Genomic DNA, 55785 nt, shown 5'->3' with positions numbered 1-55785 from the left:
GCTGGTGCTCCACGTGGTGCTGCTGCTCGGTTTCGGCATCAAGGCGGCCGTCTTCCCCCTGTCGTTCTGGCTCCCGGACTCGTACCCCACGGCTCCGGCGCCGGTCACCGCCGTCTTCGCCGGACTCCTCACCAAGGTCGGCGTGTACGCGCTGATCCGCACCGAGACCCTGCTCTTCCCCGGCGGGAGGCTGAGCGAGGTGCTGCTGGTGGTGGCGCTGCTGACGCTGATCGTCGGCATCCTCGGTGCGGTCGCGCAGGCCGACATCAAGCGGATGCTGTCCTTCACGCTGGTCTCGCACATCGGCTACATGGTCTTCGGGATCGCCGTGGGCACCCCGGCCGGCTACGCGGCCACGATCTTCTACGTCATCCACCACATCACGGTGCAGACGACGCTCTTCCTCGCGACCGGCCTGATCGAGCGCGTCGGCGGCACCACCTCGATCCTGCGCCTCGGCGGGCTGCTCAAGGCCTCGCCGCTGCTGGCGCTGCTCTACTTCATCCCCGCGATGAACCTCGGCGGGATCCCGCCGTTCACCGGCTTCCTCGGCAAGGTGGGGCTCTTCGTCGCCGGCACGGAGTCGGCCGTCGACCAGCCGTCGTGGCTGATCTGGGCCGTCATCGCCGCCGGGGCCGTGACCTCGCTCCTGACCCTCTACGCCGTCGCGCGCGTCTGGAACATGGTCTTCTGGCGCCGCCAGGAGGAGGTGCCCGGCTACGAGTCGCCCCTGATCGACCAGCTGCAGGAGGACCCCGACGACACGGGCAGCATCCGCACCCGCCACTCGCCGCCCATGATGGTGCTCGCCACCGCGGGGATGGTCGTCGTCGGCGTCGTGCTGACCGTCGGCGCCGGTCCCCTCTACGACGCGAGCGAGCGAGCGGCGAGCGCGGTCGCCGACCCCGCGACCTACATCGCGACCGTCTACCGCGACTCGTCCTTCGGAGAGGAGGGGCCGCGATGAGCCCCCGCCGCCGCGTCGACATCTGGAACCGCGTCGCGATGTTCGTGACCCTCGTCGGGATCTGGGTGCTGCTCTGGGACGACGTCTCGGTGCTGTCGATCGTCACCGGCTTCCTGGTCGCCCTGCTGATCACCCGGGTGTTCTACCTGCCGCCGGTCGAGTTCTCGAACCGCATCAACCCGTGGTTCGTGCTCCTCTTCCTCCTGCGCCTGCTGGCCGACATCGCGGTGGCCTCGGTGCGGGTGTCCTGGCAGATCCTGACCCTGCCCGTCCCGGTCCACAACGCCATCGTCGCCGTGCACCTGCGCAGCCGCTCCGAGGGGATGCTCGTCTGGACGACGGAGGCCGTCTCGCTCGTCCCCGGCTCCCTGGTGATCGACGTGGACCCGCAGCTGAACGTCCTCTACCTGCACGTGCTCGGCGTGACCCACGACGAGGGCGAGCGGATCGACGAGGTGCGCCGGACGGTCCTCCGGACGGAAGCGCGTATCGTCCGGGCCATCGGCTCCCGCGAGGACGTGCAGCGCGTGAATCGGCCGATCGAGGCCGGATCGGGGGTGGTCCGGTGATCGACTGGCTGATCTGGATCCTGGTGCCGGTCTTCGGCGCCGCCTGCCTGCTCGCGCTCGTGCGGATCCTCCGCGGTCCGTCCGTGCTCGATCGGGTCGTCGCGGCCGACGTGCTCGTCGCGACGATCATCTGCGGGATCGGCGCCGAGATGGCGGTCAACCACCACGCGCGGACCCTGCCCGTCGCGCTCGGGCTCGCGCTGTTCGCCGTCTTCGGATCGATCAGCGTCGCCAAGTTCATGGCCAACCGCGAGGAGGACTGACATGGACCTGTTCTTCGACGTGCTCACCGCTGTGCTGCTGCTGGTCGGCGCCCTGCTCTCGCTGCTGGCCGCGATCGGCTTGATGCGGTTCGACGATCTGCTCTCCCGGATGCACGCGGGCACGAAGCCGCAGGTGCTCGGACTGATCTGCGTGATGCTCGCGGTCGCCATCCGGAACCCCGGCTTCGCCGCCGCGGGGACCATCGTGCTGGTGATCGGCTTCCAGCTGCTGACCGTGCCCGTCTCGGCGCACATGGTCGGCCGGGCGGCCTACCGGGCCGAGGCCGTCTCTCCCGGGTACCTCGTCGCCGACGAGCTCGCGGAGGCGGTCACCCGCGCCGACGAGCAGGCCCGCGCGACCGGGCCCGAGACCGTGCACGCGTCCGAGGAGCGGGCGCGCACCTCCTCCGCGCCCCCGCCCGAGGACGAGGACGGCCCGGCCGCGACCGCCTAGGCGACGAGGACGAGCTGCACGGCGGAGGCGCCGGTCATGCTGCGCAGCGCGAATCCGCCGATCGCGAGGGTGACGGCGACCAGGCCGCCGACCAGCAGCACCAGCAGCGGCACCACCCACAGCAGCGCCCGTCGGCGTCGGGCTCGGGCCTCGTCCGGCGTCTCTTCGATCACCCGTCGACTGTACGGGACGGCGGGGGGCGTGCCCCCGGCGGCCACGAGCCGCCCGATAAACTCGACCGCATGACCCTGGACTCCGCTCTCTCCGGCGCGCCCGAGAACTCCCCCGGCCCCGACTCCGAGGCCGAGCACCGCCGGGGAGCCGAGTGGTGGCGCACCGCCGTCATCTACCAGATCTACCCGCGCTCCTTCGCGGACGCGGACGGCGACGGCATCGGCGACCTGCCCGGCATCGCCTCGCGCCTCGAGAGCCTCGCCGAGCTCGGCGTCGACGCGATCTGGCTCTCGCCCTTCATGACCTCGCCGCAGAAGGACGCGGGCTACGACGTCGCCGACTACTGCGACGTCGATCCGCTCTTCGGCACCCTGGCCGACTTCGACGCGATGCTCGCCCGCGCTCACGCCCTGGGCATCCGGATCATCGTCGACCTCGTCCCCAACCACTCCTCCAGCGCCCACCGCTGGTTCCAGGAGGCGCTCGCCGCTCCCGCGGGCAGCGCCGAGCGGGCGCGCTACCTGTTCCGTGACGGCCAGGGCGAGTCGGGCGAGCTGCCCCCGAACAACTGGGAGTCTGTCTTCGGCGGCCCCGCGTGGACCCGCGTCATGGAGCCCGACGGCTCGGCCGGCCAGTGGTACCTGCACCTCTTCGACACCTCGCAGCCCGACTTCGACTGGACGAACGAGTGGGTGCGCGAGCGCTTCCGGGAGGTCCTCCGCTTCTGGCTCGACCGCGGCGTCGACGGCTTCCGCGTCGACGTCGCGCACGGGATGATCAAGGCCGAGGGGCTGCCCGACTACACGCCGCCCGCCGACAGCGGGTCGATGGGCGGAGTCGCTCCCGCCGACGGCGAGGAGCCCGCCACCGCCCCCTACTGGGCGCAGGACGGCGTCCACGAGATCTACCGCGACTGGCACTCCCTGCTCGCCGAGTACCCGGACGACCGCGTGCTCTGCGCCGAGGCGTGGGTGCAGCCCCTCTCCAAGCTCGCCCGCTGGGTCCGCCCCGACGAGATGCACCAGGCCTTCAACTTCGCCTACCTCGAGACCCCGTGGAGCGCACCCGCCCTCCGCGACATCATCGACTCCTCCGTCGAGGCCTTCGCCGCCGTCGGCGCCCCGTCGACGTGGGTGCTGTCGAACCACGACGTCGTGCGCCACGCGAGCCGCCTGGCCCTGACGTCCGACAACCCGCAGGGCTACGGCATCGGCCCGCGCACGCCCGGACTCCCCGACCCCGTCCTGGGGCTGCGCCGCGCTCGTGCCGCGACCGCCCTCATGCTCGCGCTCCCCGGCTCCGCCTACGTCTACCAGGGCGAGGAGCTCGGGCTCCCCGAGGCGATCGACCTGCCGGACTCGGCGCGTCAGGACCCGACCTGGTTCCGCACGGGCGGCGAGCGCTACGGCCGTGACGGCTGCCGGGTGCCGATCCCGTGGGAGGCGGACGCACCCGCGTACGGCTTCAGCGGCACCGGCGACTCCTGGCTGCCGCAGCCCGGCGACTGGACGCCGCTCGCGCGCGACCGCCAGCGCGGTGTCGCGGGCTCGACGCTCGAGCTGTACCGGTCCCTGCTCGCGGTGCGCCGCGCCGAGGACCTGGGCTCCGGCGCCGTCGAATGGCTCGAGGGCTACCCGGAGGACGTCGTGGCGTTCCGCAACGGAGCCGTCACGGTGATCGCGAACCTCGGCGAGGCTCCGGTCGAGCTGCCCGTCGGCTCCGTGGTGCTGTCCTCGGAGGAGCTGCACGAGCCGGCGCTGCCCGCCGACACCACGGTCTGGCTGCACGCGGAGTAGCTGGCCGCGGGGTCCGCCCGGCGGCTCCCGCGTCCCGCCGCCGGGTCAGCGCCCGGCGTTGGCCTTGAGCCAGAGGTAGGAGTCGACCTTCGTCACGCCGTCGAGGCGGATCTCGAAGTGCAGGTGCGGGCCGGTCGACATGCCGGTCGTGCCCACCAGGCCGAGGAGCTGACCGACCTTCACCGGGTCGCCCTCGGACACGGCCGCCGAGCCGTGCTGCATGTGCGCGTACACGCTCGAGACGAGCTGCCCGTCGATCTCGTGGTCGACGATCACGTGCACGCCGAGCGAGCCCTCGCCGTCGATGACCGTGCGCACGATGCCGTCGGCGATCGCCTGGATGGGCGAGCCGTCGCCCGGGTTGAAGTCGGTGCCGCCGTGGTTCACCGAGCAGCCCGCGCAGTTGCGGTAGCCGAAGCGGTCGCCCACCGGCACGCCGACGGCGAAGGGCCACTGGATCGACGCGTTCGGGTCGTTCGTGAAGCCGGTGTCGGAGGTGCGGACGATGTCGGCGACGTTGGTCTGCGTCTTGCGCTCCTGCACGCCGAACCCGTCGCGGGCGACCGTCTCGGCGCTGACCTCGCCGGCGACGAACGACTGCGCGCCGCGGCGGGCGTCGGCGCCGAAGGGGGTCGAGAGGCTCTGCGCCTGCACGTCCTCCGCGGTCAGGAGCGATGTGGCCGGCAGAGAGGTCGCCGCCACGATGGCCGCGACGAAGGAGAGGGCGACGAGTCCGCCGACCCGGGCCCGGCGCACGGGCCGGAGCGGCGTCGCGCGCGGTGCGGGGACGGGCGCCGGGGCGCTGCGGACCGAGGCGACGCGGCGCTCCGCCTCGCGCAGCTGCTCCGCCGTGGGAGCCGCGAGGAGGTCGTCGGAGCCGCTCGCCAGCGAGACGTCGGAGGCGAGGGCCAGAGCGCGCTCGCGCTCGCGGAGCTCGCGACGGGAGAGGGGTGGAGTCGATTCGCCGGGGGTCGATGCAGGGGCAGCGGGGGCGGGCGAATCGGGGCTCACGAAATCGATGTCTTCCGTCGGGGGCAAGGGACGAGCGGGCCTCCAGGGAGAGGCACCGCTCGGCTCCGTGAGCGCAGCCTGTGCGAACATCACGAATTCATAAAGGATAACCACGGCCGGCGGGATCCGGCCAGAGGCCGCCGCGCACAGGCGCGATCGGGGCACGACGCGCGGCGAGCCCCGGCGGGATCCTGCGCCGATCCGCCTCTCGGCGCATGGAATCCTTGTCGGCTCGGCCTGGGAGAGCGGTTACACCTCGTCCGCGCGCAGGCGGCGCAGCAGATCCTCCAGCTCGGCGAAGAGAGGATCCGGTGCCGCGATGAGCAGGCCGGAGCCGAAGGGTGCGCCGTCGAGTCCCGCGACCCGCGCACCCGCCTCCTCGGCGATGAGGGCACCCGCAGCGAGGTCCCACGGGTTCAGGCCCCGCTCGTAGTACGCGTTCAGCTGCCCGGTGGCCACCGAGCACAGGTCGAGCGCCGCCGAGCCGATGCGGCGGATGTCGCGGACCGAGCCCAGGAGCTCCTGCACCACGGCGCCCTGACGCATCCGGCGGCCCGCGTCGTAGCCGAAGCCGGTGCCCACCAGCGCGAGCGAGAGGGAGGAGGGAGCCGAGACCTGCAGCACGACTCCGTCCCGCTCGGCTCCCCCGCCTCGGCTGGCCGTGGTCACCTCGCCCGTCGCTCCGTTCACGACCGCGCCGGCGAGCGCGGTCCAGGTCGCGGGATCCGGCTCCCCCTCCACCACAGCGATGCTGACCGCGTAGGAGGGGATGCCGTAGAGGTAGTTGACGGTCCCGTCGATCGGATCGACGACCCAGGTCAGCCCGCTCGTGCCGCCCCCCGACCCCGACTCCTCGCCGAGGAAGCCGTCGTCCGGACGCGCCTCGGCCAGGCGCCGGCGGATCAGCTCCTCGACCTCCCGGTCCGCGGCCGTCACCACGTCCTCCGGGGACGACTTCGACGCGGCGATCTCGACACCGTCCTGCCGCCGCTGGCGGGCGAGGTGCGCCGCCTCGACGGCGATCGAGCGGGCGATGGCGAGGAGGGGGGCGTTGTCGCTCATGGCCCCAGCCTAGGGATCGGGCCCATCATGGGGGGATGAGCACCCCTATCGCCCTCACGGGAGCCACCGGAGCCGTGGGCGGTCGCGTCGCGCGCGAGCTCGCCGACGCCGGTCACGCCCTCCGCCTGCTGGTCCGCGACCCGTCCCGCGCGCCCGAGCTCCCCGGGGCCGAGGTGGTGCGCTCCTCCTTCGCCGACGCGGGCGACTCGCTCGAGGGCGTGCGCCTCCTCCTGATGGTCTCCGCCTCCGAGAACGAGGAGCGCCGCGCCGAGCACCTCGCGTTCGTCGGTGCAGCCACCGCCGCGGGTGTCGAGCACGTCGTCTACACCTCCTTCGCCGGAGCCGCACCCGATGCGGTCTTCACCCTCGCCCGAGACCACGCGGCCACCGAGGACGCGATCCGCCGCTCCGGCATGGGCTGGACGTTCCTCCGCGACAACCTCTACCTCGACTTCCTGCCCGCGATGCTCGGCGACGACGGCGCGATCCGCGGACCCGCGGGATCGGGCCGTGCCGCCGTCGTCGCGCGCGAGGACGTGGCCCGCGCCGCCGCCGCGGTCCTCCGCTCCCCCTCCGAGCACCGCGGAGCCGCCTACGAGCTGACCGGGCCCGAGGCCCTCACCCTCGACGAGGTCGCGGCGACCCTGACGGCGGCGGGCCGCCCCGCCGTGTACGTCGACGAGACCCTCGAGGAGGCGTACGCGTCACGCCGCCGCTGGAACGCACCGGACTGGCAGCTGGACGCCTGGGTCAGCACCTACTCCGCGATCGCCGCCGGACAGCTGGAGCACGTCTCGTCCGACGTCGAGCGGCGGACCGGACGGCCGCCGCTCTCCCTCGCAGGGTTCCTGGAGCAGGAGGCGCGGGGCTGAGGCGACGGCGCGGGCCGGGCCGACGGCGCGCGAGGTGCGACGGGACGAAGAGGCCGGGTCCGGCGATCCGCCGGACCGGTGCTCCCCCGGAAAGGCGCTCCCCCGGAAAGGCGCTCCGCCGGAAGGGCGATCCCCCGACATGCGGAACGCCCCGCGCATCTCGTGATGCCGGGGCGTCTGCTGGATGTTCCTGCTCGGTGGCGAGTGAGGGATTCGAACCCCCGAAGGCTACGCCGTCTGATTTACAGTCAGATCCCTTTGGCCGCTAGGGTAACTCGCCGTGGCGCACCCGACCGCATGTTCACAACCGGAGGCGCTCAGCAAGGATACCCACGCGACCGGCGGATCGGAAATCGGTGCCGCGCGGCCTCAGTCCGCCTCCGCCGCGTAGCGGGACGCCGCCTCCGCGACCTTCCCCGCGTAGCTCCCGGCCGGGTTGTAGGCCGCGATCGCCGCCCGCCATCCCGACTCCGTCGAGAGGTCGCCGCCGGCGTCGCAGAGGTACCGGGCGGCGGTCACCGCCTGCTGGTCCACGTTCTGCGGATCCCATCCGCTCGACGCCCACGCCATCCACGTCGCCGGGATGATCTGCAGGGGACCCATCGCCCGGTCGACCTCGGCGTCGCCGTCCAGAGCCCCGCCGTCGTTGTCGGGGACCCGGTCGAAGCGCGTTCCGTCCAGGCGCGGACCGTAGATCGGCTCCGTCGGCCGCCCGTCCTCGCCCAGCTCGCCGCCGTCGATCGTGCCGTGCCTGCTCTCGACGTAGCCGATGCCGGCCAGGGTCGCCCAGTCCAACCGGCAGTCGGGGTCGACCGACGCCGTGAGGAGGGCCGTGCCCGCGTAGGCGGTGAGCGCACGCAGCGGGATGCCGCTCCCCTCGGACGCCGTGCCCAGCCACGCCTCGTCGGCGAGCAGTCGCACCGGCGTCGCCGCGGCCTGCTCGGGATCCTCCAGCACGACGGGGTCGGCCGCGACGGGAGCGGTCGCCGCGGGAGGGACTGTGGACAGGCCCTCCTCGACCGTCAGCGCGGGCGGCCGCTGGCCGCAGCCGGCCAGGAGGAGGCCGGCGAGCGGGACGAGGACGAGAACGGGGAGGCGGCGCACCCCTCAGAGGTACCAGCCGCGCCTGGGGCCGGGCTCCGCCACGCCTGAAAGCTAAACTCGGAGCCATGGCAGATTCAACGTTCGACGTCGTCAGCAAGATCGACAAGATGGAGGCGGACAACGCCCTGAACCAGGCCCACAAGGAGGTCGAGCAGCGCTACGACTTCAAGAACGTCGGCGCCTCGATCGCCTGGAGCGGCGAGAAGATCCTGATCAAGGCCAACACCGAGGAGCGGGCGAACGCCATCCTCGACGTCTTCCAGTCGAAGCTGATCAAGCGCGGCATCAGCCTCAAGAGCCTCGACGCGGGCGAGCCCTTCGCGTCCGGCAAGGAGTACCGGATCGAGGCCACCCTCAAGGAGGGCATCGACCAGGAGCACGCGAAGAAGATCAACAAGCTCATCCGCGACGAGGCGCCGAAGTCGGTCAAGTCGCAGATCCAGGGCGACGAGCTCCGCGTCTCCTCGAAGAGCCGCGACGACCTCCAGGCGACCATGGCGCTCCTGCGCGGAGCCGACCTCGAGCTCGACCTCCAGTTCGTCAACTTCCGCTGAGGAATGACGCACACGGGAGCACGCGCGTGATCGCCGGCATCGACGAGCCCGACCGGCGGGGCCGCACCGGACTCGACCGGGAGGGCCTCGACCTCGTCGGGAACCCCGACGTGGTCGTGAAGGAGGTCACCCTCCTCTCGAGCGACTGGTACGTCCTCCGCACCACCCGCTTCGACTACCGGCACCGCGACGGCAGCTGGACCAGCGAGCAGCGCGAGACGTACGACCGGGGGAACGGCGCGGCGGTCCTGCTCTACGACGCCGACGCGCGCACCGTCGTCCTGATCCGGCAGTTCCGCTACCCCGCGTACGTGAACGGCGACCTCGACGGGATGCTCCTCGAAGTGCCCGCCGGTCTCCTGGACGAGGACGGGCCCGAGGAGGGCGCCCGCCGCGAGGCGTCCGAGGAGACCGGACTCGAGGTCGGCCGGCTCGAGCACGTGTTCGACGCGTTCATGAGCCCCGGCTCGGTCACCGAGAAGCTGCACTTCTACGCCGGGCGCTACCGTGCGGGCACCCGCAGCGGAGCATTCGCGGGACTCGCCGACGAGGGCGAGGACATCGAGGTCCTCGAGCTCTCGTTCGACGAGGCGCTGACCCAGATCGGCGTGCAGATCGTCGACGCGAAGACGATCATGCTCCTGCAGTGGGCGGCCCTGTCCGGCCCGTTCTCGCGCTGACGCGCGAGCGTCGCGGCTGCGGACGCATCAGCGCGCGTACTCGGCGAGGGCGCGTCCGGTCAGCGTGTCCGCCGCCGCGAGCCCGACCGGAGTCCCCTCGAAGACGATCGTCCCTCCGTCGTGCCCAGCTCCGGGCCCCACGTCGATGATCCAGTCCGCGTGCGCCATCAGGGCGCGGTGGTGCTCGATCACCACGACCGAGTTCCCGGAGTCGACCAGCCGGTCGAGCAGTCCGAGCAGCGTGTCGACGTCCGCGAGGTGCAGGCCCGTGGTCGGCTCGTCGAGCAGGTAGACGGATCCGGACGAGGCCATGTTGATCGCGAGCTTGAGGCGCTGACGCTCGCCCCCGGACAGCGTGTTCAACGGCTGTCCGAGCGTGAGGTAGCCGAGACCGACGTCGACGAGGCGGGCGAGCACCGTGTGCGCCGGTCCGCTCGCGAAGAACTCCGCGGCGTCGACGATCGGCATCGAGAGCACCTCGTGGATGTTCCTCCCGCGGAGGCGGTACTCGAGCACCTCAGCGGTGAACCGCTTGCCGTCGCACTCCTCGCAGACCGACGAGACCGTCGCGGCGGGGCCCAGCTCGGTGAAGATCATCCCGGCCCCCTTGCAGACGGGGCAGGCGCCTGCCGAGTTCGCGCTGAAGAGCGCCGGTCTCACACCGTTCGCCTTCGCGAAGGCCGCCCGGATCGCGTCGAGGACCCCGGTGTAGGTCGCCGGATTGCTGCGCCGCGAGCCGCGGATCGGCGACTGGTCGGCCACCACCACGCCGGGCCGACCCGCGAGCGAGCCGTGCAGGAGCGACGACTTCCCCGACCCTGCGACTCCGGTGACGACGGTCAGCACGCCCAGCGGGACGTCCACGTCGACGCCGCGGAGGTTGTGCGTGGAGGCCCCGCGGATCTCCACCGCCCCGGTCGGACGGCGCACGGCCTCCTTCAGCGGGACGCGGTGACCGAGATGACGGCCCGTCAGGGTGTCCGACGTGCGCAGCTGCGCCACCGTCCCCTCGAACCTCAGCTCGCCGCCGTGCGCACCGGCCCTCGGACCGAGGTCGACCACGTGATCGGCGATCTCGATGATCTCCGGCTTGTGCTCGACCACCAGGACGGTGTTGCCCTTGTCCCGCAGGCGGCGCAGCAGCTCGATCATCCGCGAGACGTCGTGCGGATGCAGACCCGCCGTCGGCTCGTCGAAGACGTACGTGACGTCCGTGAGGCTCGATCCCAGATGCCGCACCATCTTGACCCGCTGCGCCTCACCGCCCGAGAGGGTGCCCGACTCCCGATCGAGCGACAGGTAGCCCAGCCCGACCTGGACGAGGGCGTCGAGCGTCCCGAGGAGGGTCTCGACGATAGGAGCGACGGACGGCGCCTGCAGCCCGCGGAGCCACGCGGCGAGGTCGGTCGCCTGCAGCGCGGCGCACTCGGCGATGTTCCGGCCCCCGATGCGCGACTCCAGTGCCGCGCGGGTGAGCCGGCCGCCTCCGCACTCGGGACAGGCGGCGAAGGTGGCCACCCGCTCGGCGAAGGCGCGGATGTGCGGCTGCGCCGCCTCCTTCGCCAGGTAGAGGCGGGTGACCTTCACCAGGAGGCCCTCGTAGGTCATCGTCATCCCGGCGATGGCCATCTTCGTGGCCGGACGGTGGAGGAACGCGTCCATCTGCTCGGGCGTGAAATCGGCGATCGGCACATCGGCCGGATAGAGGCCCGACTCGGCGAGGCCCTTCCAGTACCAGCCGCCGACGACGAAGTTGGGGATCGCGTCGAGAGCGCCGCCCTCGAGCGACTTCGAGCGGTCGATCAGCGCGTCGAGGTCGATGCTCGACACCCGGCCCGTCCCCTCGCACCGCGGGCACATCCCCTCCGGCAGGTTGAAGGAGAACGCACCGCTCGTGCCCGCGTGCGGATCGCCGATCCGGCTGAAGAGGATCCGCAGCATCGTGTACGCGTCGGTCGCCGTGCCGACCGTGGACCGGCCGTTCGACCCCATCCGCTCCTGATCGACGACGATCGTGGCCGACAGTCCGTCGAGCGACTCCACGTCCGGGCGGGCCGGCGACCCCATGAACTGCTGCACGAAGGCGGAGTAGGTCTCGTTGATGAGGCGCTGGGACTCGGCCGCGATGGTGCCGAAGACGAGCGACGACTTGCCGGAGCCCGAGACCCCGGTGAACACGGTGATCCTCCGCTTGGGGATGTCGACGTCGATCCCCCGGAGGTTGTTCTGGCGCGCACCGCGCACCCGGATGACGTCGTGGGGCGAGGCCGTGGTCATGCTGTCTCCGTCCAGAGCGGTGCCCGAATCCTAGAGGAGGTGCGCGGCGTCCGCGCCGGAACGACGAACGGCCCCCCGGAGTGCACCGGAGGGCCGTTCGGAGAGCACGCGTCAGAGCGCGACCGGCTCCGCCCGCGATATCGCGATCATGTCCTCGCGAGGAACGACCTTCACGCGCGCACGGCCCTCGGGCTCGCCGAGCGCCATCTCGTGCTCGTCCAGCCGGTGCCAGCCGTCGAGATCCGTGTAGGCGATGTCCCGCTCCTCGAGCAGGGCGACCACGGCCGCCTCCTCGGGGTGCTCGGGCGTCCACCAGGACGCCTGGTCGTTGAGCACGTGCGCGACGGTCTCCATGGCGTCGGACTTGGTGTGCCCGATGAGGCCCACCGGTCCGCGCTTGATCCAGCCGGTCGCGTACACGCCGTGGACCTGCTGGTCCTCGTCGTCCAGGACCTGGCCCTCGCGGTTCGGGATCACGCCGCGCATCTCGTCGAACGGGAGGCCGTCGAGCGGCGAGCCGAAGTAGCCGACCGCGCGGTACACGGCCTGGACCGGGACCTCGCGGATCTCACCCGTGCCGCGCACGCCGCCCTCGCCGTCCGGCTCGGTGCGCTCGTACCGGATCGCGCCGACCCGACCGGATCCGTCGTCCACGAACTCGAGCGGCTTCGCCCAGAAGTGCAGGTGGAGACGACGCGAGGCGCTCCCGACCTCACGGGTGCGCCACTGGTTGAGCACCCGGTTGATGACCATGACCTGCTTGTTGGTCGCGATGGCGGCCTCCGAAGCGGGATCGAGGTCGAAGTCCTCGTCGGCGACGATCATGTCGACGTCGCGCAGCTCGCCCAGCTCGCGCAGCTCCAGCGGCGTGAACTTCACCTGAGCGGGACCGCGGCGCCCGAAGACGTGCACGTCGGTGACGGGAGAAGCCTTCAGCCCCTCGTAGACGTTCGGCGGGACCTCGGTGGGCAGGAGGTCCTCGGCGTGCTTCGCCAGCATCCGCGAGACGTCGAGCGCCACGTTGCCGTTGCCGATGACGGCGACGGAGGACGCCTCCAGCGGCCAGGTGCGCGACACGTCGGGGTGGCCGTCGAACCAGCTGACGAAGTCGGCCGCACCGTAGGAGCCCTGGAGCTCGACACCCGGGACGTCGAGCGGAGCGTCGCGGACGGCGCCGGTCGCGAAGATCACGGCGTGGTAGTGCCGCTTGAGATCCTCGAGCGTGATGTCGGTCCCGAAGTGCACGTTGCCGAAGATGCGGATGTCGCCCCGGTCGAGCACCTCCCGCAGCGCGGTGATGATCCCCTTGATGCGCGGGTGATCGGGCGCGACGCCGTAGCGGACCAGGCCGTAGGGCGCGGGCAGGTGCTCGAACAGATCGATCGAGACGTCGTACTTCTTCTCGGCCTTGATCATGAGGTCGGCGGCGTAGATGCCCGCGGGACCCGCGCCGACGATGGCCAGCCTGAGCTTGGTCATTGCGTTCCTCCTGCCGGGGCGCCGCAGCGCACAACCGGTCTCATTCCTGCGGCGCAGGGCGCGCCGCGACGATCGGGGTCAGCCGTTGCGCTCGACGACGGTGTCGGCGAAACGCGTCAGCGCCTTGCGGACGGAGCCGTCGGGCAGCGGAGCGAGGGCGGCGACGGCCTCGTCGGCCCACCGATGGGCCTCGGCGAGGGTCTGCGCGGTGACGTCGTGATCGCGCAGCTGAGCGATGGCGTCCGAGATGTCGGCGCTCTGCTCCTCCGTGTGCGCGATGGCGTCGTTCGAGCGGCTCACATAGCTCTCGATGCGGGCGAGGAGAGCCGCGGCCTCCCTATCGGAGGAGGCGCGCTCGCGCAGGCGCAGGATCGGCAGCGTCGACACGCCGGCGCGGATGTCCGTGCCGGGGTTCTTGCCGGTCTCCTCCGGCTGGGGAGAGAGGTCGATGACGTCGTCGACGATCTGGAAGGCTACGCCGATCTTCTCGCCGAAGACGCGCATGGCCTCCTCGTACTCCTCCGGAGCCTCCGAGAACGCGACTCCCGTGCGGCCCGCCGCGGCGATCAGGGACCCGGTCTTGTCGGCCAGGACGGACAGGTAGTGCTCGACCGGGTCCTCGCCGTCGGTCGGGCCGACCGTCTCGTGCAGCTGCCCGAGGACGAGCCGCTCGAACGTGTCGGCCTGGAGCCGGATCGCCTTGTCGCCGAGCTCGACCATCAGCTGGTTCGCGCGGGCGAAGAGCAGATCGCCCGTCAGGATGGCCACGTTGTTGCCCCACACGGTCTGCGCCGACGGGACGCCGCGGCGCTTCTCCGCCTCGTCCATGACGTCGTCGTGGTAGAGCGATGCGAGATGCGTGATCTCGATCGCCTGCGCACCGAGCAGGACCTGCGGCGTGTTGCCGCGGCCCAGCGACGCGGCCAGGAGGGTGAGCATCGGGCGCACACGCTTGCCGCCCGCCTCGAGGAGGTACCGGGTGGAGACATCGGCCACAGCGTCCGCGAAGGACAGCTGCCGGACGAGACCCTCCTCGACCTGCTCCAGACCCGCGTCGATCGCGCGGGCGAGAGCCCGGTCCGACGAGGAGGAGAAGATGCGCTCGGAGAGGCCGAGCTGCGCCGTCAGAGACGGGCTGCGACGGGCGACGGGCGCAGTGGCGTTCACAGGGAAACCCTAACGTCTCGGCCTGTGCGGACCCCGGTCGTCATCGGGTCGCCGCGATCGGCTTGACGCCGCGGTGCAGCGCCACGATGCCAGCGGTCAGATCGCGGTAGGCCACGCGCTCGAAGCCCGCCGCGCGGAGCCAGGCGGCGACGACGCTCTGCTCCGGCCAGGCCCGGATGGAATCGCCGAGATAGTCGTACGCAGGATTGTTCGACGACGCGAGGCGCACGACGGCGGGCATGACCGTCGACAGGTAGAAGTCGTACGCGGCGGCCAGCGGAGCGATCGGCGGAGTCGAGAACTCGCAGATCACGACCCGGCCGCCGGGCTTCAGCACACGCAGGAACTCGGCGAGCGCCGTCCTCGGCTCGGCCACGTTGCGCAGACCGAACGAGATGGTCACGGCGTCGAACGACTCGTCCTCGAACGGGAGGTCCATCGCGTCGGCCTGGACGAACTCGATCCGGTCGTTGCCCGCCTGACGGCGACGGCCGACGGCGATCATCCCCGGGGAGAAGTCGGCTGCGACGACCTGGGCGCCCGACCGCGCCAGCGACGCGCTCGACGTTCCGGTGCCGGCCGCGATGTCGAGAATGCGCTCACCGGGAGCAGGGTTGACGGCGCGAGTGGTCGCGATCCGCCAGAGCCGGTCGTTCCCCACCGAGAGGAGTCCGTTCACCAGGTCGTAAGCGGGAGCCACGGTGTCGAACATCGAGGCGACCTCGTCGGGCCGTTTGGTGAGGTCTGCCTTCGTCACGATCCGCAAGTCTACGGCGAGACGCGGGACGGCGGCTGTGCATCCGCCGTCCCGCGCCGGTCGGCGCGCTCCCCCCTGGGGAAGCGCCGGGACCGCCCCGCTCCGCCTCGCGCGGCGGCCCCGGACCGGATCACGGTAGCAACGGAGCCCTCCGCCCCGAGCCCTGCGGCATGGGGCGTCCCACCTTCTGGCGCGGGCGTACCCTGCTGAGGTGACGCTCATCGGCGCTGGAACCCCCCTGCTGCGTGCGGAGACGACTCCACTCGACTCTCCGCAGTCGCTCCTCTCCCACTCCGACCCGAGGCGGCCCCTCCTCTGGCAGCGCGACGGCGCCGGGCTCAGCGGACGCGGCGAGGCCCTGCGCCTCGAGTTCTCGGGCCCGGAACGGCTGCGGGATGCCGCGGCGGCCTGGCGTCGGCTTTGCGACGCGGCGACGGTGGAGGACCGGGTCGGACTACCCGGGACGGGGCTGGTCGCGTTCGGGACCTTCGCTTTCTCGAGCCGATCCGAGGCGACGAGCGTGCTGATCGTGCCGCGCACCGTGATCGGGACGCGCGACGGCCGGTCATGGCTGACGCGGATCACGATCGGCGAGGCGGAGGGACCGGATACGCCGGGCGAGGAGCCGCTGGGGGCGGAGTACCACGTGCCGCTCTCGCCGGGTGCGCTGCCGCCGGACGGGTACCGCGCGGCGGTCGCTGCCGCGGTGGAGACGATCCGGGCGGGTGAGCTGTCCAAGGTCGTGATCGCGCGCGATCTGCAGGGGCGGCTCCCGCCGGGGGCGGACCTGCGTCGGATGCTGGGTGCGCTCACCGAGCGGTACCCGGACTGCTGGGGCTTCGCCGTGGACGGATTCCTCGGCGCCAGTCCGGAGACGCTGGTCGCGGTCGATCGGGGCGAGATCTCGGCGAGGGTGTTGGCCGGCACGGCCGCACGAGGCGAGGATCCCCTCGCCGACGCGGACGTGGAGGCCGCTCTGCTCGAGAGTCCGAAGGACCGCTCGGAGCACGCTTTCGCTCTCGCCAGTCTGGTCCGGGAACTCGAGCCCCACACACGGGAGCTGACGGCGGGCGCCGCCCCGTTCACGCTCCGCCTGCCGAATCTCTGGCACCTCGCGACGGACGTGCGAGGAATTCTGGGCGACTCCTCCAGCGCGCTCGATCTCGTCGATGCTCTTCACCCGACCGCGGCAGTGGCCGGCACTCCGACCGCCGACGCCCTTGCGCTCATCGAGCACCTGGAGCCCTTCGACCGCGGTCGGTACGCAGGACCCGTCGGCTGGATCGACGGCAACGGCGACGGCGAGTGGGCCGTCGGACTCCGTAGCGCCGAGGTCACGGCCGAGGGCGCGGTCACGGCCTGGGCGGGCGCCGGCATCGTGGCCGACAGCGTTCCCGAGTCCGAGCTCGCCGAGACCCGCATGAAGTTCCGCCCGATCACCGACGCTCTGGCCTGACGCACGTCGGGAATCGTTGAAGCCGTCGGCTACCCGCCGCTTACCCCGCCCGGTCCCCGTCGAGCCGGGGAACCCCCGGCCGTCGTCCTGCGCCCACCGGCGGACGCCCGGGCAGCGCCGGCGGTCTGGTCGTCACCCGGCGGCCGGTCGGTGTGGTCCAGTCCGCTGTGCCGTCCGGATGGAGCAGATACGTCCAGCGGTCGCCGTGGCGCACGTGGTGGTGGGCGACGCACAGGGAGGCGAGGTTGTCGGGAGTCGTCTCTCCCCCGTTCCGCCATTCGACGCTGTGGTCGGTCTCCGTCGAGGACGCCGGCCGGGTGCAGCCCGGGAAGCGGCAGGTCTGGTCGCGGAGGCGGACCAGCAGCCTCATCCTCGGCGGCGGGAGGCGGTGGCGGCGCCCGACGGAGACGACCGCGCCGGTCTCCTCGTCGGTCAGCACGGGAGTGAAGGCGGCGTCGTCGTCGATGAGCGCTCGCACCGCCTCGGCGGGGATCGGCCCGTAGCCGTCGAGCTCGGCGGCCGCCTCGTCGTCACCTGCGGCGGTGCTCGCCGCCACGGTGACTCTCACCTCGGCCCGCAGCCCGGTCGAGGGCGCCGCGGCTCCCTCCGGAGTGGTCCCCGCCACGTCCCCGTGGCAGAGCAGGTCGGCCCACGCGTCGGCGCGGAGCTGCGCCAGCGTCCGCAGATCGCGGTCCCCTTCGGCGCCGTCCCGCAGATCCCTCGCGATGCGGTCGAGTCGGGCGAGCGCTCCGACGGCCTCGGGCGCGGGGACGTGCGCGCACACCGTCGCCATGCCGTCGATCCCGGCTGTCATCCACACCCGGCGGTCCTCGCGGGCGCGAGCGTGCCGCTCGGCGAGGGGCTCGTCGTGCAGCTCCTCCCGCACCCGCGCGAGGGCGTGGCGCAGCTGCCCCGGGGTCAGCGTCTCCGCGAGGTCGACGGCCCGGTCGTCGTAGGCCGCGCGCGCCGCTGCCGGGAGGGTCGCCGCGACGGAGCAGACGAGCTGGCCGGCCTCCCAGCGCATCCTGGCGTCGGCGAGCGCGGAGCGGGTCCGCGGCAGCTCCTCCATCAGGAGCGAGGCGTGCAGCAGCTCCCTGGCGGCGGTGCGCTCGGAGACCCCGAGGGCGACGGCGAACTCCGCTCGGATCGACCGTTCGACGAGGTCCGTCGCATCCTTGCTGTCCGTCGAGGAGCCTCGGGCGAACGCGTCGGGACAGGTCAGCGCCGCGCGGTGTCCCGCGTGCAGCGCCTCCGCCGCGGTCAGGAGCACCGGGGAGGCGCTCCTCGCGAGCGCCGCCGCCCGGTCGCCGAGGGCGAGGACCTCTCCTCGCACCGTCTCCGCATCAGCCATGCCTCCAGCGAAGCAGCAGCAGACGAGCTGCGGAGCTCGAACGAGGCGTCCCCGGGAGAACAGCGTCCGACGACGACCTGTGGAGGACCGACCGACCGGACCCGTGCGGACTCAGCGCTCGAGCCGGATCTCCACGATGCCCGGCCCGTCACCCGGCGAAGTCAGCGCCTGCTCCAGCTCGCCGCGCGTCGCCGCACGACGGTGGCCCCACCCGTAGGCGCGCGCGAGAGCCTCCAGATCGGCGTTCTGCGGGGTGAACTGCACGCGGTCGAACGCATCAGGATGCGAGCTCGACGCGACCTCGAGTCCGTCGAAGATCGTGCCGCCCCCGTCGTTCACGACGACGAGCTGCACGCGCGGGCGTCGCTCTCCGGGCGGGAGGAGGAGGCCGCCGGCCTCGTGGAGCAGAGTGAGATCGCCGAGGACCGCCCGGGTGACTCCGCCGGCTCCCTGCTCGGTCGCCTGCGAAGCCACCGCGATCCCGAGAGCCGTCGAGATCGTGCCGTCGATGCCGGCGAGGCCGCGGTTCGCCAGGACGGATATCCGCTTGCCCGGCAGGGTCCCGTCGGCGACGCGGATCAGCCGCGACGCTCCGAACAGCAGCCGGTCGTGCGGCCAGGTGACCTTCCAGACCGCGGCGACGACGAAGTCGCGGGTGAGCGGTGCCCTGATCGCGGCGAGGGCGTTGCGCGCGTAGCCGCGGCGGTCCTCGACCGACATCGACCCCGCGTCGGGGACCTCGTCCAGCTCGTCGGGGTCGACCGTCAGGGCGCGGCTCGCGAACACCCAGGATCCGGCCCAGGCGCGCTCGCCGCGCTCAGGACGCGGCGACCCCTCGGGGCGGACCACGTCGACGCCTCCGACGCGGCGGGCGCGCCGGCCGGGGTTGTAGAACTGATCGCGCACGGCGTCCACGACGATCACCTCGACGTCCTCGCGGCGCAGCAGTTCGGGGACCTCGCGGGAGAGCGTCGGGTGTCCGAGCACGATCGCCCGGCGGATGCGTCCGCCGAAGTCGGGCTCGCCGAGCAGGCGCCGCCAGGCGACGACGAGCTGCGGTCCGAAGCGGGCGCCGGAGGAGACCTCGGCCAGCAGCGGCCAGTCGCCGGCGCGAGCGATCTCCTCGGCCGCGGCGCCCGCCTTGTCCCCGGCGATGACGACCGTGAGCGGCTCACCGGGACCGGCGGTCACGACGGCACGCGGGATCCCGGATCCGACAGCGGGCGACGAGACCGGTCCGATCCGCTCCATGTCGGGCAGAGCGGAGGAGAGCGGGTCGCGGAAGGAGAGGTTCAGATGGACCGGCCCGCGGCGCGCCGCGGTGACGGCACGATCGGCGAGCGCCCGCGCGTCCTCGGGCAGGGAGGCGTCGTCCGGAGCAGCGACATCCTCGAACAGCCGCACGGCACGCCCGTACAGCTCGCGCTGCTCGGCCGTCTGGTTCGAGCGGATGCCGCGCAGCTCGTCGGGCCGGTCGGCGGTCAGGACGATCATCGGCACGTCCGAGGCGTCCGCCTCGAGCACTGCCGGGTGCAGGTTCGCGGTCGCCGTGCCGGAGGTCGTGATCACGAGCGCCGGCATCCGGGATTCGAGGGCGAGGCCCAGCGCCAGGAACCCCGCGGAGCGCTCGTCGATCCGCACGTGCAGCCGGATGTCGCCGCGGGTCTCGAGCTCGGCCGCCACCAGGGCGAGCGCCTGCGAGCGGGAGCCCGGAGCGACGACGACGTCGCGGACGCCGAGCGCGACGAAGCGGGTGAGGAGGTCGACCGCGAATCGGGTGGAGGGGGCGACCGGCCGGTGCTCAGGCATCCCGGCGGCCGGGGCCGTCGGCCTCGCCCTGCTCGTCCATCTCGGCGAGGTCGCGCTCGAGCTGGGCGATGCGCTCGGCCTGCAGGCGCTCCTCCTCGGGGTCGCGCTCGGTGCGGAGGGTGCCGAGGAAGTCGGGGTCGTCGTCCGGAGCGGTGTAGCGGCGGCCGGCGGCGCGCTGCTTGCGAGGGCGGCCGATCCAGAACCACAGTCCCGCACCGATGACCGGGAGGATCAGCACCACCAGGAGCCAGGACCACTTCGGGATCGCCCGCACGGCGTGACGGTTGCTCATCGCGACGTCGATCACGGTGTAGACCGTGAAGACGGCGAGGGCCACGAGCAGGCCGATGACGAGGCGGATCATGGACACGAGTCTACGTCCGGCACCCCCGTCGGGGAGGGTCCGCACGGACGCTGGACAGGAGGCTCCCACGGTGCTCACGGAAGCGCGTGCAGGGGCCGACGTACACTGTCCCGGTGAAACTGAGCCGCGCGGTCGTCGTCTACTCGCTCCTGCGCCTGGCGATGTTCGCCGGCGTCTTCGTGCTGGTGTACCTGCCGGCGCGCACCTTCGTCGACTCGGAGCTGACGGCAGCGGTCACCGCGGGCTTCGTCGCCGCGATCGCGAGCCTGTCCCTCTCCTACATCCTGCTGAGGAAGCCCCGCGAGCGCATCGCGGAGGCGATCTACGAGCGCCGCAAGGACGTCCCGCGCGCCCCGACCGACGACGACGTCGAGGACGCCGCGGTCGACGCGACCCGCGACGACCGCTGAGCCGGGCGCTCCCGCCGGCGAGGCCTCCCCTCTGACGCGCTGACCCCGCTCGCACCAGGCCCGGCCCGCAACAGCCGATCTCACCCGAATCCGGCCCACCCGAGCCCGCCTGGTGCGAGCCGCCGCTCTAGAACGCCAGCGCCGCCCCGAGGATGACCGCGTAGGCGAGCCCGCCCAGGCTGGTCAACTGCAGCGCCAGGATGAGCTCCTTCGCCGTCTTCGCCGTCAGGGTGATCAGGATGGCCGGCAGGATCATCAGAAGCACGAAGAGCGTCAGCCATGCCAGCGGGTAGAACAGCGCGAGGATCACCGCGATGCCGAACGGGATCAGTACGAAGCCCGTGTAGATCGCGCGGGACACGGCCGGTCCCGCGAGGACCGCGAGGGTCCGCTTGCCCGAGAGGCGGTCGGTCGGGATGTCGCGGATGTTGTTGACCATGAGCACGGCGCAGGCGAACAGGCCCGCCGCCACGGCGCCGAGCCACGACTCCTGGTTGGTGCGGCCGATCTGCACGAACGTGGTGCCGACGGTGGCGACCAGGCCGAAGAACACGAAGACGAAGAGCTCGCCGAGCCCGAGGTAGCCGTAGGGGCGGCGTCCGCCGGTGTAGAACCACCCGGCCGCGATCGCCGCCGCGCCGACGATCAGGAACCACCACTGCCCCGAGAGGGCGGTGAGCACGAGGCCGGCGACGGCCGCGATCCCGAAGAAGACCAGGGCGACGGTGAGCACCTGGCGGGGCTTCGCCGCTCCGGAGCCGGTCAGCCGCGAGGGTCCGACGCGGTTGGCGTCGGTGCCGCGCACGCCGTCGGAGTAGTCGTTGGCGTAGTTGACGGCGATCTGCAGGGCGAGCGAGACGGCCAGGCAGAGCAGGGCGCGCACCCAGTGCCAGCCCTCGTCGACGACCTGGGTCGCTCCGGTGCCGATGAGCACGGGGGCGACGGCCAGCGGGAGGGTGCGGAGGCGGGCGCCGGCGATCCACTCGCGGGGACCGGCGGGCTTCACGACGACCGCTCGCGGGCTGCCCCCGGGGCGGCCGCTGGAGGACTTCTTCTTGCGACTCGTACTCGACACGGAGGGAATCCTACCCACCGGCCCGTCGACGCTCGGAGCCGGTCAGGCCTGCTCGGCGAGCACCTCGAGGGCGCGGCGGTCGGGCTTCCCGGAGGCGAGGAGGGGGATGCGGCCGACCGGCAGCACGGCCGCGGGAGCGGCGGCGCGCCCGAGGCGGTCGGCGATCAGGGTGCGCAGGCCGGTGAGCGCGGGAGCCTCCTCCGCCGTGACGACGACCGGGACCTCGCCCCACTGCTCGTCCGCCCGCCGCACGACGACCGCGTCGGGGACGGGCCCCTCGCGGAGCACGGCCTCGACGGCGTCGAGCGACACCTTCTCCCCGCCCGACACGATCACGCGGTCGAGCCGACCGGTCACCCGGAGGCGCCCGTCGACGATCGACCCCGCGTCGCCCGTGCGGTACCAGCGCTCCCCGTCGAGCTCGAGGAAGGCGGAGGCGCTGCGCTCGTGGTCGATCGCGCCGTCGGCGTCGAGGTAGCCCTCCGCGAGGGTCGGGCCGCCGAGCAGCACCTGCCCGTCCTCGACGCGCATCCGCACGTCGTGGAGCGGGACGCCGTCGTAGACGCAGCCGCCGGACGTCTCGCTCGATCCGTAGGTCAGGCGGATGCGCGCACCGAGGGCGGCGGCGCGGTCCCGCAACGGCTGCGGCGTCGCCTGGCCGCCGATCAGGAGCGCGTCGAACGAGCGGAGCGCCTCGGCCGCGGCCGGATCGCGCTCGGCGAGGTCCAGCAGCCGCGCGAGCTGCACGGGGACCAGCGAGGAGTACCGCCGCTCCCCCGCCGGCATCGTCCGAGCGAGAGCGAGGAAGGCCGCCGCGTCGAAGCCGCCGGCCGGGAGGACGACCGGGTCGGCCTCCGCGGTCAGCGAGCGGACGAGCACCTGCAGTCCCGCGACGTAGTGCGTCGGCAGGCAGAGCAGCCAGCGTCCCGGCCCGCCGAGCTCGGCGAGGGTCGTGGAGGCGCTGGTGAGCAGGGCCGCTGTCGAGAGCGCGACCCGCTTGGGCGGCCCCGACGAGCCCGAGGTCTCGACGACGGCGGCGACGCGCTGCGGCACGACGGCATCCTCGGAGGCGGTCGCAGCGCCGGGGGCGGAGACGCGGATCGCCGGGCCGCTGCCGTCCAGGGCCGCGCGAAGAGCGAGGAGGACGGCCTCGACCGTCGCGTCGACACCGGCGAGCGGGCGGGTCACCTGCGTGCCCTCCGGCTCAGAACTGCCACGGGAACGGCGACCAGTCGGGCTCGCGCTTCTCGAGGAAGGAGTCGCGTCCCTCGACGGCCTCGTCGGTGCCGTAGGCGAGGCGCGTGGTCTCGCCCGCGAAGAGCTGCTGGCCCACGAGGCCGTCGTCCACGGCGTTGAACGCGTACTTCAGCATCCGGATGGCCGTGGGCGACTTGGTGAGGATCGTCTCGGCCCACTCCACCGCGGTCGTCTCGAGCTCGGCGTGCGGGACGACCGCGTTCACGGCGCCCATCTCGTAGGCGCGCTGCGCGGAGTACTCCCGCGCGAGGAAGAACACCTCGCGCGCGGCCTTCTGCCCGATCTGGCGGGCGAAGTACGCGGAGCCGTAGCCCGCGTCGAAGGAGCCGACGTCGGCGTCCGTCTGCTTGAAGCGCCCGTGCTCGGCGGAGGCGAGGGTGAGGTCGCAGACCACGTGGAGCGAGTGCCCGCCTCCTGCGGCCCAGCCGGGGACGGCCGCGATGACGACCTTCGGCATGAAGCGGATGAGGCGCTGCACCTCGAGGATGTGCAGGCGGCCGTTCCGCGCGGAGTCGATGCCCTCGGCGGTCTCGCCGTCGGAGTACCGGTAGCCGTCGCGGCCGCGGATCCGCTGGTCTCCTCCCGAGCAGAACGCCCAGCCTCCGTCGCGCGGGCTCGGGCCGTTGCCGGTGAGGATGACGACGCCGATGCGCGGGTTCGTCCGGGCGTCCTCGAGGGCGCGGAACAGCTCGTCGACCGTGCGCGGCCGGAACGCGTTGCGGACCTCGGGCCGGTCGAACGCGACGCGCGCGATGCGGCCGGAGCGGTCGTGGTGGTAGGTGATGTCCTCGAGTGCGTCGAAGCCGTCGACGGCCGCCCAGCGGTGGGCGTCGAACAGTTCGGAGACCTGCGTGCTCATGCCACGACCCTACTGATCTGGACTGCACGGCGACTCGACACCGCCCGGGCAGACGGAAGGGGACCCCGCTGACGCGGAGTCCCCTTCCGGTGCTCGCCCCTACTTGGCGGCGGAGGTGGTGCGGTTCTCGGCCGACACCATCCAGGCGTACTGCTCGAGGCTCTGGATGATCGCGTGGAGGAGATCCGCGCTGGTCGGGTCCTCCTCGTCCACCTGGTCGTGGACCTCGCGCATGGTGGCGGCGGTGTTCTCGAGGCGGATCGTGACCAGGTCGACGGTCTCGGCCGTGTCGATCTCGCCGTGCGGGTACTCGGGGAGGGTGGTGGTCGCGGCGACGGTGTCGCTGCGGCCGTCCGGGATCCCGTGGAGGGCGCGCATGCGCTCGGCGATGTCGTCGCTGAACTCGCGCGCGGCCTCGATGATCTCGTCGAGCTGCAGGTGGAGGTCGCGGAAGTTCTTGCCGACGACGTTCCAGTGGGCCTGCTTGCCCTGGACGTGGAGCTCGATCAGGTCGACGAGGACGATCTGGAGGCTGTCGAGCAGCTCCTTGGAGGCCTTGAAGCCCTTCTCGGCGTTCTGACGGCGGCTGGTCTTGGCACCGGAGCCCGCGGGGGCTTCGACGTGGCGTTCGAGGGTGGTGGTCATGGACCGTTCCTTTCTCTTGCAGTGCCGGGTGCGGTGTCCCGCCCCGAGTCTGGCTTCTTCGGCTGGACGGCGCCCGCACGCGCGGGGTGCGCGCGCTGGACGGGGCCCGTGGTTGCGGGGATCAGATCGTGGCGACGGATCCGGCGTCGACGCGGTAGTTCGAGCCGTTCACGAACGAGGCGCGGTCGGAGCAGAGGAAGGCGATCACGGCTGCGACCTCCTCGGCCTCGCCCCGGCGCTTCAGCTCCATGTACGGGCGCTCCTCGTCGAGGAAGGACGAGATCGCCTCGTCGACCGAGGTGCCCCTCTGCTCGGCGCGCTTGGACATCATCCCGTCGGTCATCGGAGTGCGGATGAACGCGGGCGAGACCGTGTTCACGAGCAGGCCCTCCTGCGCGTAGGAGCGCGAGAGGCCCTTGGCGAAGGCGAGGACGCCCGCCTTCGCGGCGCAGTAGGGCAGTTCGTCGTCGTAGGGCTGCACGGCGTCCTCGGAGGCGGTGAGCACGAGCCGGCCCCAGCCTCCGGTGCGGAGGTCGGGGAGGAACTCGCGCACGAGCCGCACAGGCCCGAGCAGGTCGACCTCGAGCGTGCTGGTCCAGCCCTCGTCGTCGATCTCGTGGAACAGGCCCTGCGCCCCCGTGACTCCGGCGCACTGCACGAGGATGTCGATCGCGCCGACCGCTCCGGCCACGCGGCGGTGCAGCTCGGCGAGCTGCTCCGTGCTGGTGACGTCGGCGGCGAAGGCGTGCAGGCGGCCCTCCGGAGCGTCGAGCCCGGCCGCGGCCCGGTCCAGCTCCGCCTGGTCCTTGTCGGTGATCACGACGGTCGCGCCCTCGGCGAGGAGGAGCTGCGCCGTGGCCAGGCCGATGCCGGAGTCGCCTCCGGTGACGAGGGCGGTGCGGTCGGTGATCCCGAGATCCATGCTGAGGTGCTCCTTGTGGGTGCGGTGCGAGGGGGTGGTACCGGTCTACGCCCCTCGGAGCCGGCCCTCAACGGGTTGCGCGGACGCAGTCGGCGGGGTTACGCGCGGCCGACCTTCTCCGGCGCCAGCTCCTCGATGGTGATGGCCGCGTTGATCAACGCGAGGTGGCTGAGCCCCTGCGGCAGGTTGCCCCAGAAGGCCAGGTCGTCGACCGCGATCATCTCGGACATGATCCCGACGTCGTTCGGGACCGTGGCGACGAGCTCGTCCATCAGGGCGACCGACTCGTCGTGCCGACCGACGCAGGCCAGGGCGGAGGCGAGCCAGAACGAGCAGGCCACGAACGGGTGCTCCTCGCCCTCCATGCCGGAGTAGCGGAACAGCAGCGCGCCGCGGCCGAGTTCCTTCACCAGGGCGTCGATGGTGGAGATCATCCGCTCACCGCGCTCGTAGCCGCTGGGCGCGTGCAGGAGCACCGAGGCGTCCAGCTCCTCGCTGCCCGGGTACATCACGTAGGAGCCGAGCTCCTCGGACCAGCAGTGCTCCTCGATCCACTCGCGGATGCGGTCGCGCTCGAAGCGCCAGCGGTCGGGGCTGCCCGCGACCTGGCCGAGCTCCGCCAGGTGCACGGCCGCGTCGAGCGCCTGCCAGCAGCCCATCTTCGAGGAGGTGTAGTGCTGCTCCTCCTCCAGCTCCCACATGCCCGCATCGCGGTTCCGCCACAGGTCGCAGGTGGTGTCGGCGACGCGGGCGAGGAGCCGACCGGTCTGGATGTCGAGGACGTTGCCCTCGTCGACGTAGATGCGGCAGATGTCGAAGAGGTCGCCGAAGACGCCCAGCTGCAGCTGGCTCTGCGCTGCGTTGCCGGCGACGACCGGGCCGATGCCGGCGTAGCCCGGGACGTCGAACTCCTCCAGGACGGTCGGCATGGAGCCGTCGAGTCCGTAGAAGATGTGCAGATCCGGTCCGTGCTCCTTGATCGTGCGGAGGAGCCAGGACAGCGCGGCGTGCGTCTCCTCGCGCAGGCCGAAGCGCACCAGCGCGTGCATCGTGTACGCGGCGTCGCGCACCCAGGCGAAGCGGTAGTCCCAGTTCTTGCCGCCGTTGGGCGACTCCGGGAGCGACGTGGTCGCGGCCGCGGCGATGGCTCCTGTGGGCGAGTAGATCAGCAGCTTGAGCGCGAGGGCGCTGCGCTGGACGGCCTCGGACCACGGGCCGTCGTAGGAGAACTCCTCCGACCAGTCCTGCCAGCTGCGGATGGTGCGGTCGATGCCGCGGTCGACGTTCTTCGCGACCGGGAAGTGCAGCGGCTCGTCGTGCGTGGCCGACACGACCAGGACGTGCCGCACGGCGTCCTTCCCCGCGGTCACGACGAAGGAGCCCGTCAGCTCGTCGCCGGCGCCGGAGGGCGCGTCGTCGCCGTCGGGCCCGTGCTCCTGCCCGGTGACGCCGATGGTGATGTCTCCGGCGCGGATGAGCGAGCGGCCGTCGGCGTTCTGGATCCACGGGGAGAACCGGCCGAGTCCCGTTCCGGGACGCACGGCCCAGCGCATCCGCACCTCGCCGTCGACACCGTCCACGCGGCGCGCGAGCTCGGCCCACGGGAGGCGGCCCGCGATCCCGGTGACGAGCGCGTCCGTCACGCGGACGGTGCCCGACTCGGTGGTGAAGGTGGTCTCGAGGACGTTCGTGTCGCGGATGTAGGCGCGCGAGACCTCGGCGGGCTCCTCGGGGGCGAGCTCGACGCAGCCGCCGGACTCGGCGTCGATCAGGGCGGCGAAGGCGGGGGTGGAGCCGAGGTCCGGGACGGGCATCCAGTCGACGCTGCCGTCCTTCGCGATCAGGGCGACCGTGCGACCGTCTCCGATCGCGGCGTAGTCGCGCAGGGGCCTGGTCGAGCGGGGTGCAGCCATCCCCTCACCGTAGGGCGCGGGCGGTGCGCCGATTCGGGCTTGCGGGCGGACGGGCTTGCTTGTAGCGCCCGGTCAGGTCGCGGCGACTCCGCCGTACTCCTCGAGGCGGTCGGTGAACTCGCCGCGGTCCTCGTCCTGCAGGACCCCGTTCGCGTACCCGGCGAGGAACGCGCCCTGCGGGTCCGGCGAGAGGCCGACTCCGTCCAGCATGTCGGCGACCAGGCCGGTCGGATCGGCGTCGAGGTCGACGAGGCCCATCTCGATCGCGGGCACGAGGTCGGCGGAGGAGCGCGCGGTGACGATCCAGAGCGCGGCCGACGCCTCCTCGTCCGAGAGGTCGCCGTCGAGCTCGTAGCCCGCCTCCGACCACTCCTCGGGGGTGTCGGCCACCTCGACGTCGTCGAAGCCGAGGGGCGAGAGCGCTGCGGTGAAGCGGTCGACCGCCGCCTGCCTGTCGGCGTCGGTCGAGACGTCGGCGGCGGCGTACTCGGTCGCCGAGATGTAGTCGTACAGAAGGGAGGGACCGCCGTAGGCGTTCTGCGACTGCTCGTAGTACTCGTCGTCGGCCGAGGTCCACTCCTCGGGGACGGCGCCCTCGACGGCCGCGACGGCCTGCTCGGCACTCGCGCGCACGTCCTCCGCGGACGGCTGGCCGAGGATCGTCGCGGCGTCGCCGTCCTGGTAGCCGGGGTAGTCGTAGAGCGGATCGGACGGGTCCCCGCTGCCGAACGGGTCGTCCGTCGGGTCGCCGAACGGCTCGGACGGAGCGCTCGTCGACGCGCTGCCGGCGGCGGAGTCGAGCGCGCCGCCCACTCCGACGGCGACGAGCGTGCCGAGCACGCCGGTGTAGACGACGCCCACGAGGAGGCTCGTGCCCAGCGCGATCCAGGCGCCCCTGCCGAGCGGGCGGCGGGAGGGGACGGAGCCCTGCGTCGGGCCCGGGGCGGGCGCGGGCGGCGGGCTCATCGGCATCTGGCTCATCGCACTCCTCCGGACTCCAACGGCAGCCTCGTCAGTCTGGCACCTCGGCGGGCGCTCGGAGGAGGGACCCCGGGGGCTTGCGCGCGCGTCGCCGACCTCCTGCGCCCGGGTGGCCGCCGCGTCGCCCCGGCCGGTGGACAATGGCCGGATGGACGACGTCGTGCCCGCCTCCCCGCTCCCCTCCCTCGGCGAGATCGACGCGGGACTCCGCGTCGTCGCTCTGCCGCTGCGCACCCGCTTCCGCGGTGTGGACCACCGCGAGATCGCGCTCGTGCGCGGCCCCGAGGGCTGGACCGAGTTCTCGCCCTTCCTCGAGTACGGCGCGGAGGAGTCGGCGGCGTGGCTCCGGGCGGCGATCGACTACGGCTGGAGCGAGCAGCCGGCACCGCTTCGCGACCGCATCCCGGTGAACGCGACCATCCCGGCCGTCGCACCGCACGAGGTCGCCGCCGTGCTCGCGAGCTACCACGGCTGCCGCACGGCGAAGGTGAAGGTCGCCGAGCGCGGCCAGACGCTGGCCGACGACGTGGCCCGGGTCGTCGAGGTCCGCCGCCTGCTCGGTCCGGAGGGCCGGATCCGCGTGGACGCGAACGGCGGCTGGAACCTCGACGAGGCCGAGCACGCCGTCCACGCCCTCGCGGAGTCCGACCTCGAGTACGTCGAGCAGCCGTGCGCGAGCGTCGACGAGCTGGCGGAGCTGCGCTACCGGGTGAAGTACATGGGCATCCCGATCGCCGCCGACGAGAGCGTCCGCAAGGCCGCCGATCCACTCGCCGTCGCCCGGGCCGGAGCCGCGGACCTGCTGGTCGTGAAGGCCCAGCCGCTCGGCGGGACGCGCCGGGCGCTGGCCCTCGTCGCCGAGGCGGGGCTGCCGGCGGTGGTCTCGAGCGCGATCGACAGCTCGGTCGGACTCGCCATGGGCGCCGCCCTGGCCGCGGCGCTCCCCGAGCTGCCCTTCGACTGCGGACTCGGCACCGCGTCCCTCCTCGCCGCGGACGTCACGGAGCGGCCGCTGCGGCCGGTGGACGGCGGGATCTCCGTCGGCCGCGTGGAGGTCTCGGAGGAGCTCCTCTCCCGTCACGCCGTGTCACCGGAGCGGCTCGCCTGGTGGCGGGCGCGGCTCCGCGACTCCTACGCGCTGCTCTGATCGTCGGCGGCGGGCGCCGCGTCGGAGGAGCGGCAGAATGGGAGCGTCGGCCGCCGGTGCCCGACGCGTCCCCCACCCTCGAGCATCGGAGCACCGTGAGCGCATCGACCGTCCCCGTCTTCCTCGACTGCGACACCGGCATCGACGACTCGCTCGCTCTGGCGTACCTCCTCCGCTCGCCCCGGGCCCGCCTCGTCGGGATCAGCACGGTCAGCGGCAACACCGACGCCCGCCGGGCCGCCGTCAACAGCCTCGGCCTGCTCGCGCTGGCCGGCCGCGACGACGTGCCGGTCGCCGTGGGGGCGCACCACTTCCTCGAGGAGGACTACGCCGGCGGATCTCCGCACGTGCACGGCGACGACGGCATCGGCGGGGTCGCGCTGCCCGAGGGCGGCGAGCCGGTCGACGAGGATCCGGCCGACCTCCTCCTCCGTCTCGCTCGTGAGCACGAGGGCGAGCTGCGGCTGGTCGCGATCGGCCCGCTGACGAATCTCGCGCTCGCCCTCCGTGCGCACCCGGAGATCGCGTCCCTCGTCCACTCGGTGACCGTGATGGGCGGAGCCGCGCTGGTCCCCGGCAACGTGACCGCCGTGGCGGAGGCCAACATCTGGCACGACCCTGCGGCCGCCGCCGAGGTCGTCGCGGCCGACTGGGATCTGACGCTCGTGCCCCTGGACGTGACCATGCGGCACCTGCTGACGGAGGAGGACCGCGCCGTCCTGCTCGCGTCGCCCGATCCCCTCGCGCAGGCCATCGGGCAGGCGCTCGACTTCTACTTCGACTTCTACGTCGGCCACTTCGGCGAGCGCACCGCTGCCATGCACGACCCCATGGCCGCCGCGATCGCCGTCGACGCCGTCGCCCTCACCTCCGTTCCGCGCGTCCACGTCACTGTCGACGCCACCCACGGCCCCGGCCGCGGCCAGACCGTCGCCGACCTCCGCGGCATCTACCGCGGCGTCCACCCCTTCGACGCCCGCACCCGCGTCGTCCTCGCCCTCGACGCCCCTTTCGCCCCCCACCTCATCGACGTCGTCACCGCCGTCTGACCCGTCCGCCGTCGCCCCCGACGTCCACCACCGCCACTCGACAGGCACGGATCCGCCCGCAGCCTGTCCATGCCCCCTGTGCGCGACACGCCCGCTCCGCGCACTACTCGACCAGCAGGCACCGCCCCCCCCCCCCTGCGCGTCCATCTGCGGAAACTCGACCGACTCGCTCCACGTTCGCGCCATGGGATCTCGATACGCGCGCTGCTCGCTACTCGATCAGCATGACCGGTCGGCCGCCGTCCCCCCGACCCTCCCGCGAAGCGCAGCCCACCCGGACCCCACCGCGAGGCGGACCCCACCCGGACCCGACCGCGAAGCGGAGCCCACCCGGTACCCGATCGCGAAGCGGAGCCCGGCCAGACCCGACCGCGATGCGGAGGCCCCCGCGGCGACCGCGAAGCGGAGCCGTCCTCAAAGCGTGTCCTGGTGGGCGGTCGGCGGGGCCTGGTGGGGTCGATCGCAAGGCGGAGGGGTCGGGCGTAGCGGAGCTACGTTCGTCGCCGACAACGCCGCGAGCGGCCCCGCCAGGCCCCGCCGACCCGATCGCAAGGCGGAGGCGTCGGGCGTAGCGGAGCTACGTTCGTCGCCGACAACGCCGCGAGCGGCCCCGCCAGGCCCCGCCGATCACATGCCGGTGTCGAGGCCGGAGTAGGCGTGGAGTCCCTTGAAGAACACGTTGACGACGCCGAAGTTGAACATGACGGCGGCGAAGCCGACGATGGCGAGCCAGGCGGAGGGGGTGCCGCGCCAGCCGCGGGTGGCGCGGGCGTGGATGTAGCCGGCGTAGATGGTCCAGATGATGAAGGTCCAGACCTCCTTGGTGTCCCAGCCCCAGTAACGGCCCCAGGCCTTCTCGGCCCAGACGGCGCCGGCGATGAGCGTGAAGGTCCAGAGGATGAAGCCGAGGATCGTGACGCGGTAGGCGAGGTTCTCGAGGGTGAGGGAGCTGGGCAGGGTGCGCAGGAAGCGGAGGACCGAGCGGGGGCTGTCGCCGGAGGATTCGCGGCGGGCCTGGAGGAGCTGGGTGACCGAGAGCGCGAAGCCGAGGGCGAAGAACGCGGTGCCGAGGATCGCGACGAGCACGTGGATGACCAGCCAGTAGGACTGGAGTGCCGGCGGGAGCGGGACGACGGCGACGTAGTAGTTGACGGTCGCGATGCCGAGGAGCACCAGGACGAGGCCGGTGATGAACGCTCCGAGGAAGCGGAGGTCCCAGCGCAGCTGGACGGCGAGGAAGACGCCGATGATGATGAGCGTCCCGGTCATCGAGAACTCGTACATGTTCGCCCAGGGGACGCGGCCGGCGGCGACGCCGCGGAGGACGGTCGCGCCGAGGTGGAGCACGAAGCCGAGGAGCGTGAGCGAGAACCCGATGCGCATGGTCTTCGAGCGGGCGGGGGCGCGGTAGACCTCGTCCTCGACGCGGCTGCCGATGCGGGAGAGCGTCGCGGTGCGTCCGGAGCCGGCGGCGGCGACGGTGGCCTTGCCGCTGGCCGCGCGGTCGGCGGCGGCCGCGGAGGCGACGCGCTCCGCCTCCTGGACGACCTCGATCGACTCGCCGTCGGCCAGGGAGGCGCGGCGGGCGAGGTCGATCGCGAAGAAGACGAACGCCATGGCGTAGATGCCCATGGCGGAGGAGAGGCACAGCACCGAGTACTGCGAGAGGGTCGCGATCACCTCCTCAGGGTAATCGCTCGCCGCCCCGCCCGCCCCTTCGCGCTTGCACAGACTCGGCCCCTGCCCAGCCGGGCGACGGCTGTGGAGGGGCGTCCGGGAGCCGGGTCAGTCGAGCGGGGCGTGCCGGTCGGCGATCGTCCGAACGGCGCGCACCAGCTGCGGGTCCTCGCCGCGGGCGAGTCCCGCGTACTCGAGGAGGAGGCCGCCGTCGTCCTGGGCGGTCGCCTTCACCCACACGCGGCGCCGCGGGACGAACAGCGAGGTGAGGAGTCCGGCGAGCACGAGGATCGCGAAGAGCAGCACCCAGCCCTGGGTCGCGTCGTGGTGGATGTCGAACGAGGCGAAGCGCTTGACGCTGTCGGTGCCGATCCGCGTCGGGTCGGCGCCCGTGTTGTCGAAGGTCACGCTGCCGAGCCCGTTCGGGAGCTCGGCCGTGTCGCCGGGCTTGAGGGTGATCGGCGCGACGCCGGTGGTGCCGCCGGTGAGCCGGGTCAGCGAGTCGGTGTTGAGCACGTAGACGGATGTGGGCACTCCCCCGTCGAGGCCGAGGTCGCCCGCGAAGACGTTCAGCGAGAGCACGGGGTACTGCAGGTCGGGGAAGATCGAGGTCGACGCCCCGGAGGCCAGCGTGTCCTGCGTCGGGTAGAAGAATCCGGTGAGGCCCAGCTGCTCGGAGAGCCCGTCCGGCACCTTGACGACGCCGACGGAGGTCAGGTTCGCGTCCTGCGGGAGGAACGGCACCGAGTCGGTGAAGATCGCCCGGCCGGAGGGATCCCGGACCGTGATCGTCGGCGCGTAGCCGTTGCCGAGGAGGTAGACGTTCGTGCCGCCGATCGCCAGCGGGTCGTTGACCTTGATCGTGCGGTCCTCGGTGCCCCCGCCGCGCTCGGAGGTCGTGACGTTCGCGGTGAAGTCGACGGGCTGGCCGAGCGCCGACTGGTTCTGCTCCTCGTACTTCACGTCGAGGCTGTCGAGGGTCAGCTGGTACGGGTCGAGCTGGCTGCTGTCGAAGAAGCGACCGGGGTTGAAGGAGTCGTAGGCCGCGAGGTTGTTCGCGAACCCCTGGGAGCCCTCGACCAGCACGCGCTGCCCGCTGTAGCCGAATCCGCCGCCCACTCCGACGGCGACGAGGATGCCGACCAGGGCGGAGTGGAAGACCAGGTTGCCGGTCTCGCGGAGGTAGCCGCGCTCGGCCGAGACGCTCGACCAGCGGCCGCGCGGGTCGTCGTAGCGCTCGACGCGGTAGCCCGCCCGGCGCAGGACGGAGTGGGCGGAGGCGACGGCCTCCTCCTCCGTCGCGCCCTCGACCTCGCGGACGGTGTAGCCGGCGAGGCGCTGCAGGCGCGCGGGGGTGCGCGGCGGGCGCGACCGCATCGCCTGGAAGTGGTGGCGCGTGCGCGGGACGATGCAGCCGATCAGGGAGATGAACAGCAGCAGGTAGATGCTCGAGAACCAGGCGGAGGTGTAGGTGTCGAACGCCTGCACCCTGTCGAGCAGGGGCGCGAGGTCGGGGTTGTCGACGAAGTACTGGGTCACGCCGTTGGGGTCGGAGGAGCGCTGCGGCACGAGCGATCCGGGGACCGCCGCGATCGCCAGCAGCAGCAGGAGGAACAGCGCCGTGCGCATGCTGGTGAGCTGGCGCCACATCCAGCGGAGCCAGCCGGTGAACCCTAGCGCCGGCTGCGTGACGGTGCCGTCGGAGTCGTAGTGGTCGGCGGGGCGGAAGGAGGCGTCCGTCCTCCGCTGCGCGGCCTCGTCGGGGCGGCGCGTGCTCTCCTCGGGCTCAGATCGCCGGCTGGAAGCCATCGATCACCGCCGAGAGGGATCCGTAGACGAGGGTGTTCCAGATGCCCGTGACCATCAGGACTCCGATCAGGACGAGGGCGGCGCCGCCGAGGACGTTGACCACGCGGATGTGGCGCTTCACGAAGGCGAGCGTGCTGGTCACCCAGCTGAAGCCGAAGGCGACGAGGAGGAAGGGGATGCCGAGTCCGAGGCAGTAGACCAGGGCGAGGAGGGCGCCGCGCCAGGGCGAGCCCACGCCGTAGCTGAGGGCGAGGATCGAGCTCAGCGTCGGGCCGAGGCAGGGCGTCCAGCCGACGCCGAAGACGATGCCGAGCAGCGGCGCTCCGATCAGCCCGGTGGCGGGACGGATCCCGGGCCGGAGCGTGCGCTGGAGGAACGAGAACTGCCCGATGAAGACGAGCCCCATCGCGATCACGACGAGCCCGAGGACGCGGGTGATCAGGTCGGTGTACTGGCGCAGCCAGAAGCCGACCGTGCCCGCCGCCGCCCCGTAGAGGACGAACACCAGCGAGAATCCGAGCACGAAGAGGAGGACCCCCAGCACGACCCGGCGGCGTCCGCGGGCCGCCCGCTCGTCGGCGTCGGTGAATCCGCCGACGTAGGCGAGGTAGCCGGGCACCAGCGGGAGCACGCAGGGCGACGCGAAGGACACGAGCCCGGCCAGGAGCGCGATCGGCACGGCCAGCAGGAGCTGACCGCTGACGACGATGTCGCCCACGCCGCTACTGCCCCTCGGCGAGCGTGTCGCCCACGAGGGTCGAGAGGATCGACGCCTCCTGGAGCTGGCCGAGGATGCGCGACGCGACGCGCCCCTCCCTGTCGAGGACGAGCGTCGTGGGCACGGCGTTCGGCGGGACGGTGCCGGTGAAAGCGAGCTGCACCGACGAGTCGGTGTCGACGATGGAGGGGTAGCCGAGCCCGAAGGTCTCGGCGAAGGCGGCCGCGGTGGGGGCCTGATCGCGCACGTTGACGCCGACGAACGACACGCCCTTGTCGGCGAACTCCGTGTTCACCGTCTCGAGGTCAGCGGCCTCGGCGCGGCACGGGGCGCAGCTGGCGTACCAGAAGTTGACGACGACGACCTGCCCGGCGAGGTCGGCGGAGTCGATGGTAGCGCCGGTCTCGTCGGTGCCGGAGAAGACGATGGGGTCGTCCCGGTCGGCGGCGGCGATCTCGGTGACGGTGCCGTCCCCCGAGATGTAGCCCTTGTTGCTGCCGTTGCGGTACTGGTCGGCGAGCGGATCCTCGGAGCAGCCCGTCAGCGCGAGCGCGGCGGCCAGCGCGAGGACGCCCGCGGCGCGGAGCCGCCCCGTCCGGCGCATCAGACCGCTCCCACGTCGGTGGCCAGGCCCTGCAGGCCGGCGGCCGGGTCGGAGTAGCCGACCTCGACGAAGCCGTCGCCGCGGCGCTCGAGGGTCGTGATGCTCGAGAGGGCGCAGCGGCGCTTGCGCGGATCGTGGAAGAGGCGCTCGCCGGCAAGGGCGCGGTGGACCGTCCAGATGGGGAGCTGGTGGCTGACGATCGCGGCGTCGCCCTCCTCCGTGCTCTCCCACGCCGACTCGATCGCCGCGTACATCCGCGCCGAGATGGAGAGGTACGGCTCGCCCCAGCTGGGCTCGAAGGGGTTGCGGAGCCAGGGCCAGTGCTTGGGGTTCCGCAGGGCGGAGCTGCGCGCGGCGAGGGACTTCCCCTCGAAGCGGTTGCTCGGCTCGATCACCCGCTCATCGGTGCGGATCTCGAGCTCGAACGCCTGCGAGATGGGCTGCGCGGACTCCTGCGTGCGCTGGAGCGGCGACGCGATCAGCGCCGTGACGTGGCGCCGGCGCTCGAGCAGGTCGTCGGCGGCGGAGCGGGCCATGCGGTGGCCCAGATCCGAGAGCCGGAAGTTCGGGAGTCGTCCGTAGAGGACCCGGTCGGGGTTGAACACCTCGCCGTGCCGCACGAGATGGATCTGATCGGCAACCACGAGCGTCAAGTGTACGGAACGCGGCGTGGGGGAACGCCGGGAAAGGGTCGCCTGAGCCGGACCTGAGCGGAGCCTCAGCGGCGCGCCGAGACCGCCGCCGACAGCCGCCGCACGAGCGGTCCGGGCAGGTGCCGTACCACGGCCATCGGGACCCCGAAGCGCACCGACGGCACCGAGACGACGGAGCCGCGCGCGACGTCGCGGAGGAACTCCTCCACCACCGCGTCCGCATCGAGCCAGAGGAAGGAGGGGATGGAGGAGGTGTCCATCGCCGCCCGCTCGTGGAACTCGGTGCGCACCCAGCCCGGGCAGAGCGCGGCCGAGCGGACGCCGGTGCCGCGCAGCTCGACGGCCAGCGACTGCGCGAAGGCGGTCGCCCACGCCTTCACCGCGGAGTAGGGACCGAGGTGCACGAAGCCCGCGACGCTCGAGACCGTGAGGATCGCGCCGCGGCCGCGGGTGGTCATCGCCTCGGCCGCCGCGCCCGAGAGCACGGCGACCGAGCGCACCATCACCTCGAAGGCGCGGTCCTGGGCGGCGACGTCCGGCTCGGCGAAGGTCCCGTCGATCCCGAAGCCGGCGTTGTTGACGAGGACGCGGACCGGACGGGCCGGATCGACGAGCCGCGCGCGCACGCGCTCGACCTGCTCGCGGTCGCCGAGGTCCGCGGGCAGGACCTCGACCGCCGCGGCGCCGAGGCCGCGCAGTCCGGCCGCCGCCTCCTGGAGGCGCTGCTCGCTGCGGGCGACGAGGACGAGGCTCCAGCCGCGGCGCGCGAACGCCCGGGCGAAGGCGAGGCCGATGCCGGAGGACGCGCCGGTGATCAGTGCGGTGCTCATGCTCCGACGCTACCCGTCGCCGCCCGGCGGCCCCCGAGTAGACTCCCCTACCGTGACCGACGAGACCCGCCTCCCCCGAACCACTGTCAAGAAGCTCGCCGCGCTCGAGGACGGACCCGTCCGCGTGTCCGGCTGGGTCGAGACCGTGCGCGACCAGAAGAAGGTGCAGTTCGTCGTCCTGCGCGACGAGTCCGGTGCCGTGCAGCTGGTGAACCCGGCCGTGCGCGAGGCCGTCGAGGGCGACGACGCGTCGGCTGCGCGCCTCGCGATCACCGAGGAGATCTCCGGCCTCGCCCAGGGCTCCTTCATCACCGTCACCGGCGCGCTCAAGCACGACGAGCGCGTGAAGCTCGGCGGCATCGAGGTCAAGCTCGAGACGCTCGAGGTCGTCGCCGCGTCGATCCCGGAGGCGCCGATCGCGCCCGACTCCGGCATCGACAAGCGCATGGACTGGCGCTTCCTCGACCTGCGCCGTCCCGAGCAGAACCTCATCGCCCGTGTGCAGACCACGTTCGAGCACGCGCTGCGCACGTACTGGATCGAGCACGACTTCATCGAGATCCACACCCCGAAGCTCATGGCGAGCGCCTCGGAGTCGCGGGCCGAGCTCTTCGAGGTCGAGTACTTCGAGACGAAGGCCTACCTGGCGCAGAGCCCCCAGTTCTTCAAGCAGATGGCGCAGCCCGCCGGCTTCGGCAAGGTCTTCGAGGTCGGCCCCGCCTTCCGCGCCGACCCGAGCTTCACCTCGCGTCACGCGACCGAGTTCACGAGCGTCGACGCCGAGGTCTCCTGGATCGACTCGCACGAGGACGTCATGGAGCTGCACGAGCAGCTGATGGTCGCCGGCCTCACCGCCGTCGTCGAGAAGCACGGCGCCGAGGTCAAGGCGCTCTTCGACATCGACCTGACCGTCCCGACCACGCCGTTCCCGCGCATCCCGCTCGCCGAGGCCAAGCGCATCGTCGCCGAGCGCGGCTACGAGGTGCCCCGCGCCGACGACGACATGGACCCCGAGGGCGAGCGCCGCATCGCGGCCTACGTGCAGGAGGAGTTCGGGCACGACTTCGTGTTCCTCACCGACTACGCGTCGAGCATCCGGCCGTTCTACCACATGCGCCGCGAGGGCGACGGGACGATCACCAACAGCTACGACCTCATCTACAACGGCGTCGAGATCTCGACCGGAGCGCAGCGCGAGCACCGCGTCGACGTCCTCGTCGAGCAGGCCCGCGAGAAGGGCCTGGACCCGGAGGAGCTCGAGTTCTACCTCGACTTCTTCCGCTACGGCGTCCCGCCGCACGGCGGCTTCGGCATGGGCCTCTCGCGCGTGATCATGCTGATGCTGAACCAGGCGAACCTCCGCGAGGTCACCTACCTGTTCCGCGGCCCGACCCGCCTGCTGCCCTAGGCGCGCACCACGGTCGAGGGAACCCCGGACCATCGCGACCGCCGCGGACGGCGGGTCCCCTCGACGGGCCGGGGTTCCCTCGCGCCAGCGGCTAGGGAGCCGGCAGCACCACGAGGTCGAGGTAGTCGGCCAGGCACGCCACCATGTCCACCGCGTCGCGCTCGAGCAGCCACTGCAGCTGCACGCCGTCCCAGAGCGCGATGATCGACGCCGCCACCCGCTCCGGATCGGACCCCTCGCGGAGGCGCCCGGCGGCCTGGAGCTCGCGCAGCTCGGCCGTGTACTCGCTGCGGAGCCGGCGGAACCGCGCGGCGAAGAAGTCGCGCCCCGGGTGCTCCTGCGTCGTCGACTCGCCGCAGAGCACGGCGTACAGCTCGATCACTCCGGGCGCCGTCTCGTTGTAGCGGGTCTGCCGCAGGATGCCGGCGACCAGCCCCTCCTCCGGGTCCGGCGGCGAGGAACCGTCGCCCGTGATCAGGTCGCGGTGCTCGAGGACCGCGAAGAGCAGGTCGGTCTTCGACGGGAAGTAGTGCAGGAGGCTCGTCTGGCTGAGCCCGACGCGGTCGGCGACCTCCTGGAGGGAGCCGCGGGCGTAGCCCCGCGCGGCGAAGACCTGGTGGGCGGCCTCGATGATGGCGCGGCGGCGCTCGGCCGACTTCGCGTACGGGCCGCGTCGCCTCGTCGCCTCCGCCATCGACCCCTCCTCAGCACTGGAGGCGCCTCGCCGTGCCCCTCGAACGGCCAGCGTAGCGGCGGCGGAGGAGCAGTGCCGCCAATTTCGAGTACCTACTCGAATTCGTGGTAGCGTCCCGATCATCGCCGGGTGAGACTCCCCGGCTCTCCACCACGACGAAGTGAGGGAAGATGCATCCGTTCACCCGGAGACAGCTCATCGCCGCCGGTCTCGGCACCGCGGCACTCGGGAGCCTGACGGCCTGCGCGACACCGGGCACCGTCTCGGTCAACACGGCGCCGACGATCGCCCCGGCCACCGGCCCGGTCCGCCTGCAGTACTGGGGCTGGCTGAAGGACCTGCAGAAGGTCTGCGACGTCTGGAACGCCTCGCACCCCGAGATCCAGGTCGAGGCCGTCTGGATCCCCGGCGGCAACGCGGGCGGGTACCAGAAGCTCTACTCGGCCCTCGCCGCGGGCGGCGGGCCGGACCTCGGCCAGGTCGAGATCCGCTCCGTCCCCGAGTTCATGCTCGTCAACGGCCTGGTCGACCTCACCCGGTACGGCGTCGAGCAGTACCGCGACCTGTACGACCCCACGCTCTGGGGCCAGGTCAGCTACACGGGCGGCGTCTACGGCATCCCTCAGGACAGCGGCCCGATGGCGCTCTTCTACCAGCCCGAGGTGTTCGGGAAGGTGGGTGCGGAACCGCCGACGACCTGGGACGACTGGGCCGCGGTGGCGACGGAGCTGCGCGGAGCCGGCTCCTACATCGACTGCTTCCCGCTCGCCGACGCCTCGGTCTTCGCCGCGTTCGCGACGCAGGCCGGCGCGCAGTGGCTGCGACCGGAGGAGGACGGCTGGGTCATCGACATGACCGACGACGCCACGACGCGCGTCGCCTCCTTCTTCGACACGGCCATCGACCAGGACCTGGTGCAGACCGGCTACGGCGCCTACTCCCCCGCGTGGTTCGCGGCCGCGGCGAAGGGCGGCATCGCCTCCTGCGCCACCGGCAGCTGGGGCGACGCCCTGATCGAGGGGGTCAGCGGAGGCGCGGGCAAGTGGCGCGCGGCTCCCATGCCCGTCTGGGGCGACACCGGCTTCGGCTCGAGCTTCCTCGGCGGATCGACCGCGGCGGTGTTCTCGAGCAGCAAGCACCCGGAGGAGGCGATCGAGTTCGCCGTCTGGATGACCACCACGCAGGAGGGCATCGACGCGATGATCGCCAACAGCGGCATCGGCTGGTCTCCCGCGGTCGGCGAGATCGGCACGGCCCGCAAAGGTCCGAGCGACTTCTTCAGCGGGCAGAACTACAACGAGGACGTCCTCGTGCCCGCATCGAAGGAGCAGAACCCGGACTGGTCCTGGTGGCCCGTCACGCAGCAGTCCTTCAACATCCTCAGCGACGGCTTCCGGAAGAAGGCGTCCGGGCTCTCGCTCGTGGACGCGGTCGCCGAGGCGGAGCAGCAGATCATCACGGTCTTCGAGAACAAGGGCCTGAGCATCAGGAGGGCCTCCGCATGACCACCACGACTTCCCCCGCCGCCGCCGCGGTCGCGGCCACCACGCGGACGCCGGGCGCGCCCCGGCGCAGCCGCGCGGTCGCCCGCGCCCCGTGGATCCTCCTCGGACCCTTCCTGGCCCTGTTCGTCCTCACGTTCATCGTCCCGATCGTCGTCGCCGTCGGCTCCAGCTTCACGAAGGTGACGCGCTCCGGCCTCTTCGGCGAGGCCGGGGTCACCAGCGGGTTCGCGGGCTTCGACAACTACGCGCAGGCCCTCGCCGACGGCAACTTCATCGCCTCCATCGGGCGGATGTTCCTCTTCGGCATCGTCCAGGTGCCGGTGATGATCGCCCTCTGCACCGTCCTCGCGCTGATGCTCGAGTCGGCGTCGGCGAAGTTCCCCGGCTTCTTCCGGGCGGCCTACTTCCTCCCCTACGGAGTGCCCGGAGTGATCGCGACGATCCTGTGGTCGTTCCTCTACGTGCCCGGCCTCAGCCCGCTCATCGACGCGGCGAACGTGGTCGGGCTCCAGCCCGACTTCCTCGGTGCGGACACGGTGCTCTGGTCGATCGCGAACATCTCGCTCTGGAGCTACACCGGCTACAACATGCTGATCATCGTCGCCCAGCTCAAGGCGATCCCGGTCGAGCTCTACGAGGCGGCGAAGGTCGACGGCGCCTCCACCTGGCGCGTCGCCCGCAGCATCCAGCTGCCGCTCATCCGCCCCGCGCTGGTGCTGACGACGATCTTCTCGATCATCGGAACGCTCCAGCTGTTCGCCGAGGCGCAGGTGCTGAAGACGGTCGCTCCGGCGATCGACAGCCAGTACACGCCGAACCTCAGCGCGTACACCACGGCCTTCGCCTACAACGACTACAACGTCGCCGCCGCCCAGGCCGTCCTGATCGCGCTGGTCGCGTTCCTGCTCTCCTTCACGTTCCTCTCGATCTCGAACAGGAGGTCGTCATGAGCCGCACCGAGACCCCGCCGACCACGACCACCGGAGTCGTCACCGCCGACCGCCCCGTGAAGGCCGGACGCGGGCCCGACCGCTCGGCCGGCCGCAACCGCGCCTCGACCATCATCGTCACCGCGATCCTCGTCGTCGTGGCGGTCTACTTCCTCATCCCCGTCTACTGGGTCGTCGTCGCGGCGACCAAGACGACCGAGGACCTCTTCGCCACCTACGGCTTCTGGTTCGCCCCGACGTTCGCGCTCTGGGACAACCTGACGCAGGTGCTGACCTACGGCGACGGCATCTTCGTCCGCTGGTTCCTCAACTCCGTCCTCTACGCCGGAGTGGGCGCCCTGCTCGCGACCTACCTCGCCGCGGCGGGCGGCTACGCGCTGGCCAAGTACGAGTTCCGCGGCAGCAGGCTCGTGTTCGGGACGATCCTCGCGGGCGTCCTGGTGCCGGGCACCGCGACCGCTCTGCCGCTGTTCCTGCTCTTCAGCCAGATGGGAATCGCGAACACCTACTGGAGCGTGCTGATCCCCTCGCTCGTCTCGCCGTTCGGGCTGTTCCTCTGCCGGATCTACGCTCAGGCGACCGTGGACACCGCGATCATCGAGGCGGCGCGCATCGACGGCGCCGGGGAGCTGCGGATCTTCCACACGCTCGGGCTGCGCATCCTGACTCCCGCGCTGGTCACCGTGTTCCTCTTCCAGCTGGTCGGGATCTGGAACAACTACTTCCTGCCCCTGGTGATGCTCTCGGACACGAACCTGTTCCCGATCACACTGGGACTGAACAACTGGCTCGGACAGGTCGACCGCCTGCCCGAGTTCTACGAGCTGACGACCGGCGGCGTCCTGCTGTCGATCATCCCGCTCGCCATCGCCATGATCGTGCTGCAGCGCTTCTGGCGCGGCGGCCTGACGGAAGGCTCCGTGAAGTGACGACTCCCCCGACGACCTCCCACTACCTGACGGACACCGGGCCGGGCTCCGGCCGCCGCCGGGCCCCCCGCTCGTGGCTGCACACCGACGCCCCGGCGCTCCCGCTGGACGGGGAGTGGCGCTTCCGCCTGCTCCCCGCCGCTCCGGGGACCCCGGGCGGCGCCGGCGTGCTGCCGGAGGGCGAGGGCGTGGACGCCGTCGGGGACGAGTCGTTCGACGACTCCGGCTGGGATCTGATGCCGGTGCCCTCGCACTGGGTGCTGCAGGGCGACGGGCGCTACGGACTGCCGGCCTACACGAACGTGCAGTTCCCGTTCCCGACCGAGCCGCCGTTCGTGCCGGACGCGAACCCGACGGGCGACTACCGCCGCACTGTCGTGGTTCCGGAGGAGTGGGACTCCGCCGAGGCGGTCGTCCTGCGCTTCGACGGGGTCGAGTCCCGCTACCGCGTCTGGGTCAACGGCGTCGAGATCGGGATCGGCTCCGGCAGCCGGCTCGCGCAGGAGTTCGACGTCACCGGCGTCGTCCGCCCGGGCGAGAACCTCGTCGTGGTCCGCGTGCACCAGTGGTCGGCCTCGAGCTACGTGGAGGACCAGGACCAGTGGTGGCTGCCGGGGATCTTCCGCTCGGTGCACCTGCTCGCGCGCCCCGTCGGCGGGATCGAGGACGTGTGGCTGCGCTCCTCCTTCGCCGGCGGCGCGGGCCGCATCGAGGCGGAGGTGACCGCCGCGGCCGACGCGTTTCCGCTGACGCTGCGCGTGCCCGGGCTCGGGATCGAGACGGTCTGGGCCTCGGCGGAGGAGATCGCCGCGATCGAGGTGCCCGAGGTCGAGCCGTGGTCGGCGGAGGCTCCGCGCCTCTACGACGCGACGCTCGCCTCCGCCGGCGAGACGGTCTCGCTGCGGCTCGGCTTCCGCACGGTCGAGATCCGCGGCGACCGCTTCCTGGTCAACGGCGAGCGCGTCGTCTTCCACGGAGTCAACCGCCACGAGACGCACCCCGACCGCGGTCGAGCGTTCGACGAGGACTCCGCCCGCGAGGACCTCGCGATGATGAAGCGCTTCAACGTGAACGCCATCCGCACCAGCCACTACCCGCCGCATCCCCGTCTGCTCGACCTCGCCGACGAGCTCGGCTTCTGGGTGGTCCTCGAGTGCGATCTCGAGACCCACGGCTTCGAGCGGGTCGGCTGGGCGGGCAACCCCAGCGACGACCCCGCCTGGCGCGAGGCCTACCTCGACCGCATCGAGCGGACCGTCGAGCGCGACAAGAACCACCCGAGCATCGTGCTCTGGTCCCTCGGCAACGAGGCGGGCACCGGCGCGAACCTCGCCGCGATGTCCGCCTGGGTGCACGGCCGCGACCCCGAGCGCCCCGTCCACTACGAGGGCGACTACACCGGCGCGTACACCGACGTGTACTCGCGGATGTACTCCTCGATCCCCGAGACCGAGCGGATCGGCACCGACGGCTCGCTCACTCCGCTGCTCGGCTGCTCCCCCGGCGAGTCCGCTCGGCAGCGCTCCAAGCCCTTCCTGCTCTGCGAGTACGTGCACGCGATGGGCAACGGCCCGGGAGCGATCGACCAGTACGAGGACCTCGTCGACCGCTTCCCGCGGCTGCACGGCGGCTTCGTCTGGGAGTGGCGCGACCACGGCCTGCGGGCGCGCACGCCGGAGGGCGTCGAGTACTACGCGTACGGCGGCGACTTCGGCGAGGTGGTGCACGACGGCAACTTCGTGATGGACGGCATGGTGCTCTCCGACGGCACGCCCAGCCCGGGCCTGTTCGAGTGGAAGCAGATCGTCGCTCCGGTGCGCCTCACGGTCCGCGGCGACGGCGTCGTCATCGAGAACCGCCGACACGACGCCTCCACCGCCGATCTGCGCTTCGCGTGGCGGGTCGAGCGGGACGGGCGGGTCACCGCGGAGGGAGTGCTCGACGCCCCGGTCATCGCGGCCGGCGACGCCGTGCACGTCGAGCTCCCCCCGCTCGAGGTGCGTCCCGGCGGCGAGACCTGGCTCACCGTCGACGCGGTCCTCGACGCCTCGACCGCCTGGGCGGAGGAGGGCCACGTGCTCTCCACCGGTCAGCACCTCCTCGCCGTGCCGTCGGCGGTGCCCGCGTGGACCCGCGCCGTCCGCGCCGCTCCGCCCCTCGAGGGCGGCGCGCTCGGAGTCGCGCGGTTCCGCGACGGCCGGCTCGCCTCCCTCGCCGGCCTGCCCGTCGACGGACCGCGCGCCGAGCTCTGGCGCGCCCCGACCGACAACGACGAGGGCGCGGGCTTCCCCGGCTACGTCACCGGCGACCCGTACGACGGCGACGGCCGCGGGATGCCGGCCCCCTCCTCCGCCGCCCGCTGGCGCGAGGCCGGACTCGACCGCCTGGTCGGCCGCGTGCAGGAGGTGGACGCCTCCGCCGGGCTCCGCCGCGTGACCCGCTTCTCGGCCGCGGACCTCGATGCGGGACTCCTGATGGAGGAGCGCTGGAGCGTCGACGGGGAGAGCACGGTCCTCCGCGTCGACCTCGTGCCGACCCGGGGCTGGGACTCCGTCTGGCCGCGGCTGGGCATCCGGATCGACATGCCCGCGTCGATCGACGGCGCGGAGTGGTTCGGCACCGGCCCGCTCGAGTCCTACCCCGACAGCCTCCGGGCCGCGCGGGTGGGGCGCTTCACGGCGGACATGGACCGGCTGACGACTCCGTACGCCCGCCCGCAGGAGAGCGGTCACCGCAGCAGCGTGCGCGAGCTGACGCTGACGGAGGCGGGCTCGCCCCGGCTCCGCATCGAAGCCGCGCGCGACCTGCACGGGCGCCTCCCCGGCTTCACCCTGGCGCGGCACACGCCGCAGGAGATCACGGCAGCCGCGCACCCGCACGAGCTGCCGGAGTCGGAGCGCGCGGTCCTCGTGATCGACGCCGCCCAGCACGGCCTGGGCTCCCGCGCGTGCGGTCCGGACGTGTGGCCCGACTTCCAGCTGCGGCCGGAGGCGCGGACGATCCTCCTCCGCTTCACCGCGGCCGGCTGAGCGCCGGGAGAGGACGAGGGAAGGCCCGCGGGATCGCGTCCCGCGGGCCTTCCCTCGTCCTCCGGACGCGTCAGTCGCTCTGCGTGCGCGGCAGCGGTCCGCCGATGAAGAGGTCCGTGTTCATGCGCCGGCGGCGCATCACGACCAGGACGGCCGCGCAGGCGACGAGCGACGCGGCGACCGCGCCGCCGCCGATCATCAGCGCGGTGGTCGGCGTGATGCCGGCCGGTCCCGCCGAGGCGGCCGTGCTGAGGAAGGCGGTGCGCGCGGCGCTGATCGCGGTGCCGCAGACCTGCTGCGCCTCCCACGGTGCGGCCGTGGTGTCGCTGTCACGGTAGGAGACGGTCACAGCTGCCGTGCGGTGCGACTCGCGGCCGAAGGCGACGACGCAGTAGACGGAGGGGTCGGGGTCGGCGATGACCGCGTCGCCCAGCGCCAGCTCTGCCCAGCCGATGGAGTCGGACTGCACGGCGACGTCGCCGGCGGCCAGGTCGGCGCGGGCCCCGGAGGTCTCGAAGGCGCCCACGGCGACCTCCTCGTCGGCGTCGAAGCCCCAGACGGCGCCGCGGGGCGCCTCGGTGCTGCCGTCGCCGAGCTCGCGCGGCTCGAGCAGGAGGCCGTTGCCGGTGGAGGGCGCGAGCCGGAAGACGACCTTGGCGGCGGAGCCCTGGTCGCCCGTGAGGTCGACCGTGAAGGCGCCCGACTTGGTGATCAGCGCGGTCGGCACGGTCGCGGTGCCACTCCCCGCCTCGAGGGTCAGCGGGGTCTTGGTGCCGTTCGGGTCGCGGAGGACCGCCGAGACGGCCTCGCCGCTCGCGAAGCCGGTGTACGAGAAGCCGACGCCGTAGAAGCGGGCGAGCTCGACGGTGAGCGCCTCCGGCTGGACGGCGAGCTCGCGGGTGAGGAAGACGTCCGCGGTCGCGGCACCGGCCGCCGGCTTCGCGCCCTCGGTCGAGGTGCCGAGCTCGGTGCGTCCGGGGGCCGACGCCGCCGGAGTGACGGCGCCCGCACCGGAGGAGCCGGCGGTGCCGGACGTGGTGGTGCCGGTTGTGGTGCCGCCGCCGGAGGTGCCGCCGGACGTCGCTCCGCCGGTGGTGCCGCCGCCGGAGCCGGAGCCGCCGGAGGACGATCCGCCGCCGGTGGAGGGCTGACCGCCGCCGGAGCCGCCCTGCTGGCCGCCGCCGGTCGATCCACCGCCGGTCGATCCACCGCCGGTCGATCCACCGCCGGTGGATCCGCCGCCGGTGGATCCGCCGCCGGTGGAGGGCTGGCTCGGCTGCTGGGGCGCGGGGTCGACCGGTGCCGGATCGACCGGCGCGGGGTCCACGGGCGCGGGGTCGACGGGAGCGGGCTGCTCGGGTTCTGCCGGCTCCTCGGGCACTCCGGGAACGGACGGCTCCTCGGGGACGCCGGGAACGGGGTCGGAGCCGCCGTCGCCCGGCTGCTCGGGATCCTCCGGCACGCCGGGGATGGTCGTCGCGGCCGGCTGCTCGACCGTGGTCGAGACCGTCGAGGCGGAGGGGGCCGCGACGGCCGCTCCGGGGAGGGCCAGGCCGAGCACGAGCGCCGCGAGAGCGGCGGCGGGCAGGGCGAGTCGGCGGGATGACGGCATGGCGGTTCCTTCCTCCACGGGCGACGATCTGCGTCCGCGCACGGAGGAGCGCACTCCCCCCTCACGAGGGTAAGGGCGAGAGGCGAGCTTTCGCGAGCCGTCCCGTCCCCCGTCAGAGGGACGTCGCGGTCGTGCTTCCGTCCGGACGGCCCGGTCGAAGCTCACCCGCGATCGAGGAGGGCCCGCCGGAGCCGCGCGGGATCGACCCGCCAGAAGGTGTGCACGCGCCCGTCGATCAGCACCACCGGGATCTCCTCGACGAAGCGCTCGTGCAGCTCGGGATCGTCGAGGATCGACACCTCCGAGACGGCGACCGACGCCTCGCCGCCCAGATCGGCGACCACCTGCTCGACCACGGTCCGCGCGTCGTCGCAGAGATGACAGCCCGGCTTGCCCACGAGCGTCAGCTCCACGTCCACCATGCGGTCAGTGTACGGCGGCCCCGGCGACGGGCGCCGAGACGGCGAGCGCCACCGGGATGATCCGTGAACGCAGACGAGCGCCCGACCCCGGAAGGGCGGACGCTCGAGTGGGAAGAGGCGCGAGCCTACTTCTTGTTGCGACGCTGGTGGCGAGTCTTGCGAAGCAGCTTGCGGTGCTTCTTCTTCGCCATACGCTTGCGACGCTTCTTGATGACAGAACCCACGAAGACCTCACAACGTTCAGGGGGTCGACCGCCCGACGGGCGGCCGCTTACGAAAAACTGGCTCCCGCGAGCTTACACGACCCGGGGCTCCACCGTTTCCGGCTCCTCGGCGCCCCTCACTTGCGGATGCGCAGCGCCTCCGCGACCTTCGTCGCTCCCTCGCTGACGCCCCGCTGGATGTCCTGCACCACGGTGCTGACCTGGTGGGTGCGCTCGGCGAGCGCCCGGCCCAGCGACTCCGCCCGGGCCGCGGTCGGAGCGTCGAGCAGGGCGCCGGCCGCCTCGTCCTCGGCGAGGAAGGGCAGCAGCCAGTCCTCGACCTCCGCCAGCGGCGCGTACTCGAGCGCGTAGAAGCGGTGCTGTCCGCTCTCGCGCACCGTGACGAGGCCGGTCTCGCGCAGCACCTTGAGGTGCTTGGAGACGGTCGGCTGGCTCAGCTCGAGGCGCGCCACGATCCGCGACACGCTCATGCCCTCGGCCGAGCCGTCCCGCCGCTGCTCGAGCAGCAGGGCGAGGATGTCCCGGCGGGTCCCGTCCGCGATCACCCCGAAGATGTCAGCCATGCGCCCAGGCTAGTCAGCGCCCCGAGAGCCCGGCACCGAGCGGGTAGCATGGCCGCGATCGAGTGGAGGATCCGCCGTGGTGGTTCGGCAGCAGTTCCGCAGCCCCGTGGGCGTCTCGCCCGTCTCCCCCTGGTCGGGTTTCGAGCGGGCCCGCGACCTCATCGACGACTTCGCCGGACGCTCGCCGTCCCGCTTCGCGATCCTCATCTTCTCGGCGCTCGTGCTCGTGTTCACCCTGCTGTTCTCGCTGCCGGTGTCGAGCACCACGGGCACCGTCACTCCGCTGCACGACGCCTTCTTCACCGCGATGTCGGTGATCTGCGTGACCGGCCTCGCGACGGTCGACATGGCGACGCACTGGTCGGCGTTCGGCCACTCGATCATCTTCGTCGGCGTGAACATCGGCGCTCTGGGAGTGCTGACGCTCGCCTCGATCATGGGCCTGGCGATCTCGCGCCGCCTCGGGCTCCGGGCGAAGCTCATGGTCGCCAGCGACTCGAACCCTCTGCGGATCCACTCCGGCCCCGTCGCCGAGGGCCAGGCCGTGCGCCTGGGCGAGATCGGCGGGCTGCTCGCCACCGTCGCGATCAGCGCCGCCGCGATCGAGATCATCGTCGCGCTCCTGCTGTTCCCGCGGATGCTGATCGACGGGATCCCGATCGGCGAGGCCGTCTGGCACTCCTTCTACTACTCCGCGATGGCGTTCACGAACACCGGCTTCGCCCCGAACGCCGCGGGACTCACCCCGTTCGAGGACGACTACTGGTTCCTCGGCATCCTGATGCTCGGCGTCTTCCTCGGCTCGATCGGCTTCCCCGTCATCTACGCCTTCTCCCGCGGCTGGCGGCGCCCGCGCAAGTGGTCGGTGCACGTGAAGCTGACGCTGGTCACCTCCGTGATCCTGCTCGTCGCCGGGGCCGTCCTCTACATCGTGCTCGAGTTCGACAATCCGAGGACCTTCGGCAGCCTCGATGCGGGAGACACCGTCTTCCAGTCCTTCTTCCTCTCGACGATGACGCGGTCGGGCGGCTTCTCGACGATCTCGGTCCCCGACCTCAACGGCTCGAGCCTGCTCGTGACGGACATGCTGATGTTCATCGGCGGAGGATCGGCCTCCACGGCGGGCGGGATCAAGGTCACGACCCTCGCGATCCTGTTCCTGGCCGCCTTCGCCGAGGCCCGAGGCAACAACGACATGGAGGCGTTCGGCCGCCGGATCCCGAACGACGTCCTGCGCCTGGCCGTCTCGGTCGTGCTGTGGGGCGCGACGACGGTCGCCGTGTCGAGCGTCCTGATCCTGCACATCACCGAGGCCTCGCTCGACCACGTGCTCTTCGACGTGATCTCGGCCTTCGCGACCTCCGGGCTCTCGACGGGGCTCACCGCGGAGCTGCCGCCGTCCGGGGTCTACATCCTGGCGCTGACGATGTTCATGGGCCGCGTTGGTACCGTGACTCTCGCCGCCGCGCTCGCCGCGAGCCAGCGGAGGCAGTTGTTCAGACGACCGGAAGAGAGGCCCATCGTTGGTTGACCGCATCAGGTACGACGCCCCGGTGCTGGTGATCGGCCTCGGGCGCTTCGGAGCCGCCACGGCCGGCCAGCTCGACCGCCTCGACCGCGAGGTCCTCGCCATCGACGCCGACGCCGGTCTCGTGCAGAAGTGGTCGGAGCGGGTCACCCACGCGGTGCAGGCCGACGCCCGCTCGCTCGACGCCCTCGCGCAGATCGGCGCGCAGGACTTCCAGGTCGCCGTCGTCGCGGTCGGCTCCTCCATCGAGGCGTCCGTGCTGATCACCGCGAACCTCGTCGACCTCAAGATCCCGCAGATCTGGGCGAAGGCGATCTCGCGCTCGCACGGCAAGATCCTCGAGCGGATCGGCGCGAACCACGTGATCTACCCCGAGGCGGAGGCGGGCGAGCGCGTCGCGCACCTGGTCTCGGGCCGCATGCTCGACTTCATCGAGTTCGACGACGACTTCGTGCTCGCGAAGATGTACCCGCCCAAGCCGATCCGGGGGCTGACGCTCACGGAGTCGGGCGTGCGCCGCAAGCACCGCGTGACCGTCGTCGGCGTCAAGAGCCCGGGCAAGCCCTTCACCTACGCGACCGAGCAGACCGTCGTCTCGAACCACGACCTCATCGTGGTCAGCGGCACCCCCAGCGACATCGAGCGCTTCGCGGCCCTCGGCTCCTGACCCGCGCCCCCTCCCTCCTCCTCCTCTGCGGGATGCCGCTCCGGTACGCCCGCTCCGGCGTGTCGCGTACCCGAGCGGCGTCTCGCGGAGAGGAGGGCGGAGTCAGGAGGCGGCGAGCTCGCGGGCGCGGGCCAGCGCGGCGTCGGTCGCCCGCGTGAAGAGGGCGGCGAGGTCGGCCTCCTGCAGGACCGCGACGGCCCGCTCGGTGGTGCCCTTCGGGCTCGTGACCCGCCGGCGCAGCTCCGCGGGCTCCTCGCCGGAGTCCGCGAGCAGCTCGGCCGCGCCGCGGAACGTGCCGACCACCATCGTCGACGCCTGCTCCGGGGTGAAGCCCTTCGCGACAGCGGCCGCGATGAGCTCCTCGATCAGCAGGAACACGTAGGCGGGCCCCGAGCCGGAGATCGTCGAGAGCGCATCGAGCTGCGACTCCGGCACCTCGACCACCTCGCCGACCGTCTCGAACAGGCGGCGCACGAGCGCCAGGTCCTCGTCGCCGGACCGCGTGCCCGCGCTGAGGCCGGTGACGGCGCGGCCCACGACCGCGGGAGTGTTCGGCATCGAGCGGAGCACGGCGACGGACGCGGGCAGGTGCCGCTCGAACGTGGCCGCGGTCACGCCGGCGGCGACGGAGACGACGACCGCGCCCGAGGCGAGCGCATCGGCGATCTCGTCGAGCAGGTCCGGCACCATGTGCGGCTTGACGGCCACGAGCACGATCGCCGCGCCCTCGACCGCGCGCCGGTTGGCCTCCGGGTCGTCCGCGGTGGCGAAGGCGGTGACCACCGGGTGGCCGTCCCACGCGGCGGCCTTCGCGGAGTCGCGGTTGGTCACCCGCACGCCCCCCTCGACGCGCACGCCGGGAGCCAGCAGGCCCTGGAGGATCGCACCCCCCATCGAGCCGAGGCCGAGGACGGCGATGGACGGGAGCAGGACGGGCGCATCGGTCACGCCGCTCATCCTACGAAGAGCCCGCGGCAAGGGGGTCCGGGTGCGGTCCGGCGCCTCGTAGGATGGCCCGACCATCCAGCGGCGAGCCCGAGGAGACCACGTGAGCGCATCCGAAGGCGGCACCGCGATCATCGCGGCGCTCGCGGCCAACCTCGGCATCGCCCTGACGAAGTTCGTCGCCTGGTTCTTCTCCGGATCGGCCTCCATGCTCGCCGAGGGCGTGCACTCGCTCGCCGACTCCGGCAATCAGCTGCTCCTGCTGCTCGGCGGCCGCAAGTCGCGGAAGGCCGCCGACGAGGAGCACCCGTTCGGCTACGGGCGAGAGCGCTACGTCTACGCCTTCGTGGTGTCGATCATCCTGTTCTCCGTCGGCGGCGTCTTCTCGTTCTACGAGGGCATCGAGAAGATCGCCGAGCCGCACGAGCTCGAGAACGCCTGGCTGCCGATCCTGGTCCTCGTGATCTCGATCTGCCTCGAGGGCTACTCGCTGCGCACCGGAGTGAAGGAGTCGAACCGGGTCCGCGGCTCGCAGTCCTGGTTGCAGTTCATCCGCCGGGCGAAGGCGCCGGAGCTGCCGGTCGTGCTCCTCGAGGACGTCGCCGCGCTCACCGGTCTGACGTTCGCGCTGCTCGGAGTCGGGCTGACCGTGATCACCGGCGACTCGGTCTACGACGCGATCGGAACGATCATGATCGGCACCCTGCTGATCGTGGTGGCGATCGTGCTGGGCGTCGAGACGAAGAGCCTGCTGGTCGGCGAGGGGGCGACCCCCGCCGACGCCGCCTCGATCCGCGCCGCGCTCGAGGCCGGGCGCGACGTCGAGCGCGTCATCCACATGCGCACCCTCTACCTCGGGCCGGACGAGATCCTCGTGGCCGCGAAGCTCGCCTTCCCGGCCGCCGAGACCCTCGAGCACGTGGCCGCCGGGATCGACGCGGCGGAGAGGCGGATCCGCGAGGCCGTTCCCGCCGCCACCACGATCTACCTCGAGCCCGACGTCGACCGTGGACGCGCAGGATCGGCGGCGGCCCGTCCGGCCGTGACGGAGGCGGAAGGGACGGCCGCCGCGGCCGCTCCGGCCGCCTCCGCTCCGCCCGCCGCCTCCCCGCCGGCCGCGCCGCAGGGGAGCGCCTGAGATGCGCCGGGCCCTGGCGATCGTCAACGAGCGCGGTGCCGGGCTCGGCGCGCTCGAGCCGATGCTGACCGAGCGGGGGTTCGCCGTCGACGCCGTCGCAGGGACGGACCTCGACGCGATCGACATCCTCGCCCCCGACCTCGTCGTCACGCTCGGCTCCAGCGCCGGCGTCTACGAGACCTCGCGGCACCCCTTCATCAGCCCCGAGATCGCGCTCCTGCAGGACCGGATGCACCACCGCCGTCCCACGCTCGGCGTCTGCTTCGGAGCGCAGCTGATCGCGACCGCCCTGGGCGAGTCCGTCCATCCCGGATCGGCCCGCGAGGTCGGCTTCCGCCCGGTCGTGCTCACGGAGGAGGGCGCCGGCTCCCCGCTCCGGCACCTCGCCGGCGTCGACGTGATGCAGTGGCACGGCGACACCTTCGCGCTGCCGAGCGGAGCAGCGCTGCTGGCGTCGTCGCCGGCGGGCGAGGTGCAGGCGTTCGCCGTGGAGGACTGGCTCCTCGGCGTGCAGTTCCACCCCGAGCTGACCGGCACGATGGCCGCGCAGTGGCTCGAGGGCGACGGGGAGTGGGCAGGAGCGGCGGGCTACGACGCCGCCGTGCTCGCCGACGACGTCGCGGCGGAGCGCTTCGAGCGGATGCACGCGGCGACGCGGCTCGCGCTGACGGAGTGGCTGGGCGCTCCGAGCTGAGGGTTCGGCGGCGGTCGGCGTCAGCGGCGGTCGGCGTCAGCGGCGGTCGGCGAAGAAGTCGAGCAGGAGCCGCGAGCACTCCGCGGCGCGGACCCCGGGGTACACCTCGACCACGTGGTTGTGCCGGCGGTCGCGGAGGAGGTCGTGCACGGATCCGGAGGCGCCCGCCTTCTCGTCCCACGCACCGAAGACGACGCGGTCGATCCGCGCCGCCAGGATCGCTCCGGCGCAGAGCACGCACGGCTCGAGCGTGACCACCAGCGTGCAGCCCTCGAGATGCCAGTCGCCGCGGGCCTCGGCCGCCGCGCGGATCGCGACCACCTCGGCGTGCGCCGTCGGATCCCGCCGCAGCTCGCGCTCGTTGCGCCCCAGCCCGAGCACCGCACCCTCCGAGTCGAGGACCACCGCGCCCACGGGGACGTCGCCCCAGCCCGCGGCCCGCCGCGCCTCGTCGAGCGCCAGGCCCATCCACTCCTCGGAGCGGCGGGGGACGCGGAGATCGCTGTCGCGCATCGCTCCCCCTCCTGCGGCGGCCCGCTGCGGCCGGTGGGGCGCCGCTCCGGCCAGTAGATTGAGCTTATGCGCGTCCACGTAGCCGACCACCCGCTGATCACCCACAAGCTCACCGTGCTGCGTGACAAGCGCACCCCCTCCCCCACCTTCCGGCAGCTCGCCGAGGAGCTGATGACGCTCCTCGCCTACGAGGCCACCCGCGGCGTCCGCACCCGCACCGTCACCATCGAGACCCCCGTGACGCAGACCACCGGCCTCGCGCTCAGCGACCCGCAGCCGCTGGTCGTCCCGATCCTCCGGGCCGGCCTCGGGATGCTCGAGGGCATGGTCAAGCTCATCCCGACCGCCGAGGTCGGCTTCCTGGGCATGGCACGCAACGAGGAGACGCTCGAGCCGACCACGTACGCGGAGCGCCTGCCCGACGACCTGTCGAACCGCCAGTGCTTCGTCCTCGACCCGATGCTCGCGACCGGCGGCTCGCTCGTCGCGGCCATCCAGTTCCTCTTCGACCGGGGAGCGGTCGACGTCACCGCCGTCTGCCTGCTCGCCGCCCCCGAGGGCCTGGCCGCCGTCGAGAAGGCCTTCGGCGACCGCGACGTGACCATCGTCCTCGGCTCCCTCGACGAGAAGCTCAACGAGCTCGGCTACATCGTCCCCGGCCTCGGCGACGCGGGCGACCGCCTCTACGGCCTCGCGGGCTGAGCCCGCCGGCCCCCGGACGAGCGGGCCTTCCGTCGCGCCCCGGAACAGGAAGCCCCGCTGAGCCGTGCCGGTCGGCCGGCGCAGCGAGGGTCTCGACAGCCCCCACCGCGACCGTCCGGCAAAGCCCATCCTGCGGATCGAGCAGCCCGCGCAGCGGGCGCATCGAGGTCCCCAATCACGGCGCGCGCCTCCTCCCGAGCACCGGAACCACCCCCGACGCGCCGTCCATCCCCACGGAAGTGTTGACGCCGTGCACCGGCCTCCGCTTTACTGGCGGACATGACTGACACCCTGCACGCCCCGACCTCCCTCGAGGCCATCGGGAATGCCGGCATGATGATGGCCGGTGGCCCCGTCATGTGCTGTCGAATGTGTGCATGAGGAACTGACCTCGCCGGATCCCCGCACCGCCTCCGCCCGCTGATCGTCACGATCGGCTGAGCGTCCGAGGCGCGGACGATCCCCTGGATGCCCCGCATCCGTCTCTGCCGCCACCGCGCACCGCGGGCCGGCTCGATCGCGCACACCCGGATCCGCTCCCTCGGACACTCGTCCCGGATCCGACCAGCCAAGGACTCGTCATGACCCTCCTCCACACCCGCACCGCCACCGCCACCACCCCCACCGAGGCGCCCCGCCTCCAGCCGGTCGCCGACGCCGCGCCCGCAGCGCCCCGCCTCCGCGCCGTCCCCCAGGGCACCGAGGCCCGCGGCTTCGCCCTCTACGTCGGCATCGACGAGGCCAAGGCCCGTGCCGCCGGAGTCGACCTCGGCCGCCTGGTCGAGGAGCTCAAGCGCGTCACGGCGCAGCTCGCCCCCGACGCCGAGACCTACGCCTCCGTCGCCCTCGCCCCGCAGGGCGCCGGCGGCCGCGACGTGGACGTGGTCCGCCTCGCGCTGCAGGACCCGGCCGCCGTCGCCAAGCGCCGCTCCGACGCCGAGCCCGATCCCGACCGTGCACCCGGCGGCGTCGTCATCGACATCTCCCGCAAGCGCGTCATCCTCGACGAGGAGACCACCCCCCTCACCTACAAGGAGTTCGAGCTCCTCCAGTACCTCGTGCTCCGCGAGGGCCGCACCATCGAGCGCGCCGAGCTCATCGCCTCGCTCTGGGGCGCCGCGGACGACGACGCGCCGAACGAGCGCACCATCGACGTCCACGTCCGCCGCCTCCGCGCCAAGCTCGGCCGCTACGAGGAGATCGTGCGCACCGTCCGCGGAGTCGGCTACCGCTTCGACCGCCACGCCGACGTCGCCATCCGCTACGCGTCGACGCCGTCGCCGGATCTGTTCTGAACCGTGAGGAGAGCGCTTGCGCTCTCCTCACCGCGGTCGGCTTCGCGAGGGGTCGCGATTCGGAGAGCGGGTCGCGACCGGCTAGCGGGAAACGCTGACACGCGTTTCCCGCGTTCGCCTCGAGGGCGGAACGTCCTCTCGACCTCCGGAGATGTGCGCGCACCGCCCCTACCCTGGAAAGGGCTGCTCGGCGGCCTGCTGTGTGGCCGAGGCCGTGGGGGGCGGGGCGCGCCTCGCGGGGCAGGACGACGG

54 protein-coding genes and 1 tRNA gene (1 of these 55 only partly in view) are annotated in these 55785 nt (G+C 72.4%); 23 read left to right on the top strand and 32 right to left on the bottom strand.

What is annotated here, in order from left to right:
- The 4 genes in view from C5C35_RS08720 to mnhG are tightly spaced (at most 1 nt apart) and all read left to right on the top strand, a layout consistent with a single transcriptional unit that may run on beyond the window.
- Nucleotides 1–967: the 3' portion of a Na+/H+ antiporter subunit D gene (locus tag C5C35_RS08720; protein ID WP_104262962.1), read on the top strand. The gene continues 629 nt to the left of window position 1, outside the view; the window shows 967 of its 1596 coding nt (coding positions 630–1596); its start codon lies off the left edge, out of view; its stop codon occupies nucleotides 965–967.
- On the top strand, nucleotides 964–1536 hold the full coding sequence (locus C5C35_RS08715) for a Na+/H+ antiporter subunit E (RefSeq protein ID WP_104234245.1): 573 nt from the start codon (nucleotides 964–966) through the stop codon (nucleotides 1534–1536). The genes C5C35_RS08720 and C5C35_RS08715 overlap by 4 nt, the downstream gene beginning before the upstream one ends.
- Nucleotides 1533–1799: a monovalent cation/H+ antiporter complex subunit F gene (locus C5C35_RS08710; protein WP_308470711.1), complete on the top strand. Its 267-nt coding sequence runs from the start codon at nucleotides 1533–1535 to the stop codon at nucleotides 1797–1799. The genes C5C35_RS08715 and C5C35_RS08710 overlap by 4 nt, the downstream gene beginning before the upstream one ends.
- A gap of 1 nt (nucleotide 1800) precedes the next feature.
- Nucleotides 1801–2253, top strand: coding sequence for a monovalent cation/H(+) antiporter subunit G (mnhG, locus tag C5C35_RS08705; RefSeq protein WP_219812138.1), 453 nt, complete (start codon nucleotides 1801–1803; stop codon nucleotides 2251–2253).
- Here mnhG and C5C35_RS16970 read toward each other — a convergent pair.
- Entirely contained in the window at nucleotides 2250–2426 is a 177-nt protein-coding gene (locus C5C35_RS16970; protein ID WP_181067860.1) for a hypothetical protein, read from the bottom strand. The genes mnhG and C5C35_RS16970 overlap by 4 nt on opposite strands.
- 69 nt (nucleotides 2427–2495) lie before the next feature.
- On the opposite strand from C5C35_RS16970, the gene C5C35_RS08700 reads away from it, so the two are divergent.
- Nucleotides 2496–4223, top strand: a complete 1728-nt coding sequence (locus C5C35_RS08700) for a glycoside hydrolase family 13 protein (protein ID WP_104262961.1) — start codon at nucleotides 2496–2498, stop codon at nucleotides 4221–4223.
- A gap of 45 nt (nucleotides 4224–4268) precedes the next feature.
- Here the strand turns inward: C5C35_RS08700 and C5C35_RS08695 are convergent, their stop codons facing one another.
- Nucleotides 4269–5234: a M23 family metallopeptidase gene (locus C5C35_RS08695; protein ID WP_181074939.1), complete on the bottom strand. Its 966-nt coding sequence runs from the start codon at nucleotides 5232–5234 to the stop codon at nucleotides 4269–4271.
- A 249-nt stretch (nucleotides 5235–5483) separates the two neighbouring features.
- A complete protein-coding gene (locus tag C5C35_RS08690) occupies nucleotides 5484–6296 on the bottom strand; it encodes an inositol monophosphatase family protein (protein ID WP_104247938.1) in 813 nt (270 codons plus the stop codon).
- Nucleotides 6297–6331: 35 nt separating this feature from the next.
- On the opposite strand from C5C35_RS08690, the gene C5C35_RS08685 reads away from it, so the two are divergent.
- A complete protein-coding gene (locus C5C35_RS08685; protein WP_104262960.1) occupies nucleotides 6332–7168 on the top strand; it encodes an SDR family oxidoreductase in 837 nt (278 codons plus the stop codon).
- Nucleotides 7169–7366: 198 nt separating this feature from the next.
- Here the strand turns inward: C5C35_RS08685 and C5C35_RS08680 are convergent.
- Together C5C35_RS08680 and C5C35_RS08675 are read right to left on the bottom strand one after the other, a co-directional pair.
- Nucleotides 7367–7448: transfer RNA gene (locus C5C35_RS08680), tRNA-Tyr, on the bottom strand.
- An 89-nt stretch (nucleotides 7449–7537) separates the two neighbouring features.
- Nucleotides 7538–8272 carry a hypothetical protein gene (locus tag C5C35_RS08675; protein ID WP_104247936.1) on the bottom strand — a complete coding sequence of 245 codons (735 nt, stop codon included), beginning with the start codon at nucleotides 8270–8272 and terminating at the stop codon, nucleotides 7538–7540.
- Between the two features lie 65 nt (nucleotides 8273–8337).
- Here C5C35_RS08675 and C5C35_RS08670 point away from each other — a divergent pair, with 65 nt between their 5' ends.
- Together C5C35_RS08670 and C5C35_RS08665 are read left to right on the top strand one after the other, a co-directional pair.
- Nucleotides 8338–8826, top strand: coding sequence for a YajQ family cyclic di-GMP-binding protein (locus C5C35_RS08670; protein WP_104223606.1), 489 nt, complete (start codon nucleotides 8338–8340; stop codon nucleotides 8824–8826).
- 26 nt (nucleotides 8827–8852) lie between these two features.
- Nucleotides 8853–9506, top strand: coding sequence for an NUDIX domain-containing protein (locus C5C35_RS08665; RefSeq protein ID WP_104260458.1), 654 nt, complete (start codon nucleotides 8853–8855; stop codon nucleotides 9504–9506).
- A 27-nt stretch (nucleotides 9507–9533) separates the two neighbouring features.
- On the opposite strand, the gene C5C35_RS08660 is transcribed toward C5C35_RS08665, so the two are convergent.
- From C5C35_RS08660 to ubiE, 4 genes are all read right to left on the bottom strand, one after another.
- Entirely contained in the window at nucleotides 9534–11783 is a 2250-nt protein-coding gene (locus tag C5C35_RS08660) for an excinuclease ABC subunit UvrA (RefSeq protein ID WP_104262959.1), read from the bottom strand.
- A gap of 111 nt (nucleotides 11784–11894) precedes the next feature.
- Nucleotides 11895–13262 carry an FAD-dependent oxidoreductase gene (locus tag C5C35_RS08655; RefSeq protein ID WP_104262958.1) on the bottom strand — a complete coding sequence of 456 codons (1368 nt, stop codon included), beginning with the start codon at nucleotides 13260–13262 and terminating at the stop codon, nucleotides 11895–11897.
- Nucleotides 13263–13340: 78 nt separating this feature from the next.
- Entirely contained in the window at nucleotides 13341–14429 is a 1089-nt protein-coding gene (locus C5C35_RS08650) for a polyprenyl synthetase family protein (RefSeq protein ID WP_104225905.1), read from the bottom strand.
- A gap of 40 nt (nucleotides 14430–14469) precedes the next feature.
- Nucleotides 14470–15186 carry a bifunctional demethylmenaquinone methyltransferase/2-methoxy-6-polyprenyl-1,4-benzoquinol methylase UbiE gene (ubiE, locus tag C5C35_RS08645; protein ID WP_104226060.1) on the bottom strand — a complete coding sequence of 239 codons (717 nt, stop codon included), beginning with the start codon at nucleotides 15184–15186 and terminating at the stop codon, nucleotides 14470–14472.
- A gap of 211 nt (nucleotides 15187–15397) precedes the next feature.
- On the opposite strand from ubiE, the gene C5C35_RS08640 reads away from it, so the two are divergent.
- The gene (locus C5C35_RS08640) at nucleotides 15398–16642 is read left to right on the top strand and encodes an isochorismate synthase MenF (RefSeq protein WP_374953117.1); all 1245 of its coding nucleotides are present in this window, start codon (nucleotides 15398–15400) and stop codon (nucleotides 16640–16642) included.
- A 40-nt stretch (nucleotides 16643–16682) separates the two neighbouring features.
- Here the strand turns inward: C5C35_RS08640 and C5C35_RS08635 are convergent, their stop codons facing one another.
- The 3 genes from C5C35_RS08635 to C5C35_RS08625 form a co-directional block, all read right to left on the bottom strand.
- A complete protein-coding gene (locus C5C35_RS08635; protein ID WP_104225906.1) occupies nucleotides 16683–17993 on the bottom strand; it encodes an HNH endonuclease signature motif containing protein in 1311 nt (436 codons plus the stop codon).
- Nucleotides 17994–18104: 111 nt separating this feature from the next.
- Complete coding sequence (gene menD, locus C5C35_RS08630) at nucleotides 18105–19802, bottom strand: 2-succinyl-5-enolpyruvyl-6-hydroxy-3-cyclohexene-1-carboxylic-acid synthase (protein WP_104262957.1); 1698 nt, start codon at nucleotides 19800–19802, stop codon at nucleotides 18105–18107.
- On the bottom strand, nucleotides 19795–20166 hold the full coding sequence (locus tag C5C35_RS08625; RefSeq protein ID WP_104262987.1) for a PLD nuclease N-terminal domain-containing protein: 372 nt from the start codon (nucleotides 20164–20166) through the stop codon (nucleotides 19795–19797). Before C5C35_RS08625 ends, menD begins: the two co-directional genes overlap by 8 nt.
- Nucleotides 20167–20279: 113 nt before the next feature.
- Between C5C35_RS08625 and C5C35_RS08620 the strand changes: the two genes are divergently transcribed.
- Nucleotides 20280–20576, top strand: coding sequence for a DUF4229 domain-containing protein (locus C5C35_RS08620; RefSeq protein WP_104239140.1), 297 nt, complete (start codon nucleotides 20280–20282; stop codon nucleotides 20574–20576).
- Nucleotides 20577–20703: 127 nt separating this feature from the next.
- On the opposite strand, the gene C5C35_RS08615 is transcribed toward C5C35_RS08620, so the two are convergent.
- The 7 genes from C5C35_RS08615 to C5C35_RS08585 all read right to left on the bottom strand — a co-directional run bounded on the left by C5C35_RS08615 (nucleotide 20704) and on the right by C5C35_RS08585 (nucleotide 28228).
- Nucleotides 20704–21651: a 1,4-dihydroxy-2-naphthoate polyprenyltransferase gene (locus tag C5C35_RS08615; RefSeq protein WP_374953116.1), complete on the bottom strand. Its 948-nt coding sequence runs from the start codon at nucleotides 21649–21651 to the stop codon at nucleotides 20704–20706.
- Between the two features lie 42 nt (nucleotides 21652–21693).
- On the bottom strand, nucleotides 21694–22839 hold the full coding sequence (locus tag C5C35_RS08610) for an AMP-binding protein (RefSeq protein WP_104262956.1): 1146 nt from the start codon (nucleotides 22837–22839) through the stop codon (nucleotides 21694–21696).
- 16 nt (nucleotides 22840–22855) lie between these two features.
- Nucleotides 22856–23767, bottom strand: coding sequence for a 1,4-dihydroxy-2-naphthoyl-CoA synthase (locus C5C35_RS08605; RefSeq protein ID WP_068255374.1), 912 nt, complete (start codon nucleotides 23765–23767; stop codon nucleotides 22856–22858).
- Between the two features lie 99 nt (nucleotides 23768–23866).
- Complete coding sequence (locus tag C5C35_RS08600; protein WP_104223596.1) at nucleotides 23867–24412, bottom strand: Dps family protein; 546 nt, start codon at nucleotides 24410–24412, stop codon at nucleotides 23867–23869.
- Nucleotides 24413–24533: 121 nt separating this feature from the next.
- Complete coding sequence (locus C5C35_RS08595) at nucleotides 24534–25334, bottom strand: SDR family NAD(P)-dependent oxidoreductase (protein ID WP_104262955.1); 801 nt, start codon at nucleotides 25332–25334, stop codon at nucleotides 24534–24536.
- Nucleotides 25335–25432: 98 nt separating this feature from the next.
- Nucleotides 25433–27247: a glycoside hydrolase family 15 protein gene (locus tag C5C35_RS08590; protein WP_104247930.1), complete on the bottom strand. Its 1815-nt coding sequence runs from the start codon at nucleotides 27245–27247 to the stop codon at nucleotides 25433–25435.
- 72 nt (nucleotides 27248–27319) lie between these two features.
- Nucleotides 27320–28228, bottom strand: coding sequence for a hypothetical protein (locus C5C35_RS08585; protein ID WP_104262954.1), 909 nt, complete (start codon nucleotides 28226–28228; stop codon nucleotides 27320–27322).
- Between the two features lie 148 nt (nucleotides 28229–28376).
- Here C5C35_RS08585 and C5C35_RS08580 point away from each other — a divergent pair, with 148 nt between their 5' ends.
- Entirely contained in the window at nucleotides 28377–29375 is a 999-nt protein-coding gene (locus C5C35_RS08580; protein WP_104262953.1) for an o-succinylbenzoate synthase, read from the top strand.
- Nucleotides 29376–29470: 95 nt separating this feature from the next.
- Complete coding sequence (locus C5C35_RS08575; RefSeq protein WP_104262986.1) at nucleotides 29471–30424, top strand: nucleoside hydrolase; 954 nt, start codon at nucleotides 29471–29473, stop codon at nucleotides 30422–30424.
- 627 nt (nucleotides 30425–31051) lie between these two features.
- Here C5C35_RS08575 and ccsB read toward each other — a convergent pair.
- From ccsB to C5C35_RS08545, 6 genes are all read right to left on the bottom strand, one after another.
- Complete coding sequence (ccsB, locus tag C5C35_RS08570) at nucleotides 31052–32056, bottom strand: c-type cytochrome biogenesis protein CcsB (protein ID WP_104224871.1); 1005 nt, start codon at nucleotides 32054–32056, stop codon at nucleotides 31052–31054.
- Nucleotides 32057–32209: 153 nt separating this feature from the next.
- Nucleotides 32210–33910, bottom strand: coding sequence for a cytochrome c biogenesis protein ResB (locus C5C35_RS08565; RefSeq protein WP_104225914.1), 1701 nt, complete (start codon nucleotides 33908–33910; stop codon nucleotides 32210–32212).
- The gene (locus C5C35_RS08560) at nucleotides 33888–34628 is read right to left on the bottom strand and encodes a cytochrome c biogenesis CcdA family protein (RefSeq protein WP_258060562.1); all 741 of its coding nucleotides are present in this window, start codon (nucleotides 34626–34628) and stop codon (nucleotides 33888–33890) included. The genes C5C35_RS08565 and C5C35_RS08560 overlap by 23 nt, the downstream gene beginning before the upstream one ends.
- A gap of 4 nt (nucleotides 34629–34632) precedes the next feature.
- The gene (locus C5C35_RS08555) at nucleotides 34633–35232 is read right to left on the bottom strand and encodes a TlpA disulfide reductase family protein (protein ID WP_104262952.1); all 600 of its coding nucleotides are present in this window, start codon (nucleotides 35230–35232) and stop codon (nucleotides 34633–34635) included.
- The gene (locus C5C35_RS08550) at nucleotides 35232–35876 is read right to left on the bottom strand and encodes a histidine phosphatase family protein (protein WP_104224864.1); all 645 of its coding nucleotides are present in this window, start codon (nucleotides 35874–35876) and stop codon (nucleotides 35232–35234) included. Before C5C35_RS08550 ends, C5C35_RS08555 begins: the two co-directional genes overlap by 1 nt.
- Nucleotides 35877–35950: 74 nt before the next feature.
- Nucleotides 35951–36715, bottom strand: coding sequence for an SDR family oxidoreductase (locus C5C35_RS08545; protein ID WP_104262951.1), 765 nt, complete (start codon nucleotides 36713–36715; stop codon nucleotides 35951–35953).
- A 52-nt stretch (nucleotides 36716–36767) separates the two neighbouring features.
- Between C5C35_RS08545 and aspS the strand changes: the two genes are divergently transcribed.
- Entirely contained in the window at nucleotides 36768–38123 is a 1356-nt protein-coding gene (aspS, locus tag C5C35_RS08540) for an aspartate--tRNA(Asn) ligase (RefSeq protein ID WP_244229585.1), read from the top strand.
- Nucleotides 38124–38214: 91 nt separating this feature from the next.
- Here aspS and C5C35_RS08535 read toward each other — a convergent pair whose 3' ends face one another.
- Nucleotides 38215–38817: a TetR/AcrR family transcriptional regulator gene (locus C5C35_RS08535; protein WP_244230513.1), complete on the bottom strand. Its 603-nt coding sequence runs from the start codon at nucleotides 38815–38817 to the stop codon at nucleotides 38215–38217.
- 170 nt (nucleotides 38818–38987) lie between these two features.
- Here C5C35_RS08535 and C5C35_RS08530 point away from each other — a divergent pair, with 170 nt between their 5' ends.
- From C5C35_RS08530 to C5C35_RS08515, 4 genes are read left to right on the top strand one after another with little or no spacing between them, the layout of a single operon-like run.
- Nucleotides 38988–40322 carry an ABC transporter substrate-binding protein gene (locus C5C35_RS08530; protein WP_104224859.1) on the top strand — a complete coding sequence of 445 codons (1335 nt, stop codon included), beginning with the start codon at nucleotides 38988–38990 and terminating at the stop codon, nucleotides 40320–40322.
- Nucleotides 40319–41272: a carbohydrate ABC transporter permease gene (locus tag C5C35_RS08525; RefSeq protein ID WP_104225918.1), complete on the top strand. Its 954-nt coding sequence runs from the start codon at nucleotides 40319–40321 to the stop codon at nucleotides 41270–41272. The genes C5C35_RS08530 and C5C35_RS08525 overlap by 4 nt, the downstream gene beginning before the upstream one ends.
- Nucleotides 41269–42201, top strand: coding sequence for a carbohydrate ABC transporter permease (locus tag C5C35_RS08520; protein WP_104225919.1), 933 nt, complete (start codon nucleotides 41269–41271; stop codon nucleotides 42199–42201). The genes C5C35_RS08525 and C5C35_RS08520 overlap by 4 nt, the downstream gene beginning before the upstream one ends.
- Entirely contained in the window at nucleotides 42198–45230 is a 3033-nt protein-coding gene (locus C5C35_RS08515; RefSeq protein WP_219814156.1) for a glycoside hydrolase family 2 TIM barrel-domain containing protein, read from the top strand. Before C5C35_RS08520 ends, C5C35_RS08515 begins: the two co-directional genes overlap by 4 nt.
- A gap of 70 nt (nucleotides 45231–45300) precedes the next feature.
- On the opposite strand, the gene C5C35_RS08510 is transcribed toward C5C35_RS08515, so the two are convergent.
- The 4 genes from C5C35_RS08510 to C5C35_RS08495 all read right to left on the bottom strand — a co-directional run bounded on the left by C5C35_RS08510 (nucleotide 45301) and on the right by C5C35_RS08495 (nucleotide 48051).
- Complete coding sequence (locus C5C35_RS08510; protein WP_104262950.1) at nucleotides 45301–46842, bottom strand: hypothetical protein; 1542 nt, start codon at nucleotides 46840–46842, stop codon at nucleotides 45301–45303.
- 161 nt (nucleotides 46843–47003) lie between these two features.
- Complete coding sequence (locus C5C35_RS08505; RefSeq protein WP_104224855.1) at nucleotides 47004–47264, bottom strand: glutaredoxin family protein; 261 nt, start codon at nucleotides 47262–47264, stop codon at nucleotides 47004–47006.
- Between the two features lie 125 nt (nucleotides 47265–47389).
- On the bottom strand, nucleotides 47390–47488 hold the full coding sequence (locus C5C35_RS08500) for a 30S ribosomal protein bS22 (protein WP_003792170.1): 99 nt from the start codon (nucleotides 47486–47488) through the stop codon (nucleotides 47390–47392).
- Between the two features lie 116 nt (nucleotides 47489–47604).
- Complete coding sequence (locus C5C35_RS08495; RefSeq protein ID WP_104224854.1) at nucleotides 47605–48051, bottom strand: helix-turn-helix transcriptional regulator; 447 nt, start codon at nucleotides 48049–48051, stop codon at nucleotides 47605–47607.
- Between the two features lie 160 nt (nucleotides 48052–48211).
- On the opposite strand from C5C35_RS08495, the gene C5C35_RS08490 reads away from it, so the two are divergent.
- Nucleotides 48212–49582, top strand: coding sequence for a TrkH family potassium uptake protein (locus C5C35_RS08490; RefSeq protein ID WP_258062896.1), 1371 nt, complete (start codon nucleotides 48212–48214; stop codon nucleotides 49580–49582).
- A complete protein-coding gene (locus C5C35_RS08485; protein ID WP_068255410.1) occupies nucleotides 49575–50246 on the top strand; it encodes a TrkA family potassium uptake protein in 672 nt (223 codons plus the stop codon). Before C5C35_RS08490 ends, C5C35_RS08485 begins: the two co-directional genes overlap by 8 nt.
- Nucleotides 50247–50348: 102 nt before the next feature.
- Here C5C35_RS08485 and proC read toward each other — a convergent pair whose 3' ends face one another.
- Nucleotides 50349–51203 (bottom strand): pyrroline-5-carboxylate reductase, encoded by an 855-nt coding sequence (proC, locus tag C5C35_RS08480; RefSeq protein ID WP_104262949.1) that lies wholly within the window; start codon nucleotides 51201–51203, stop codon nucleotides 50349–50351.
- A gap of 91 nt (nucleotides 51204–51294) precedes the next feature.
- Here proC and C5C35_RS08475 point away from each other — a divergent pair, with 91 nt between their 5' ends.
- Both C5C35_RS08475 and C5C35_RS08470 read left to right on the top strand, forming a co-directional pair.
- On the top strand, nucleotides 51295–52329 hold the full coding sequence (locus tag C5C35_RS08475; protein WP_104262948.1) for a cation diffusion facilitator family transporter: 1035 nt from the start codon (nucleotides 51295–51297) through the stop codon (nucleotides 52327–52329).
- 1 nt (nucleotide 52330) lies between these two features.
- On the top strand, nucleotides 52331–53023 hold the full coding sequence (locus C5C35_RS08470; RefSeq protein WP_104261460.1) for a gamma-glutamyl-gamma-aminobutyrate hydrolase family protein: 693 nt from the start codon (nucleotides 52331–52333) through the stop codon (nucleotides 53021–53023).
- 36 nt (nucleotides 53024–53059) lie between these two features.
- Here the strand turns inward: C5C35_RS08470 and C5C35_RS08465 are convergent, their stop codons facing one another.
- Nucleotides 53060–53536 carry a nucleoside deaminase gene (locus tag C5C35_RS08465; protein ID WP_219812140.1) on the bottom strand — a complete coding sequence of 159 codons (477 nt, stop codon included), beginning with the start codon at nucleotides 53534–53536 and terminating at the stop codon, nucleotides 53060–53062.
- Nucleotides 53537–53602: 66 nt separating this feature from the next.
- On the opposite strand from C5C35_RS08465, the gene upp reads away from it, so the two are divergent.
- A complete protein-coding gene (gene upp / locus C5C35_RS08460) occupies nucleotides 53603–54238 on the top strand; it encodes a uracil phosphoribosyltransferase (protein ID WP_104224850.1) in 636 nt (211 codons plus the stop codon).
- 581 nt (nucleotides 54239–54819) lie between these two features.
- Entirely contained in the window at nucleotides 54820–55533 is a 714-nt protein-coding gene (locus C5C35_RS08455) for a winged helix-turn-helix domain-containing protein (protein WP_104262947.1), read from the top strand.
- The last annotated feature ends 252 nt before the right edge of the window (nucleotides 55534–55785 follow it).

The sequence above is a fragment of the Rathayibacter sp. AY1F8 genome (genome assembly GCF_002932165.1).
Classification (GTDB): domain Bacteria; phylum Actinomycetota; class Actinomycetes; order Actinomycetales; family Microbacteriaceae; genus Rathayibacter.
The sequence above is the reverse complement of the archived record's forward strand: the minus strand, read 5'-3'. Positions and strand labels throughout refer to the sequence as shown.

Bases quoted from the DNA above. Each gene is read 5' to 3' on its own strand.
- C5C35_RS08715 (WP_104234245.1), top strand. From the start codon at position 964: ATGAGCCCCCGCCGCCGCGTCGACATCTGGAACCGCGTCGCGATGTTC.
- mnhG (WP_219812138.1), top strand. From the start codon at position 1,801: ATGGACCTGTTCTTCGACGTGCTCACCGCTGTGCTGCTGCTGGTCGGC.
- C5C35_RS08700 (WP_104262961.1), top strand. From the start codon at position 2,496: ATGACCCTGGACTCCGCTCTCTCCGGCGCGCCCGAGAACTCCCCCGGC.
- C5C35_RS08690 (WP_104247938.1), bottom strand. From the start codon at position 6,296: ATGAGCGACAACGCCCCCCTCCTCGCCATCGCCCGCTCGATCGCCGTC.
- C5C35_RS08685 (WP_104262960.1), top strand. From the start codon at position 6,332: ATGAGCACCCCTATCGCCCTCACGGGAGCCACCGGAGCCGTGGGCGGT.
- C5C35_RS08670 (WP_104223606.1), top strand. From the start codon at position 8,338: ATGGCAGATTCAACGTTCGACGTCGTCAGCAAGATCGACAAGATGGAG.
- C5C35_RS08660 (WP_104262959.1), bottom strand. From the start codon at position 11,783: ATGACCACGGCCTCGCCCCACGACGTCATCCGGGTGCGCGGTGCGCGC.
- C5C35_RS08655 (WP_104262958.1), bottom strand. From the start codon at position 13,262: ATGACCAAGCTCAGGCTGGCCATCGTCGGCGCGGGTCCCGCGGGCATC.
- C5C35_RS08635 (WP_104225906.1), bottom strand. From the start codon at position 17,993: ATGGCTGATGCGGAGACGGTGCGAGGAGAGGTCCTCGCCCTCGGCGAC.
- menD (WP_104262957.1), bottom strand. From the start codon at position 19,802: ATGCCTGAGCACCGGCCGGTCGCCCCCTCCACCCGATTCGCGGTCGAC.
- C5C35_RS08625 (WP_104262987.1), bottom strand. From the start codon at position 20,166: ATGATCCGCCTCGTCATCGGCCTGCTCGTGGCCCTCGCCGTCTTCACG.
- C5C35_RS08605 (WP_068255374.1), bottom strand. From the start codon at position 23,767: ATGAGCACGCAGGTCTCCGAACTGTTCGACGCCCACCGCTGGGCGGCC.
- C5C35_RS08600 (WP_104223596.1), bottom strand. From the start codon at position 24,412: ATGACCACCACCCTCGAACGCCACGTCGAAGCCCCCGCGGGCTCCGGT.
- C5C35_RS08595 (WP_104262955.1), bottom strand. From the start codon at position 25,334: ATGGATCTCGGGATCACCGACCGCACCGCCCTCGTCACCGGAGGCGAC.
- C5C35_RS08590 (WP_104247930.1), bottom strand. From the start codon at position 27,247: ATGGCTGCACCCCGCTCGACCAGGCCCCTGCGCGACTACGCCGCGATC.
- C5C35_RS08585 (WP_104262954.1), bottom strand. From the start codon at position 28,228: ATGAGCCAGATGCCGATGAGCCCGCCGCCCGCGCCCGCCCCGGGCCCG.
- C5C35_RS08580 (WP_104262953.1), top strand. From the start codon at position 28,377: ATGGACGACGTCGTGCCCGCCTCCCCGCTCCCCTCCCTCGGCGAGATC.
- ccsB (WP_104224871.1), bottom strand. From the start codon at position 32,056: ATGGGCATCTACGCCATGGCGTTCGTCTTCTTCGCGATCGACCTCGCC.
- C5C35_RS08565 (WP_104225914.1), bottom strand. From the start codon at position 33,910: ATGGCTTCCAGCCGGCGATCTGAGCCCGAGGAGAGCACGCGCCGCCCC.
- C5C35_RS08555 (WP_104262952.1), bottom strand. From the start codon at position 35,232: ATGCGCCGGACGGGGCGGCTCCGCGCCGCGGGCGTCCTCGCGCTGGCC.
- C5C35_RS08545 (WP_104262951.1), bottom strand. From the start codon at position 36,715: ATGAGCACCGCACTGATCACCGGCGCGTCCTCCGGCATCGGCCTCGCC.
- C5C35_RS08535 (WP_244230513.1), bottom strand. From the start codon at position 38,817: ATGGCGGAGGCGACGAGGCGACGCGGCCCGTACGCGAAGTCGGCCGAG.
- C5C35_RS08530 (WP_104224859.1), top strand. From the start codon at position 38,988: ATGCATCCGTTCACCCGGAGACAGCTCATCGCCGCCGGTCTCGGCACC.
- C5C35_RS08525 (WP_104225918.1), top strand. From the start codon at position 40,319: ATGACCACCACGACTTCCCCCGCCGCCGCCGCGGTCGCGGCCACCACG.
- C5C35_RS08520 (WP_104225919.1), top strand. From the start codon at position 41,269: ATGAGCCGCACCGAGACCCCGCCGACCACGACCACCGGAGTCGTCACC.
- C5C35_RS08510 (WP_104262950.1), bottom strand. From the start codon at position 46,842: ATGCCGTCATCCCGCCGACTCGCCCTGCCCGCCGCCGCTCTCGCGGCG.
- C5C35_RS08505 (WP_104224855.1), bottom strand. From the start codon at position 47,264: ATGGTGGACGTGGAGCTGACGCTCGTGGGCAAGCCGGGCTGTCATCTC.
- C5C35_RS08495 (WP_104224854.1), bottom strand. From the start codon at position 48,051: ATGGCTGACATCTTCGGGGTGATCGCGGACGGGACCCGCCGGGACATC.
- proC (WP_104262949.1), bottom strand. From the start codon at position 51,203: ATGAGCGGCGTGACCGATGCGCCCGTCCTGCTCCCGTCCATCGCCGTC.
- C5C35_RS08470 (WP_104261460.1), top strand. From the start codon at position 52,331: ATGCGCCGGGCCCTGGCGATCGTCAACGAGCGCGGTGCCGGGCTCGGC.
- C5C35_RS08465 (WP_219812140.1), bottom strand. From the start codon at position 53,536: ATGCGCGACAGCGATCTCCGCGTCCCCCGCCGCTCCGAGGAGTGGATG.
- upp (WP_104224850.1), top strand. From the start codon at position 53,603: ATGCGCGTCCACGTAGCCGACCACCCGCTGATCACCCACAAGCTCACC.
- C5C35_RS08455 (WP_104262947.1), top strand. From the start codon at position 54,820: ATGACCCTCCTCCACACCCGCACCGCCACCGCCACCACCCCCACCGAG.